Annotated in this window: 38 protein-coding genes (2 of these 38 only partly in view); 25 read left to right on the top strand and 13 right to left on the bottom strand. The window is 49.9% G+C overall.

The window, feature by feature from the left end:
* Positions 1 to 1,810, bottom strand: the 5' portion of a protein-coding gene (locus B160_RS0108955) for an SH3 domain-containing protein (RefSeq protein ID WP_071597013.1). It extends 107 nt beyond the left edge of the window; only the first 1,810 of its 1,917 coding nucleotides appear in the window; the start codon lies at positions 1,808 to 1,810; its stop codon lies beyond the left edge, outside the window.
* 149 nt (positions 1,811 to 1,959) lie between these two features.
* Here B160_RS0108955 and panD point away from each other — a divergent pair, with 149 nt between their 5' ends.
* Complete coding sequence (gene panD, locus B160_RS0108950) at positions 1,960 to 2,304, top strand: aspartate 1-decarboxylase (RefSeq protein ID WP_018627560.1); 345 nt, start codon at positions 1,960 to 1,962, stop codon at positions 2,302 to 2,304.
* Between the two features lie 101 nt (positions 2,305 to 2,405).
* Here the strand turns inward: panD and B160_RS0108945 are convergent, their stop codons facing one another.
* From B160_RS0108945 to B160_RS0108920, 6 genes are all read right to left on the bottom strand, one after another.
* The gene (locus B160_RS0108945; RefSeq protein WP_026309650.1) at positions 2,406 to 3,779 is read right to left on the bottom strand and encodes an FHA domain-containing serine/threonine-protein kinase; all 1,374 of its coding nucleotides are present in this window, start codon (positions 3,777 to 3,779) and stop codon (positions 2,406 to 2,408) included.
* A 65-nt stretch (positions 3,780 to 3,844) separates the two neighbouring features.
* The gene (locus B160_RS0108940) at positions 3,845 to 4,759 is read right to left on the bottom strand and encodes a hypothetical protein (RefSeq protein WP_018627559.1); all 915 of its coding nucleotides are present in this window, start codon (positions 4,757 to 4,759) and stop codon (positions 3,845 to 3,847) included.
* 76 nt (positions 4,760 to 4,835) lie between these two features.
* Positions 4,836 to 8,879 carry an FtsW/RodA/SpoVE family cell cycle protein gene (locus B160_RS0108935; protein WP_083927683.1) on the bottom strand — a complete coding sequence of 1,348 codons (4,044 nt, stop codon included), beginning with the start codon at positions 8,877 to 8,879 and terminating at the stop codon, positions 4,836 to 4,838.
* A 3-nt stretch (positions 8,880 to 8,882) separates the two neighbouring features.
* Positions 8,883 to 10,010: a PP2C family protein-serine/threonine phosphatase gene (locus tag B160_RS0108930; RefSeq protein WP_018627557.1), complete on the bottom strand. Its 1,128-nt coding sequence runs from the start codon at positions 10,008 to 10,010 to the stop codon at positions 8,883 to 8,885.
* A 174-nt stretch (positions 10,011 to 10,184) separates the two neighbouring features.
* Positions 10,185 to 11,123 (bottom strand): hypothetical protein, encoded by a 939-nt coding sequence (locus B160_RS0108925; RefSeq protein WP_018627556.1) that lies wholly within the window; start codon positions 11,121 to 11,123, stop codon positions 10,185 to 10,187.
* Between the two features lie 17 nt (positions 11,124 to 11,140).
* Positions 11,141 to 12,658 (bottom strand): serine/threonine protein kinase, encoded by a 1,518-nt coding sequence (locus tag B160_RS0108920; protein ID WP_157557965.1) that lies wholly within the window; start codon positions 12,656 to 12,658, stop codon positions 11,141 to 11,143.
* A gap of 416 nt (positions 12,659 to 13,074) precedes the next feature.
* On the opposite strand from B160_RS0108920, the gene B160_RS0108910 reads away from it, so the two are divergent.
* The 3 genes from B160_RS0108910 to pyk all read left to right on the top strand — a co-directional run bounded on the left by B160_RS0108910 (position 13,075) and on the right by pyk (position 17,045).
* Positions 13,075 to 13,926: a fructosamine kinase family protein gene (locus B160_RS0108910; protein ID WP_018627553.1), complete on the top strand. Its 852-nt coding sequence runs from the start codon at positions 13,075 to 13,077 to the stop codon at positions 13,924 to 13,926.
* Positions 13,927 to 14,201: 275 nt separating this feature from the next.
* Complete coding sequence (locus B160_RS0108905) at positions 14,202 to 15,422, top strand: 6-phosphofructokinase (protein WP_018627552.1); 1,221 nt, start codon at positions 14,202 to 14,204, stop codon at positions 15,420 to 15,422.
* Positions 15,423 to 15,548: 126 nt separating this feature from the next.
* Positions 15,549 to 17,045 carry a pyruvate kinase gene (gene pyk, locus B160_RS0108900; RefSeq protein WP_018627551.1) on the top strand — a complete coding sequence of 499 codons (1,497 nt, stop codon included), beginning with the start codon at positions 15,549 to 15,551 and terminating at the stop codon, positions 17,043 to 17,045.
* 709 nt (positions 17,046 to 17,754) lie between these two features.
* Here the strand turns inward: pyk and serA are convergent.
* Positions 17,755 to 18,993, bottom strand: a complete 1,239-nt coding sequence (serA, locus tag B160_RS0108895) for a phosphoglycerate dehydrogenase (protein ID WP_018627550.1) — start codon at positions 18,991 to 18,993, stop codon at positions 17,755 to 17,757.
* Positions 18,994 to 19,098: 105 nt separating this feature from the next.
* Here serA and B160_RS28780 point away from each other — a divergent pair, with 105 nt between their 5' ends.
* The 5 genes from B160_RS28780 (at position 19,099) to B160_RS0108870 (ending at position 25,048) form a co-directional block, all read left to right on the top strand.
* Entirely contained in the window at positions 19,099 to 20,490 is a 1,392-nt protein-coding gene (locus B160_RS28780; RefSeq protein ID WP_026309648.1) for a serine hydrolase domain-containing protein, read from the top strand.
* Between the two features lie 252 nt (positions 20,491 to 20,742).
* Positions 20,743 to 22,329, top strand: coding sequence for a peptide chain release factor 3 (locus B160_RS0108885; RefSeq protein ID WP_018627548.1), 1,587 nt, complete (start codon positions 20,743 to 20,745; stop codon positions 22,327 to 22,329).
* Positions 22,330 to 22,449: 120 nt separating this feature from the next.
* On the top strand, positions 22,450 to 23,721 hold the full coding sequence (locus B160_RS0108880; protein WP_026309647.1) for a M28 family peptidase: 1,272 nt from the start codon (positions 22,450 to 22,452) through the stop codon (positions 23,719 to 23,721).
* A 60-nt stretch (positions 23,722 to 23,781) separates the two neighbouring features.
* Positions 23,782 to 24,375, top strand: coding sequence for a hypothetical protein (locus B160_RS0108875; protein ID WP_018627546.1), 594 nt, complete (start codon positions 23,782 to 23,784; stop codon positions 24,373 to 24,375).
* Between the two features lie 73 nt (positions 24,376 to 24,448).
* Positions 24,449 to 25,048 carry a hypothetical protein gene (locus tag B160_RS0108870; RefSeq protein WP_018627545.1) on the top strand — a complete coding sequence of 200 codons (600 nt, stop codon included), beginning with the start codon at positions 24,449 to 24,451 and terminating at the stop codon, positions 25,046 to 25,048.
* Positions 25,049 to 25,242: 194 nt separating this feature from the next.
* On the opposite strand, the gene purB is transcribed toward B160_RS0108870, so the two are convergent.
* Positions 25,243 to 26,580 (bottom strand): adenylosuccinate lyase, encoded by a 1,338-nt coding sequence (gene purB / locus B160_RS0108865; protein WP_018627544.1) that lies wholly within the window; start codon positions 26,578 to 26,580, stop codon positions 25,243 to 25,245.
* 78 nt (positions 26,581 to 26,658) lie between these two features.
* Here purB and B160_RS0108860 point away from each other — a divergent pair, with 78 nt between their 5' ends.
* Entirely contained in the window at positions 26,659 to 27,432 is a 774-nt protein-coding gene (locus tag B160_RS0108860) for a menaquinone biosynthetic enzyme MqnA/MqnD family protein (protein ID WP_018627543.1), read from the top strand.
* A 129-nt stretch (positions 27,433 to 27,561) separates the two neighbouring features.
* Here B160_RS0108860 and B160_RS0108855 read toward each other — a convergent pair whose 3' ends face one another.
* A complete protein-coding gene (locus B160_RS0108855; protein ID WP_018627542.1) occupies positions 27,562 to 30,786 on the bottom strand; it encodes a glycosyl hydrolase in 3,225 nt (1,074 codons plus the stop codon).
* A gap of 221 nt (positions 30,787 to 31,007) precedes the next feature.
* Here B160_RS0108855 and B160_RS0108845 point away from each other — a divergent pair, with 221 nt between their 5' ends.
* Complete coding sequence (locus tag B160_RS0108845; RefSeq protein ID WP_018627540.1) at positions 31,008 to 34,025, top strand: glycosyl hydrolase; 3,018 nt, start codon at positions 31,008 to 31,010, stop codon at positions 34,023 to 34,025.
* Positions 34,026 to 34,044: 19 nt separating this feature from the next.
* On the opposite strand, the gene B160_RS0108840 is transcribed toward B160_RS0108845, so the two are convergent.
* A complete protein-coding gene (locus B160_RS0108840; RefSeq protein WP_018627539.1) occupies positions 34,045 to 34,926 on the bottom strand; it encodes an AraC family transcriptional regulator in 882 nt (293 codons plus the stop codon).
* 132 nt (positions 34,927 to 35,058) lie between these two features.
* Here B160_RS0108840 and B160_RS0108835 point away from each other — a divergent pair, with 132 nt between their 5' ends.
* From B160_RS0108835 to B160_RS0108760, 14 genes are all read left to right on the top strand, one after another.
* Positions 35,059 to 38,145: a SusC/RagA family TonB-linked outer membrane protein gene (locus B160_RS0108835; protein WP_018627538.1), complete on the top strand. Its 3,087-nt coding sequence runs from the start codon at positions 35,059 to 35,061 to the stop codon at positions 38,143 to 38,145.
* Between the two features lie 44 nt (positions 38,146 to 38,189).
* Positions 38,190 to 39,692, top strand: coding sequence for a RagB/SusD family nutrient uptake outer membrane protein (locus B160_RS0108830; protein WP_018627537.1), 1,503 nt, complete (start codon positions 38,190 to 38,192; stop codon positions 39,690 to 39,692).
* Between the two features lie 12 nt (positions 39,693 to 39,704).
* Positions 39,705 to 41,192, top strand: coding sequence for a hypothetical protein (locus tag B160_RS0108825; protein WP_018627536.1), 1,488 nt, complete (start codon positions 39,705 to 39,707; stop codon positions 41,190 to 41,192).
* A gap of 186 nt (positions 41,193 to 41,378) precedes the next feature.
* Complete coding sequence (locus B160_RS0108820; protein WP_018627535.1) at positions 41,379 to 44,558, top strand: glycosyl hydrolase; 3,180 nt, start codon at positions 41,379 to 41,381, stop codon at positions 44,556 to 44,558.
* Positions 44,559 to 44,598: 40 nt separating this feature from the next.
* Complete coding sequence (locus B160_RS0108815; RefSeq protein ID WP_040679669.1) at positions 44,599 to 46,032, top strand: arabinose isomerase; 1,434 nt, start codon at positions 44,599 to 44,601, stop codon at positions 46,030 to 46,032.
* Between the two features lie 197 nt (positions 46,033 to 46,229).
* Positions 46,230 to 47,039, top strand: a complete 810-nt coding sequence (gene rfbF, locus B160_RS0108805; RefSeq protein WP_281163365.1) for a glucose-1-phosphate cytidylyltransferase — start codon at positions 46,230 to 46,232, stop codon at positions 47,037 to 47,039.
* A complete protein-coding gene (rfbG, locus tag B160_RS0108800; protein WP_245562173.1) occupies positions 47,003 to 48,106 on the top strand; it encodes a CDP-glucose 4,6-dehydratase in 1,104 nt (367 codons plus the stop codon). The genes rfbF and rfbG overlap by 37 nt, the downstream gene beginning before the upstream one ends.
* Positions 48,103 to 48,627: a dTDP-4-dehydrorhamnose 3,5-epimerase gene (rfbC, locus tag B160_RS0108795; protein WP_018627531.1), complete on the top strand. Its 525-nt coding sequence runs from the start codon at positions 48,103 to 48,105 to the stop codon at positions 48,625 to 48,627. Before rfbG ends, rfbC begins: the two co-directional genes overlap by 4 nt.
* 10 nt (positions 48,628 to 48,637) lie before the next feature.
* Positions 48,638 to 49,864: a class I SAM-dependent methyltransferase gene (locus B160_RS0108790; protein ID WP_040679667.1), complete on the top strand. Its 1,227-nt coding sequence runs from the start codon at positions 48,638 to 48,640 to the stop codon at positions 49,862 to 49,864.
* Positions 49,861 to 50,706, top strand: a complete 846-nt coding sequence (locus tag B160_RS0108785) for an NAD-dependent epimerase/dehydratase family protein (protein WP_018627529.1) — start codon at positions 49,861 to 49,863, stop codon at positions 50,704 to 50,706. Before B160_RS0108790 ends, B160_RS0108785 begins: the two co-directional genes overlap by 4 nt.
* A gap of 5 nt (positions 50,707 to 50,711) precedes the next feature.
* Positions 50,712 to 51,452 carry a cephalosporin hydroxylase family protein gene (locus tag B160_RS0108780; RefSeq protein WP_018627528.1) on the top strand — a complete coding sequence of 247 codons (741 nt, stop codon included), beginning with the start codon at positions 50,712 to 50,714 and terminating at the stop codon, positions 51,450 to 51,452.
* Positions 51,453 to 51,457: 5 nt separating this feature from the next.
* Complete coding sequence (locus tag B160_RS0108775) at positions 51,458 to 52,405, top strand: glycosyltransferase family 2 protein (RefSeq protein ID WP_071597012.1); 948 nt, start codon at positions 51,458 to 51,460, stop codon at positions 52,403 to 52,405.
* A gap of 349 nt (positions 52,406 to 52,754) precedes the next feature.
* The gene (locus tag B160_RS30530) at positions 52,755 to 53,762 is read left to right on the top strand and encodes a glycosyltransferase family 2 protein (RefSeq protein ID WP_018627525.1); all 1,008 of its coding nucleotides are present in this window, start codon (positions 52,755 to 52,757) and stop codon (positions 53,760 to 53,762) included.
* A gap of 5 nt (positions 53,763 to 53,767) precedes the next feature.
* Positions 53,768 to 54,775, top strand: coding sequence for a glycosyltransferase family 2 protein (locus B160_RS0108760; RefSeq protein ID WP_018627524.1), 1,008 nt, complete (start codon positions 53,768 to 53,770; stop codon positions 54,773 to 54,775).
* Between the two features lie 7 nt (positions 54,776 to 54,782).
* Here B160_RS0108760 and B160_RS0108755 read toward each other — a convergent pair whose 3' ends face one another.
* Both B160_RS0108755 and B160_RS0108750 read right to left on the bottom strand, forming a co-directional pair.
* On the bottom strand, positions 54,783 to 55,916 hold the full coding sequence (locus tag B160_RS0108755; RefSeq protein WP_018627523.1) for a glycosyltransferase: 1,134 nt from the start codon (positions 55,914 to 55,916) through the stop codon (positions 54,783 to 54,785).
* On the bottom strand, positions 55,913 to 57,671 hold the 3' portion of the coding sequence (locus tag B160_RS0108750) for a YfhO family protein (protein WP_018627522.1). Its footprint extends 731 nt past the window's final position; the window shows 1,759 of its 2,490 coding nt (coding positions 732–2,490); its start codon lies off the right edge, out of view — the gene reads right to left on this strand; it ends in the stop codon at positions 55,913 to 55,915. Before B160_RS0108750 ends, B160_RS0108755 begins: the two co-directional genes overlap by 4 nt.

Raw genomic sequence — 57,671 nt, 5'->3', positions numbered from 1 at the left:
TGTCGCCCAGCACTTTTGCATACACCGTTGTATTCGCATTGGGGTTCGACAATTTTACAATCGTTCCGGAAGGAATGCCATCAACGAGCGCATAATATTTTCCGTCGCTCCATCCTTTGTCCGTTTTAAAGATACCGGCATGTATTGGTTTATCGGTTGTAGATGAAGAGCCGGTCTGTTGTTCATACGCTCTTTTAAAGAAACCACTTTCATCAAAATTTGCGGGCGGGGGCGCTGCCTCAGCAACGGGGGCCGAAGATACTGCAGACGCTGCCGGTTTTTCCTTTGGCTGGTTTTGGGCCACTACTTCCTGCGCAGGTGCCGGTCTTGTTTCATTTGCCTCCTGGTCCTGCTGCTTTCTTGCTTCCCCAACAGGTCCGAGAAAGCGCGAAGCAATATATCCGGAAATGCCTTCGCTGGTACGTATAGCCGCCCATTCATCATTTACTTCCCGGGTTACAGTTACGATCTCGCTGTTTTCAGCCCTGCCCACCACCGGTTCGCCGGTACCCGGGCCTTTCCGTATATTGATCCCCGTTCCAACGATCGCTTTTTGTGTTTCCGTTTTTGCCGCAGGTGCTTCTTTTTTGGCCACAGGGCGGGCCTCAGGCTCGGCACCCGGATCGACAAGATATAGGGAAGCGGCGTAGCCCTCAACACCATCGCTGGTACGCACCGCCGCCCACTCATCGTTCACCCGGCGGGTCAGGGTAATGATCTCATCCTTCTGTGCCTGTCCTACAATTGCCTGATCAGTGCCCGGACCTTTGCGGATATTCACATAGGTATCTGAAGCTACTTTTACTTTTTGCCCCGTGGTCTTTTTCGCTGTGATCTTTGTGGTTTCCTTTTCTTCACTTCTGCTTTTGCCGGCTGCCGGCTCCAGGTACTGGGAAGCCACATATCCTTTTACCCCCTCGTCCGTACGCACAGAGGCCCACCCATCATTTACACGACGGAGCACCGTGGCTACCTGGTCTTTTTCTATCCGCCCCACAACCGCATGATCGGTGCCCGGGCCTTTGCGAATATTTACGGCGGAAGCTACGGTAACTTTCTCACCCCGCTTCAGGTCAATATTGTTCTTTGCTGTTTCTTTTTCTTCAGCTGCTTCCGGTGATGCTGTTGCCGCTTCCAGGAATTCAGCGGCCATATATCCCTTTTTGCCCTCACCCGTGCGGACCTCTACCCAGTCGCTGTTCATCCGCCGTGTTACGGTAACCACTTCATCCTTCTGTAAAGTACCGATAACCGGATGGTTGGTGCTTGCACCCTTACGGATGTTGACGGCTGAACCCACGGTAGCCTTCTTGCCCACCTTTATATCAGCATTGCTTTTTGCTGTTTCCCGTTTATCATCATCTTTTTTTGCGGCATTGTCGGTCATATAACCCACCAGGATATCCTGCCCCCTGGAAACAACATCTTTCCGCAGCTTGTTCCAGGACCTCAGGGTCTTAATGCTGACCCTGTTAAATTTTCGGCTGATCGTCGTTAAATTATCCTTTGAACCTGCTTCATAATAAACAGGGATCCCTTTTCTGGATTTTGTATTCAGGTTAGACGTGGTAACCGGTACTTTGATCGTCTGCCCGATCTGCAGATCGTCATTGGTTTTCATACTATTAGCTCTGGCAAGCGCAGAGAGGGATACTCCGTATCTTGCGCTCAGATACCCTAAAGATTCACCAGACGTAACTTTGTGTGTAACAACCACCCCTCTTGAGGTAGCGACCGCAGTCAGTCTTTTTTGTGCAAAAGCAGTTCCCATCAATAAGATCAATCCGGCCGTAACAATAAACGATTTCATGTGCGCTAAAATATATCTTAATAAAAATCCTTACGAATACACGAATTTACAATAATATTTACAACTAAACAGCTTTAGAATTTGTTAACAAAGCAAATATCCAGGCCTTAAAGGGGATATATTTTATAAAATTGTACCTTTGCGCCCCTATGTTTATTGAAGTCTTTAAATCCAAGATCCACAGAGCCGTTGTTACGGAAGCTTTCCTCAATTATATGGGCAGCATTACGATTGACGAAGACCTGATGGATGCTGCTAACCTGATTGAAAACGAAAAGGTCCAGGTAGTAAACATCCATAACGGAGAGCGGCTGGAAACGTATGTGATCAAAGGGAAAAGAGGATCGGGAACCATTTGCCTTAATGGACCGGCCGCTCGTAAGGCGCAGATCGGCGACCCGGTGATCATTATTTCCTATGCTTCCATGGATTTTGAAGAGGCCAAAAAGCACCGGCCCACCATCGTTTTTCCAAAAGAAGGGAACCGGCTTTAGAGTTATCAGACTGAGATTTGAAGCCAGATCAACCTTTAAACAACATTCCCATTAACGGATCGTGATCTGTGAGAAGCGAAATACGGAGCTAACGTGAAACGTTAAACCTGTTGCTCCTGGTGGAACACGATCTTCGTATTCCCTACCCAGAAATAATCCCCTTCTTTTAAAAGTACTTCGGTTGTATCGGATAGGCGGATGGAATTCTTTTCCGTGTTAAAGTAAGTGCCGTTCTTGCTGGGCGACTTGTCCTGCAGGAAATAAGTATAACCTCCTTCCGGGCCGGGCCGGCGCAGGATCTGGCAATGATTTTTTGAAATGAACCGGTCGGAAGTTTTAATGCCAAAATCGGCCGCCGCACCCGGCAGATCGTTCCAGCGCCCTACCGTGACCAGGTCCTTATTAATAAAAAAGTGCTGGCCCTCCGTAAGAATATTTGGCTCCACCTCAATATAAGCGCTGCTGCTTTTCACACGTGTGGAGGGGTCTATATCAATGATCTGCGCCTCCTGCTCCGGAGCTTCAATTTTTCCATCCAGCCCGTTGTAAAAGAACTGATTGAGCTCCCGGCCCGTTCTAAAACGCTTCAGCGGGTTCTTCTCCAGGCACTGCCGCACCAGCATCTCCAGCCACGCCGGTATGTCGCAGGCTTCCGGCCGCTGTCCTGTTCTTTCATCAACGGCCTCCATTCGCTTCTGGCAAAGATCCGGCACCGGCGCGCTTTTGTGCTTTTCTTCCAGGGCGATCATTTCATTGGCCTGCTTATAATCCTTTACCGGGAAGGGTACCCTGCCGGTAAGCAGCTCATAAAGAACGATCCCAAGGCTGTAAATATCCGAGGGCGTATCCACCAATTGACCACGCCATTTTTCAGGGGCTTTGTACTCTGCCATGCCATCTTCCTTCTTGCTGTGGCGCACCGCATCCGGATCTGCAAACGACAGTCCAAAATCGATGAGCACATAACGGCAGGTACCATCCTCATTTTTTGTACGGATGATATTTTTCGGGTTGATGTCGTTATGAATGATGGCATCCCGGTTAATGATCACAGAATCTGAAAGCGAAGACGGCGGCGGAGCACCATAAGTATGGTAATGATGACAATAGCTCAGGGCCGAAGCCATCTGCGCAATGACCTCCAGGGTATCTTCAATGGAAAAATATCCCTTACGCTGGATGATGGTTTCCAGGGTTTCCCCGTCTACATATTCCATTTCGAGGGAAGGCTTGTTATCCAGGATATACTCGTCGTAGATCTTCACAATATTGGGATGATCCAGTCTTTTGAGGATATCCACTTCATTCTTGAAATCGCGGTATTCTTTGGCATCCTCATTCTCCAGGACAAAGTCCAGTTGTTTTAAAGCCACTACATACCCCGGGTCTTCTTTACTACGGGCCTTGAACACCGCCGAAAAACCGCCGTGCCCCACCACTTTAAGAATATCGTATTTCGCTGCTAATTCCTGCATTCCAATTTCTGATTTTCGATTTCCGATTTCTGATCGCTCATTTTTGATCTTTGATTTCTGATTGTCTACTGCGATGATTCCAGCAACCGGAATTCCAGAACGGCGGAATCATTCAAACAGATGGAATCCCCGTCTTTCAAAATATGCGGCACCGCTGCGTTGCTTAAGCTGACGCCTGAAAAATCATCCAGCAAGGCATTAAAAACCTTGATCTTATGCGAGGGATTGTTCAGAAATTTTGAACGAAAGAGTTTGTATGCCCCGATCTCCTTATCGAACACAATAACCGCATGCGACCGGCTGACGTAATTATTTATTTTATACTGTTCCTCGTTCTTTTCCTCAATGCCCACAAAAGCGATGTCGTTATGGATCTTGGGGCCATGCTCTATTTTAGGGGCCTTGCCCCTACCGATAAAATAATGCTTCCCGGTTGGCTCCAGGATGTATTCCGGTTCCCAGGTGATGCCTTCTGTGGCCACCACCTTTGCTTTCTGCTTCTTCAGCATATCCCCGGGCGTCAAAACCTCTACTCCGATCCCTTCGGTGATCGCAGTTACCTTGCCGGTATCGGGCGACTCATGGATAACGTCGAGGCTCAGGTTATCCCTGTAGCTGATGCCTCTTGACCGGAACTCCCTTTTTATGCGATTGATAAACTGCTGGTCTTTCATAAGACTCATCAATCCCACATTCTCGACAGCATTGTCTTTATACGCCGAATGAAAGACCAGCCCGGAAACCATCGTATTGCTGTACCCCAGCATCCGTATCGTGTTGCTGATGGCGCCAAGTGTGATTTCTTTCAGCTCCTCGATATTATCCACACGCGAAACGGGAGCATCGTGCAGGGTGACCCTGGGAGTTACCGGTGTTTTCCGGTCATCCTGGGTGATCTTTTCCGCTGCCGGTTTCTGAGTCGGATCATCCGCATTCAGTTTTTCCGAAAATTGTTCAAACTTTTTCTTAAACCAATTCATATTATCGGGTTAAATATTTTATTGTTACCGCTATTAGCAGCTGACCGCTGAAGGCTAAAAGCTGATTTCTGACCGCCTAAAAATACCCAGCACTTTTTAGCTGTTTCAAAATAGCTACCGCCAGCGTCTTTGCGTATTCGGAATTGCCGATCTCTTCTATGCGGATCGCAAAGGCAACAGGCGCCTTGAGCTTTGGTGAAACTACAAAAAAGGTGTACCAGGAGTCTGTAACACGCTTCCGGATCCTTTTCTCCCCTTTTTTAATCAGTTTATCCCGCTCCGGGCTACCCGTTTTCCCATGCACTTCCAGGCCGGATGCCGCGGCCACTTTTGCAGACTGCTCCCGCATAAAATCGCTGATCAGCGAGGCGATCTGCGGCTGGTTGGTTATGGGGGTCTCCTTTTGCAGCACTGCTTTATTGTTCCAGCTCCGAAATAAGAACCGGGAAGGCTGCAGCATGCCGCTATCGGCCAAAGCGCCCGACATTTTTGCAAGATGCAGCGGTGTTGCCGAAAGCTCACCCTGTCCCCAGGCAAGGTCGGAGTAAGGCGATTGCAACCGCCTGCGCGTATTCATCAGCCGCTGATTGTTAAAAATGCCTTTCCTCCTCGCTACAAAACGGTCCCATTCTTTAAAATATTTTTCACTGTCATAATCCTCCGGCCGTTGAAAATGAAAGCCGCCCCGGTTCAGGATATTCATTCCAAGCGCGTCATAGAGATCAAACAGGGATGCCTGCAGCTTCTTATCATTCGCCAGTTTGATAAAATACACGTTGCTGGAATGGACGATGGCTGCCCGCATGTCTACATTTACATTTACCGGCTCACCCTGGTGGATCACTTCTGCCGGGTAAATAAAATAACGGAAGTCCGCCGCCCCAACCCCATACTGGTTCATTGCAGCTGCAGCATCAATGATCTTTACTGTAGACCCCGGCCTCGAATTAAAGGTAAGGCCCAGATCCTGCGGTACTACCAGGCGGTCCTGGAAGATCTGCCTAAAGATGGTACGGTAGTCCGAAGGGTCGATATTGCTGATCAGTTTCAGATCCTTATAGGAGGGCGCCGGGTTAGAGGCCGATGCCAGCACATCCCCGGTTTCGGCATTGACGGCCACCACAGAAGTCCGGAACGGGCTGGAAGCAGCCGTATTTTGAATAACGGCATTAATCTTCTGATTGAATACCACATCCAACGATAGCCGGATGTCCTTTTCCTTATTGTTCTGCAGCTCTACCCATTGTCCGTCCTTTCCTTCTTTTAAGATGGGCGCCAGGGCGCTGTAATCATATTTCACCAGCTCCGATTCTTTTTGGGTAACGGGCAGGAAGCGGTCTTCTCTGTAACGGTCCGATGTTTTCTGTGCAGTAGTGTAGCTCACATCAAATCCTTTCAGCAGGGTATAATGCCGGTACTCCGCTGCATAACCCGCTTCTTCTTCGTTGGCGATCTCCTTATTGTAATCGCCCAGCCAGAACAGCAGGTCTGCACCAAATGGATAATACCGGTTCTGATCCCGTTTCAGCTGCTCTGCATAGAGCACCGGGTTGGCGCCCAGCGGCACCAGCCGGTTCTTAAACTTATCGAAGGTGGCTTTACTTGAGGTAGCCAGCAAGACACCGTTGCGGTCATAAATATTTCCCGACCGGATCTGCCGCAAAAAGATCCCAATGCGGGGATTGTAACTGTATTGCCAGGCTCCTTTACGGTTGAGTACCAGCGCCGGTTTCGTAATGTATTCATCCGATTTATACTGGTACCAGAATAAGGTGCCAATAAAAAAGAGCAGCACCGCAAAGAAGGTCAGGATGGCATATGCATTTACATTGTCAAAATTCTTTTTTACATATTCCATCTCAAGGGCATCTCCCTTTTCGTTCGAAAGGATCAGCACCAGCACAAACGCGAACAGGGTCACAATGATCCCTGCATTTCCTTTGCTCAGGAAGGGTACGGAGATCCCGGTCAGCGGGATCAGTCCCAGGGTGCCCGCCGTAATCAGGAAAAACTGGAGCATGGTGGCTATGGCTATGCCGGCCACCAGATAAAAGAGGAACGGTTTTCCCGTCCTCCGGGCCGCCAGCAAAGAGCGATATGTCAACAGTCCGAATGCCAGGAAAATGGCGATCAGTGCGACCAGCCCCAGTTCCTCCCCAATGCTCTCCAGGATCATATCCGTGTGATAGGCCGGCATAACACTGGAAAATCCTTTGCCCAGCCCCTGCCCAAAGAATCCCCCGGCGTTCAGGGACCAGATGCCATGTGCTACCTGGTCGCCCCCGGTAAGCTTATTCTCCCAGATGTTCTGGAACATCCCGTTGCGGTCGGCCAGCCGTTGCGTAAACTCAAAAGGCAGGGTTGCCAGCAGGATGAACGAGGAAATGACCAGCACAATAAAGAATACGGACTCATATCGCTTTTTGAAAAATGCATACCCCAGCGTGCCCGCACAGGCACCAGCCGCAAGTACGGGAAGATAATTGTGCTGCGCATCGTTGATGAACCGGGAAGTGATCATCAGCAATAGTACATAGATGACCGCCGCCAACACCATTGGAAAAAATTCTTCTTTGGCAAACGAATAAAAGAACAGGAATGTTAAACAAAGAACGATCGCCGGGCCCAGATCACCCAGGGCCGCATAAATAGCCAGCAGGAATACAAACAACCCCAGCATCTTTATATTGTTGCGCGTCAGCCAGCGGTTATCCGGAATATTGCGGAAGTATGCTGCATTGACCGCGAAATAAGCTGCAAAGAACACGATCATCAGCACTTTCGATAATTCGCTCACCTGGAACCCGAACAGGTTTACCTTTACGCCGCTGCCCTCCGGTCCGGTGCCGATGAATGCCAGCAGCAGCATGAGCGCTATAGAAAGTAGCATCCAGGAATAGCCGCGCGGGGCTTTTAAGCCGCCGGATAACGGCAACAGGTTATAAACAGGATCAAACCACTTTGAATGATAGAAACGCATCACGGCGTGCTCTTTCAGGAAAAACAGCACCACCGAAAAGAACAGCAGCACTCCCGCCACACATTTTGCCATACCGCTTCCATGGATCATATCCCGCAGGGGATCCTGCATGCTGTACAGTACCATAATACCGGTTCCTGAAAGGAAGAACAGCAGGGGCAGGATAAACTGATCGCTGCGGTAATTTTTTACCCAGAGCACGAAATGAAAGATCCAGAAGGCCAGTACCAGCAGAACCAGATGTGTAATGTACTCTTTTTTAAAATCCCCGGGAGTGCGCACTGTAAAGATCCGGTCGTTTTTGATCTGGCGAAACTCGGTACGGTCCAGGATACGGATCTTATGCGCTTTTCCCCTGAAGCTGAAGGCCTGGTCGCTTTGAATGGCAGCGATCCCTTTTGCCGCGCCAAAATCATAGCCCGGCTTTATTGCAATGACCCGGTAGTTGCTGTTCTCTTTCAGATTATAAAATTCATAGATGCCGTTCTCACCGGTGCGGGCAAAGAACTCCACCGGCTCGTCGTCCTGCCGTGCGGTCAATGTGTCGTAGTAGCGGGCAGGAAAAACCTCGGTCAGCTTCACCAGCACACCTGTACCCACCTGCGCTTCGCTGCTGTCCGTCGGGTCCAGCCGCACTTTACCATGAATGGATAATTTCGTTTTGGTATTCTGCACCGCCACTTCATCCGGGTATTTTGCCGGCTTGTTTAATTCGGCAGCATAAAGGGCGCTGTCCATATCCAGCCGTGTAATGGCATTCAGGAACCGGAGCTTCCCGGATTCGCTGGAGGTATTCAAAAATTCCGTGGCCGGGATCATCCGGTCGTTTTTGTTCAGCGCGCCCAGGTTCGGGAGCTGCCCCTCCTGCTCTACCAGGTTTTTTATTTTACCGGCAATAAAACGGATATAGGCTTCATCTGTAAAATAGCCGCCCTTTGCAAAGATCTGCTGCAGGGTAGCAGCTTGCACCGGCGCCACCAGGTTCACCGTTCTGCCGCTCCCGTACCCGTATTCCGAATTGATGAAATCCTCCTTCTTATGCTGGTAGTATTGGAACGCCATGACCCCCAACAGCAGGGTCACTGCTGCCAGCAGCACACGCTCTATTCTTCTCGGGTATAATGTTATTTTCTTCTTCATGTGTTAATAGCCTTGCAGTACATTTCGACGGACGCTGTCGCGGTAAATCGTATCCGTTGCATTAATTAAAGTATCCAGGTGCTGCAGCCCGGCGCTGTCAATCAGCGGCAGACTGTCCGGGCGGATGGCCGAAGTGTCCGGCGCTACGACCGGAACCGGATCCTTTTTTATAAAAAAGGATCCGGTTCCGGTCCAGTTTATTAAAAAGCCAACGATAAATGCGATGATCGCGGGCAGTATCCATGTCTTTTTTTTTGCGGGGAGTTGATGGATCGCCATAACTTCTTCATCAGATGTTGTATTTGTTGCGGCAATCGGAACCTCAATGGTACTCCTGGTTGCCTTTTTACGTCCCGGTTTCTTTGTTGGGGCATAGGTTGCCAGCACCACAGTGATATTGTCCTTGCCGCCCAGTTCATTGGCTTTATCGATCAGCCGCTGCGCTTTCTGCGGAAGCGTACCCGGTGATGACAATATGGCCGCCATCTGTGCCTGTGTTACGAGGTCTGTAAGACCATCAGAACAAAACAACGCGATATCCTCCGGCAGAAAGCTATGCTCCCCGATGTCAAAATAGTTATGCGAATCTTCAGGATCCAGGAACAATTCCCCTACCATCTTACTGATCTCATTCCTGCGCGGATGTTGCATGGCCTCGGCTTCCGTAAGATAACCGCTGTCTTCCTTCATTCCAACAGATGAGTGATCGCGGGTGATCTTCAGCATATTGCCGTTCCGGTACACATACCCCCGGCTATCGCCCACGTGGGCGATATACATCATTTCTTTATCGGCATCCAGCACAGCCACAGACAGCACGCAGCTCATACGGCTGAGTTGTTCCTGGTCTTTCCGCTGCTCAAAGATCTTATTGTTGGCAGCAATGGCCGCCTCCTTCAGTAATTGCAGGGGGGCACCAAAGCTGAAATTCTGCAGGTATCCTTCGATCGTCTGCTTGGCAAGCAATGCGGCCTCTGCGCCCCCTTCATACCCTCCCACACCGTCAATGGCGCCTGCCAGCGCGCGTGAAGGCGTTGCCCAAAGCTCCGGAACGGCGATGAAATTATCTTCATTCTCTTCCCGCCGGCGCCCCATATCCGTTTGCCCGTATAAAACGATCTTCCTGCTCATGACTTTACTTTAGATTGTAACAGAAATACGAGGATAATAAATATCAGCATCGCAATACCCAGCATACCTATTTTATTTTAATTAACGGGTTGAAGTGTCGACGGGTGAACCGGGGCGGTCTGATGCTATTAATAAAAACGGTATCACTCCTGCTAACTTTTATATCTATAACATTTAAATTGCGGCCTTAAAATCCAGCTGAAAGATCCCGCACACGATCGTGGATTCATTCTTCAGCGGGTGCCAGACCGGATTTTCTCCTACACGGCTCAATTCCAGTTTTTGTTCATTTACAAAAGCATCTGCGAACAACGCAATATAAAAGGCTCTTGCCGTCTCTTCATACCGGATCATGATGTGTTCCTTTTGCAGGCTGCCGCTGGGCTCACTGATGCACAATAAGGTAGCGGTGCTGGTCATGCCATCGATGGCCTTTGTGATCTTCAACTGTTTCTCGCGCATGGGAAAACTGTACCGTTGCTTGCTCAATACAAACTGAATGGTGGCCAGCTTATCTGCCGGAGCACTGTTCCGCGAACCGGTGACAGGCGCCTGCACCGACGTAAAATCGCCCAGGAACTCCTTCCGGAATTTTACCCGGAAATGTCCCTTCGAAAGGATATCAATGTTGGCAAACGTGGTAGGATTCAGATCGTATTTGGAATACTTGGAATGTTTGCTGCTTACCGATACTTTTATGTGCTCTGAAGAAAGCTCCGACCACGATTTTTCCGACGTGGGCGTACTGACCACCTGGATGGTGCCCGGTTCGATCTCCTTGTTGTCCACGCCGCGCTCCGCCGGGCAATACTGAAAATCCCAAAAGCTCCCGATGGGCTCATAACGGGGATACTGGTCTTTACGCTGGTGGATGTAATCATAAAACTCATCAAGGATCCCTTCGGTAATCCCTGCAAGACGCAGCTCTGCGTGTTTATAATCCTCCGGCCGCATCAGGATGAGGTAGCTGCAATCATACATCATCCGTTTGTTAAAAGACTCCCGCTCTACCGTTTCTTTAAACGATACCAATACCTGGTCCACCAGCGCCTGGTTGGTCAGCCGCGCTTCCTCCTCATCCGGCAACAGCCATCTTTTTAATTTATCAAACATAGTCTCAATTTGAAATTTTAAAGCTTTTCGATCCTCCGCTCCACGATCCGCGCGATCTTCATTTCTTTATCAAACATTACCGAAACATCGATATTGTACGGGATCCAGTCGTCCGCTTCATTTTGTTTTATTTTATAGAGCATACTGAAGTCCACATATGTATTCCCGCTCGGATGATACGTGAATACATACGACGAATTTGAAATATCAGCTTCGGTAAAACGCCATTTTCCATGATAGGCGGCACATTCCTTCTGAATGCGGGTCAGCAGCTCATTGGAACGGTTATAATATTGCTGTACCGTATCTCTGAAAAACCGCGACAGGCCATCGCAGTCCTGGCGCATCCGGTAATAATCGTTGATCCTGTTTTTTATAACGGCTTCCTTTTGCCCCAGATCTTCACTGGTGATCACCTGGGTAGTGGTCATGGTGTCGTTGGTTCCGTTCGTGGTGTCGCTCTTCAATGCGTTTGTGGACTCCGGAGATGCCTGTTTTTTTGCGCGGGGTTTTAAAGCCGGTTTGGTCACCTCTTTTTTCGGGGCCTCCTGGTTTACACCAAACAGGGTCAGGATGCTCTCTTTATTCAATGCAAAAACGATCAAACCGGCCACGATCAAAAATACCAGGAACACATATCCGAAACGGCTGGAACCCGTTTTCTGTGCAGGATGGGTCGACAAGGGCGGATAGATCTTTTCGATCGGCTGCGGAGGAACAGGTGTAAACACAATGGTTTCATCCTCCTTTGTGGTACCGGCGTCGATCTTCCGCAGCTCCCGGCGATCCTCCGGGTTTTTCCCCAGGTACAAGGGAAGCAGTCCCCGCCAGGGCTCCGGAAGTGCAGAAGCATCCGTATGCTTGCGCACAATGTTCTCCTGTATCTCAAAATCAGATATTTTCGACGCATCGTAAGGAGCCGTACCACTGACGAGGTGATAAAAAGTAACGGCAAGGGAATAAATATCCGTTTTATAGGAGAGCGTCTTTACATCATAAACCTGCTCGGGGCTCATATACATCAGCGTTCCCATCCTTGAGCCGGTTTGCGTTACGGTCACATTGTCGCGCAGCTTGGCAATACCGAAATCCAGGATCTTAATGTTCCCGTCTTCTGTCAAAAAAAGATTGGACGGCTTTATATCCCGGTGAATGATGTTCTTGCGGTGGGTATATTGGAGCGCATCCACCAGGTCGTTCCACCAGGTGATCAGCTGCAGATTGGAGAACCGCTCTCCCTCTTTCATCCGCCGGGCCAGGTCTGCGCCTTCGAGGTATTCCATGATCATACAGGGGCAGCCGTCCACCGTAGAATAATCGTAAATATTCCGGATATGCGCATGGTTCAGGTGCACCATCAGCCGGGCTTCATTCTCAAAACGGCTCACCACTTCCGGCATTCCGCAAAAGCGCTTTTGCAATACTTTTACTGCAGCAGGTTTTTGCAGGTAATTCTCTGCATACCAGACCTCGGCCATTCCCCCTTCGCCTAATTTATATTTCAGTTTATAACCGTTGATGGTTGTATTCTCCATTCCTTGTTTTACTTGCTTAACCTGCTTATAATGACTCCGTTCATCATGCCCGGCTCCGTGTACCAAACTTACTTCAAATATTTGGAACTGCCATAGCCCGACCGGCAGACCTGTCAGGTTTTTGAAACCTGACAGGTCTGCCGGGGTTATAACCTGTAAAATAACCACCCTTTTGCCAGGAAACACCTAAAATTGGGATAAAACCGGTGAACGGCGGGATCAAAGCGGTCAGCAGCGCGGTCTTGTATTCAGGGCAGACGCAATACATCTCCAAAGCAGCCTGGCAGCGGCGCAGTCTCTAAAAGTATAAGAAAAAGACCGGCCCCAAAAAATACTTTTGAAACGCGCTCTTCATATATTTTAAACCGTTAATCCTGGTCTTGCATTTTGACCGATCTGTTTTATCTTGCCGGTGAATGATCCCCGCCGCCATTTTTGAAAGCCTGGGGCTCCCTGTTACGGAGTATCATCCCGTTCAGGGAGGTGATATCAATCAGTGCTATTGTATAAACGCAGACGGTGCCCGTTATTTTTTAAAGATGCATCCCCATCTATCCAGTCCCCTGCTATTCGAAAAAGAAATCCATGGGTTGAAAGAACTCGCAAGGTCGGGCCGGTTGAAGGTACCCGGCCCGCTAAAACAAGGCATTACCGGCGGCAGCCAGTACCTGCTGTTGGAATGGTTGGATGCCGCGCCTCCACGTCAGCATTCCTGGGAACAGCTTGGAAAAGGGCTCGCACAGCTGCACCGGAAAACGCAATCCGGTTTCGGCTTTTTTGAGAACAATTACCTTGGCGTCTGGCCACAGGAAAATACAGCCGCCGGTACCTGGCCGGAATTTTACGCAGACCGCCGGATCCTGCCCCTGATCCGGACACTCTTTGATCTCGGAAAATTAACACGGGCAGACCTAGCAAACGCGGAGAAATTTTGCAAACAGCTGCCGGGGCTTTTCCCGGGGGAGCCGCCGGCTCTTCTTCATGGCGATCTGTGGAGCGGGAACGTCCTGTTCCTGGCGGACGGCACACCGGCGATCTTTGATCCGGCAGTATATTACGGACACCGGGAAATGGATATCGGCATGACCTTACTTTTTGGCGGGTTTGACAGCGGATTTTATCATGCCTATCGGCAAACCTATCCGTTGCAACCGGGTTGGCAGCAGCGCGTGCCCTGCACCCAGCTCTACCCGCTCTTATTGCATGCCCGGCTCTTTGGCGGGCACTATACCGGCAATGTAAAGCGGATACTCGCTTCGTTCTCATAGGCTCTTTGGGTCTTAGCATCCCTTCCGGGTTCGAACCGGTCTGCATCTATAATAAGGAATGCCTCTGCGGGGTCCGGAAGATTCTACCAAGCGGTAAACGGGCCTTATTTTCCATTTCATACTTTCGATATCCATAGCAGCAGGCGCCCATTGCATTTAAAGATTTTTACACAAACGACCGTTAAGCTTTAATAATCTTTAAATAACTATCTGCGGAACAGAATAAAAATCAATTTCGCTTATATTTGCGCACTTAAGATATAATTAAATCGTATATGGAGAAAAGTATTGTAATTCTTGCCGGCGGCGGCCCCGCCCCTGGTATCAACACAGTGATTGGTTCTGTTGCTAAAACGTTTTTGAAGGACGGCTACCGGGTAATTGGCCTGCACGACGGGTATAAGAACCTTTTCAACGGTAAAGGGCTGACCACTGATATTGATTTTAAGCTTGCGGACGATATTTTCAGCCGCGGAGGTTCTTTTCTCCGTATGAGCCGCTACAAACCCAAGGATGATGAGTTTACAAGCGAGTTCTTTGAAAAGAACAATATCAAGCTCCTCGTAACCATCGGTGGCGACGATACCGCATCCACGGCCAACCGGATCGCCACATTCCTCAGAAATAAAAATGTTCCCGTTCAGAATATTCACGTTCCAAAGACCATCGATAATGATCTGCCGCTCCCCTATGGCCAGCCTACCTTTGGCTACCAGAGCGCGCGGGAAGAAGGCGTGAAGCTGGGCAAAACGATCTATGAAGACGCGCGTACCTCCGGCAACTGGTTTGTGGTGTCCGCAATGGGACGCGAGGCCGGCCACCTTGCCTTTGGTATTGGTGTAGCCTGCCATTACCCGATGATCGTGATCCCCGAAATGTTCAACAAGACCAAGCTGACCCTGGACAAGATCACCAAACTGATCGTTTCCGCTATTGTAAAGAGAAATATCCTGGAGATCCCCTACGGCGTTGCTGTGGTCAGCGAAGGGGTTTTTCATTTTATGAGCGACGACGATATCAAAGCCTCCGGCATCCAGTTCACCTATGACGATCACGGTCATCCGGAGCTGGGCAATGTAAGCAAGGCCCATATTTACAATATCCTTTTACAGAATGAATTAAAGAAGCTGAATATTCCCGTAAAGAGCCGCCCGGTGGAACTGGGATACGAGCTTCGTTGCCTGGCACCCACTGCCTACGACCTGGAGTATTGTACCTTCCTGGGAATGGGAGTGAAAAAGCTTTTCGATCAGGGCGTTACCGGTGCTGTCGTTACCGCGGATGCAACAGGAAATATCAACCCGCTTTATCTGAAAGACGTAGCAGATGAAAAAGGCAAGGTAAAACCGCGTCTGATCGATATGCAAAGCGCAGATACCCAAACCGTATTCGCAGATGCCCTGCACTATTTGACGGAGGCCGATAAGGAAGCCGCCGGTAAATACCTGGAGAATCCGGAAGAATACCTGTTCAACAATATCCTGGAGTGGAATTAAAATAAAACCCTGAAACAATTAAAACCGCCTTTGCTGCGCGGTTTTTTGTTTTTAATTTGTAGCTTCCGGTTTAAATCAGCAATAAGATCCTGACCCCGCCGGGGCCTAAACATTAGAAATCGAAACATGACAGAAACTCAAAAAGTCCGAAAGAAAACATTGGTAACTACCGTTTCCAAGGATACCGATCATAGCATCAACCGTACAAAGATCGTGGCTACGGTTGGTCCGGCCTGCAATACTTATGACAAATTGCTCGATCTGGTACGGGCGGGCGTAAATGTATTCCGTTTAAATTTCTCGCATGGTGTGCATGAGGAGAAAAAGCAGATCATCGAATATATCCGCGAGATCAACCGCAAAGAAAAAACAACCGTAGCGATCCTGGGCGACCTCCAGGGGCCCAAACTCCGGGTGGGGGAAATGGAAGGTGGCGGCATCATTGTAGAGCCGGGTGATACCTTCATTTTTACCAATAAAAAAATGATCGGCACCAAAGAAAAGATCTACATTTCCTACCCCAATTTTCACAAGGACGTAAAAGTGGGGAACAAAATAATGATCGACGACGGCAAGCTGGAAGTGATCGTACGCAAGATCCTTCCCAACAACGACGTTAAAGTGGAGGTGGAGCTTGGCGGATTCCTGTCTTCCAAAAAAGGAGTAAACCTCCCCGATACCAAGATCTCTTTACCCGCGCTGACGCCCAAGGACCTCGCCGATCTCGACTTTATCATAAAAGAACAACTGGGATGGGTAGCCTTGTCATTCGTGCGCCAGGTGGAAGACATTAAAAAGCTCCGCAAGATCCTGGACAGGCATAAAAGCAAGGCCAAGATCATTGCCAAGATCGAAATGCCCGAAGCCATTCCCAATATCCGGGAGATCATCCACGCTTCGGATGGCATTATGGTTGCCCGGGGCGACCTGGGTGTAGAGCTCCCCGTAGAAAAAGTACCGCTGATCCAGAAAAGCATTATCCGCAAATGCATTCACCGGGCAAAGCCCGTGATCGTTGCCACACAGATGATGGAGAGCATGATCGACCGTTCCAAGCCCAACCGCAGTGAGATCACCGATGTGGCCAACGCTGTGCTCGAAGGTACCGACGCCGTAATGCTGAGCGCTGAAACCGCAAGCGGTAAACATCCCACATTGGTGGTGCAAACCATGCGGAAGATCATCCTGGAGATCGAAAAGACCGAATACCACTATGATCTGGCGAACGAGCTGCAGCCCCAGCCGCACTCCCCTTCCCTTTCCAGCGATGCCATCTGTTACAATGCCTGTAACCTGGCCAAGGATACACGGGCAGATGCCCTGATCGGCATGACGCAAAGCGGCTATACCGGGTTTATGCTCAGCAGCTACCGGCCCAAAGTACCCTTATACGTGTTTACAAAGAACCGCACCCTTATCGACCAGCTGAGCCTGGGATGGGGCATCCGTGCTTTCTTTTACGACGATGATCAGCACGACCTGGATACCATTTTTGCAGACCAGATCAACATCCTGAAAAAAAACGGGTTCCTTAAACGCGGTGATACTGCGGTGAGTACCGGAAGCACGCCGGTACATCTGAAACTGCATACCAATACCATAAAAGTCACAGAAGTTCAATAAATAAAAAGCCTCCGAACGGGGGCTTTTTTAATACCCGCACTTTACCCTTTTTTGGAGCAAGGGTGCGCTTGTGATTGCTGCGTTTTCTGTTGGAAGCTGTTTAAAAACGATCCAGGAGCATCCTTATCGTCGCAAAAAGGTACCGGCTTTTATCGCCTCTCTTGTGGCTTCGCTGTAGCCGCCATTTGTAAAAAGCAGGGTTCAACGATCGTTTTTACAAAAAGAGGCATGGCCTCGAAAGATCCGGCAAGAACGGGTTTCAACCCGTTTATAAGTCCAAAGGAGCAACAGAGAGCCATGGGCTCGGGGCATAATGATCCGTGCCCACGGCACTTATGAAATTACAGTGTCATTAAAGCCGTGCTAAAGCGCGGCTTTAATGACACTAACGCGCCCGGATGGCGCTTACAAGGAGCATCAAAATTTTGTTTTTAAACAGCTTCTTAGAAAATATACCAGCTGTAACACAACGCGTCTTGATCACTCTATACATCTTACCGGTAGTTTGGTATCATAATAGACCGGTATCAATTTTATTAAAAGGTGTACCATCTTAAATGGTTGTGAAGACACCATAGCCGTCAAACCTAAGCGAAAGCTGAAGCCGGTCGCAGCATTTTACACTTTTTGCCCTTGCCTTTTTAACGGCTGATCCCATAAAAAAGCCCCCGGGGATCCCGGAGGCTTTTTTATCGATGTTTCTATAAACTTAATACACCAGCCTTGTCTTGATCGTATGCTTTACATGACTCAGGATCGACGCGGCCTTCTTGGATACGCCTTTTTCCACATCCAGCACCACATACCCGATCTCATCATTTGTTTTCAGGTACTGACCTGTGATATTGATATTATTGTTCGACAACAGCGTATTGATCTCTGAAAGCACTCCCGGCCGGTTGTAATGAATATGCAGGATCCGGTGCACACCTTCCTGCGACGGCAATGCCAGAGCCGGTACGGTGTGTGACCCGTTGGAGATCCCTTTTTCAACAAAGTTGAACAGCTTGGAGCTTACATCCACCCCAATGTTCTCCTGGGCTTCTTCCGTGCTTCCTCCGATATGCGGGGTCAAAATCACATTGGGAACATTTTGCATAGGGCTGGTGAACTGATCGCCGTTCTTCTCCGGCTCCCAGGGAAACACATCCAGTGCAGCACCGCTGATATGTCCTTCTTTCATGAACTTGCTCAGGTCATCCAGGTTCACCACTTCGCCCCGCGCATAGTTGATGAGGATCGCATTCTTCTTAAAATATTTCAGGTTATTCTTTGTGATCAGATTCCTCGTTTGTGCCGTGTCCGGAACATGGAGCGTAACCACATCCGAGCTTTGCAATAATTCCTTCAGTGTTTTAGCATCCTTGGCATTTCCCAGCGGCAGTTTCGTTTCCACATCGTAAAACAACACTTTCATTCCCATGGCTTCCGCCAGCACGCTTACCTGCGACCCGATATTTCCATAGCCGATAATTCCAAGGGTCTTCCCTCTCAGCTCATAGCTGCCTTTTGATTCCTTCATCCATATACCTTCATGCGCCGCCCGGATCTTATCCGGCAGCCTCCGGATCAGCATTACTGAATTGGCAATTACCAACTCGGCAACCGAACGGGTATTGCTGTAGGGTGCGTTGAATACCACCACCCCTTTATCTGTAGCCGCCGACAGGTCTACCTGATTGACGCCAATACAAAAACAACCGATCGCCTGCAGCTTTTCTGCCGCATCCAGCACCTTCTTGGTAATCCGTGTCTTGGAACGGATCCCAAGGATATGTACATTCTTGATTTCTTTGATTAACTCCTCTTCCGACAACGCTTTTGTTAATTTTTCCACTTTGGTATAGCCTTCATCCTTAAAACGTTTTACGGCTAAATCACTGATATTTTCCAGGAACAGGATCCGGATCTTCTCTTTCGGGTAACTGGTCTCTTTTTTATTTGTCATACAGGCAAATATCCTAATAAGTTAACAAAAATTAAAATTTTAACACCATTAGTTTTGGTCAGGTGCAGATAAGACTAAATTTGTCCCTTTAAAAATCATTGTACCTTGAGAAGAGTTTTAGTTGTTATAGTATGGATATCGTTAACGATTGGTTGTAAGTCCAAAACGCAGGCCCAGAAAGACAATGCGGAAACGGCGCATGTCAGTCCCGCGGTTTTTAACGTAGAGCAAATGACGGAGGCAGACAAAGCCCGGTACCGGAAGACCCTCAGCGACTTCTTTGATTCGGCACTGATCCGCCGTGGATTCAACGGCGGCATTCTGGTAGCGAAAGGCGGCAACATTTTATATGAATCCTATCACGGCTACCAGGATCCCAACCGGAAAACCGATACGATCAACGCCGATACACAATTTCATCTTGCATCCACCAGCAAACCCTTTACCGCCGTTACCGTTCTGAAATTAATACAGGATGGCAAATTGAATTTACAGGATCCGGTAACGCATTTCTTTCCGGCCTTCCCCTACACTTCCGTTACTGTAGAGCAGTTGCTGTCGCACAGGAGCGGGCTGCCTAACTATCTTTCTGTAATGGAAGACCGGAAGAAATGGGATCCCAAAAAAATGGTTTCCAACGATGACGTGCTGCATTTCCTGGAGCAGTACAAACCGGTGCCCATGTTCAAAGCCGGCAGCCGGTTCGCTTATTGCAATACCAACTTTGTAATGCTGGCCCTTATCGTGGAGAAAGTAACCGGAAAAAAATTTCCGCAATATATTAAAGAGACCATCTTTGACCGGCTGCAAATGAAGCATACTTTTGTTTACACACCGGCAGACAGCGGCAACGTGATCATGTCCTATAAACCCTCCGGCGCACTTTGGGTCAACGACCAGTTTGACAATACCTACGGTGATAAAAATATATACAGTACACCCGAGGATATGTTTAAATGGGACCGGGCACTGTACAATCCTGACTTTATCCGGCAGTCTCTTCTGGATTCTGCCTATCAGCCGCACAGCAATGAAAAGCCGTCGATCCATAATTACGGTCTGGGCTGGCGGATGCTGAATTTGCCCAATGGCAAAAATGTGATCTACCACAATGGCAAATGGCACGGCTTCACCCCGGCCTTTGGGAGGCTGCTTGATGAAAAAGCGGTCATCATTATCCTGGGGAATAAGATGAATTCGAATATCTACAACATGGCCCGGAAAGCTTACGACTTTTTCGGTGACTATATGCAAAACAATGTAAACGGCGGTGAAGAAGAAAGCGAGTCCCGGACAGCTGCGGCCACGGCCATGCCGGTATCCCATTTAAAACCGGCACCCCGTACCGCCAGAAAAGCGGTAAAAACCGCCCCTGTAAGATCAACCCGCATGGCAGGCAGATCCACGGCAAAGAAACAAACCAGAAAAGCTCCCGAAAAAAAAGTTGCGCCTCTTAAAAAGAAAGTAACCACCACTAAAAAGAAAACAAAGAAATAAAACACCAGCGGCAAAAACGGCCACAAAAGCATTGAGCCATAAAAAATAAATGCTGCGTCCACTGCCCCACTACCTGAGGACCGTTCCGCGGGGCGCATAACACTTTTCTGATTCGCGGGGACACGAATCAGGACGGTCCGCCGCGTTTACACCGTGGGATCTTCACGTGCCACCTCAGGAATAAAAATGTTATGCCCCGCTCCATGTTTCGGTGGCAAAAAAAACCGGAAACCTTCCTATCTTCGCGCCCTTATGAAGTATCACGATGAGATCATGCACCGGCGCACCTTTGCGATCATCAGTCACCCGGATGCAGGTAAGACCACGCTTACGGAAAAGTTCCTCTTATTTGGGGGGGCCATTCAGGTAGCGGGCGCCGTAAAAAGTAATAAAATAAAAAAATCAGCTACCTCCGATTTTATGGAGATCGAGCGGCAGCGGGGTATCTCCGTAGCCACTTCCGTAATGAGCTTTGAATACCAGAACATACTGATCAATCTCCTGGATACACCGGGGCACAAAGACTTTGCAGAGGACACGTTCCGGACCCTGACGGCGGTAGACAGTGTGATCCTGGTGGTAGACAGCGTTAACGGGGTGGAAGAACAGACCCGCCGCCTTATGGAGGTCTGCCGTATGCGCGACACGCCGGTGATCGTCTTTATCAATAAGATGGACCGTGATGGAAAGAACCGGTTTGATTTGCTGGAAGAAATAGAAAAAGAGCTGAACATTTCGCTGCATCCCATGACCTGGCCCATTAACAGCGGAAAAGATTTTAAAGGTGTTTACAACCTGTATGATAAAAATATCCGGTTATTTACCGCCAACACAAAGGCCGATGAAGAAGACACCCTGGCACTCTCCGATATCAGCGATCCCGTTCTGGATGCGCGGGTAGGCACTACCGATGCAGCGCTTCTGAGAGAAGACGTAGAGCTGGTGGACGGCGTGAATGGCGAACTGAACGTTGCCGATTACCTGGCGGCGAAGGTTTCTCCGGTTTTCTTTGGCAGCGCCATTAATAATTTTGGTGTAAAGGAAATGCTCGATACTTTTATCCGCATTGCCCCGCCTCCCCAAAGCCGTGAAACAACCACCCGGAGAGTGGACGTAGAAGAAGACAGGCTGAGCGGGTTTATTTTTAAGATCCATGCCAACCTCGATCCCAAACACCGCGACCGTATCGCTTTTTTCAGGGTCTGCTCCGGGAGGTTTGAACGCAACAAATATTTTCATCATGTGCGCCTGGATAAAGACGTCCGCTTCAGCAACCCCTATTCTTTTATGGCGCGGGATAAAAGCATCATTCAAGATGCCTATGCCGGCGATGTAGTGGGGCTGTTCGATACGGGTAATTTTAAGATCGGCGACACCATTACCGAAGGTGAAAACTTTTTCTTCACGGGCATTCCGTCCTTCTCTCCTGAAATTTTCAAAGAAGTGATCAACAGGGACCCGATGAAAACCAAACAACTGGAAAAGGGACTCCTGCAGTTAACGGACGAAGGAGTGGCCCAGTTGTTTACCCAGTTTGGCGGCACCAAAAAGATTGTAGGCTGTGTGGGTGAGCTCCAGTTTGAAGTGATCCAGTATCGCCTGCTGCATGAATATGGCGCCTCCGTCGAATTCCGGGCACTACCTTTTTACAAGGCCTGCTGGCTTACCAGTAAGGACGCTGACAAACTGGAGGACTTCGGCAAATTCAAGCAAACCAATACGGGTGAAGATAAAGACGGGAACATGGTATACCTGGCACAAAGCGAATGGTTCCTGAATACCGAGATCACGAACAACCCGGATATCGAATTTCACTTTAGCAGTGAGATCCATAAATAATTAGCGGATCCACCGGGTGTCGTTTTTCCACTGATGGATCTGCATTACCTGCGGATTGTTGCATCGCTGTATTTCCCGCAACGGCTTTTTTACTATCTTCCTTCTTTAAAAGATATACGCATGCAAATTCTTAGACTCCTGTTCCTGGTATTGATCCCGGCCCCTTATATAGCAGCCCAGAACGCCGGCACTTCATTCGATACAGGTACGGTTGAAAAAACGATCCGTTTTCTTGCCGCGGATGAAATGAAAGGCCGGGCGGTCTTCTCTCCGGAAATTGACAAAGCAGCTGATTTTATCGCCGCATCCTTTAAAAAAAGCGGGTTACAGCCCTTACAGGGAAATTCTTTTTTGCAGCCTTTCACTGTTTACAGTGCTGCGTTCAGAGGCCTTATGGCAAGGGCAGATCAAAAGGAGCTTCCAAAAGATAATGTAATTGTGATCACCGGCCAGCCCGTACTCGAAGTAACCGAAAAATCCGGCTACAATATCCGCTCCATCAATGCCGGCAGTTCGCTGTTCCACGAAGCATCAGAAGCCGTCAACAACGGCGGGAACAATATCGTACTGGTCGATGAAAGTTTTGCTCCAGACTTTAAACGGTTGATACTCTTTAAAAGGAACTTTTTGAAACGGGCAGGCTCCACCATTTTTATTCTTGGGAAACCGGCATTACAAACCTATACAATAAAAGCATCGCATGTGATCAAAGAGCACCGGCTCGCCAATGTAGCCGGCCTGCTGCCGGGCAGATCCCGGAAAGATGAATACGTCATCTTTTCAGCGCACTACGACCATATCGGCATTGGCAAACCGGTGAACGGAGATTCCGTTTACAACGGCGCCAATGACGATGCTTCGGGCACCACGGCCGTTATGATGCTGGCGGGTCATTTTGCGGCTTTAAAAAACAATGAACGCTCGATCATTTTTGTGGCTTTTACAGCAGAAGAGTCCGGGGGCTTCGGATCCCAATATTTCAGCATGCAGCTGAACCCATCCCAAATAGCAGCGATGCTGAATATTGAGATGATCGGCACAGATAGCAAATGGGGAAAGAATTCTGCCTATATCACCGGTTTTGAAAAATCCTCACTGGGCGGCATCCTTCAAAAAAATCTTACAGGGACCGGTTTTGAATTCCACCCGGACCCCTATCCCGATCAGCATTTATTTTACCGTTCCGATAATGCCACTCTGGCCAAACTCGGCGTTCCGGCGCATACGATCTCTACTTCAAAAATGGACAACGAACCAAATTATCACCAACCTGGTGATGCAGTAGAAACATTGGATCTTGCCAATATGACGGAGATCATCCGGTCCATCGGCATCAGTGCAGGATCCATCATTGCGGGTAAAGAAACACCCTCCAGAGTAAAAGACGAATAAATTTTCCCGGTGTTTTATGTAAATAAAGGAGTATCTGCATCCTAAACATAAAAATTTGCCATGAGAATCGTTTACCTGATAGCCATCCTGCTTTTTGGTCCTGTAACCGGCAATGGCCAAAACAAAAAATTTGAAGATCTGCTGCAGAAGGGAAATCTGATCTTTAAAATACCGGACAATTTTGATACAGTATCCATAATCCCTAATCCGGATATGAATTACGAGCTCGCATTAAAGAGTAAAACAAAGGATCTTGAGATCCGGTATTCGATACGCCCGCTGAAAGAGCGGATCGAACAATTTGAAAAAAGGAAAAAGGACACGACCATAAAGATGTCGGCAGGTGCCCATCCCAACAAAATGTATACGGCAGCATTCCTGGCCGTGATCATGAACACATCCGGCAATCATCAAAAGATGACGGGATTCAAAAACTTTCCACCTGAAGCCGTAAAAAAGGAATTCAATGCCAACTGGGGCGCCACTACGGTTTACCCGCTAAAATCAATATTTGGAAAAGGATATGGCAACTGTATGACGGTTACCCTGCACGGAGATGACCAGGCCGATGTATATATTTTTTACCTGTTCAACAACAGGGAAGATGTTACAGCCGTAATGCCGGCATTTCATGCAATAAGGTTTAAAGATTAAACGCTAATAAAAAATTCCCCGGCAGACCTTATGAAATTCCAGTCAGAACTGCATCTTTTTGAAAACGACAGTTATGAAGATCAGCATTCCTACCCCCTGCCATGAAAACTGGGAAACCATGAAGCCCGGCGAAAATGGTCGCTATTGCGGCTCTTGCTGCAAAACAGTAGTGGACTTTACCGGCATGGCTCCGGAAGCCATTTCTGACTACCTGGTACAGCACCGGTCGGAGCATATATGCGGGCGGCTTACCGAAAAGCAATTGGCAATGGAATATGATACAGATATCCAGATCGTTATCACCCATATTGCCCGATCGGGATGGCCCCTGGTAAAGAAGATCGCAGCAGCCTTCATCCTGCTCCTGGCCTTATCCCAGAATGGGAACGCCCAGGTTACAAAAGATACATTGCAGCAAATTGTTGTGACCGGCGGCATTAAACAAAAAGTGGAAACAGCTCCAAAAGCAGATCCCTTTGCCGCTCCCATTTCATCCCCCAACACGGCCCAGTGTCTTGAAGGAAGGCTTGGAGGAGTGGTTATAACACCACAAAAAAAGACAACAAAAAGGAAATTGAAAAAGATCCAAAAACGGCGGCAGAAAAATGAGCAGGCAGCAACCCCGCTGACCGGGGAAGTGATCGTAGTTGCCGGGATGGTTCAGAAAAATTAGCTCTCTTTAGCGCTTATCAGGCAGGGGACCATAGCCGGCATAAAGGCCGCTATTTATTTGCCTTCGGCGTAAAAGGATTGTTTTTCTAATACCGGGTCTCAGTCATGATGATGTGCGCACCCAAAGTACTTTCCCAAATGACTTTTGAAAAAGGCAGCGCTGCCTTATTTTTAGTAAAAGCACCGGCGCCCTCATCAGTATTTTGCCACAATGCCGGTATAATTATGTGGGGAGATCTGACGGAGCTCCTTTTTCAGGCTTGCCGCAATTTTCAATCCCTTTATAAATTCATGGATCGCCTCTTTGGTGATACCCGCCTTACCTCTGGTGAGGGCTTTTAGCGCCTCGTATGGATTGGGATATTTTTCCCGGCGCAGGATGGTCTGGATGGCTTCGGCCACCACTGCCCAATTGTCTTCCAGGTCCTTTTTCAGCCGGGGTTCATTCAGTACCAGCTTACCCAATCCTTTTTCTATGCTCCGGATAGCGATCAGGGTATGCGCCACCGGTACGCCGATATTGCGCAATACCGTGCTGTCCGTAAGATCGCGCTGAAGGCGGCTCACCGGCAACTTCGCCGAGAGATGTTCCAGTAACGCATTTGCAATACCCAGGTTTCCCTCGGCATTTTCAAAATCGATCGGGTTTACCTTATGCGGCATGGCCGAAGAGCCCACTTCACCTGCTTTCGTTCTTTGCTTGAAATAGTCCATGCTGATATAGGTCCAGATATCGCGGCAGAGATCCAGCAGGATCGTGTTCAGGCGCTTAATGGCATCGAAGTGCGCCGCCAGGTTATCGTAGTGCTCAATTTGGGTGGTGTATTGCATGCGTTGCAGTCCCAGCACCTCATCTACAAACTCATTTCCGAATTTTACCCAGTCCGTTTTGGGGTATGCCACATGATGGGCATTGAAGTTGCCGGTGGCGCCACCAAATTTAGCAGAAAACGGAATATAGGAAAATTGTTGTACCTGGTTATTCAGGCGCTCTACAAAAACCATGAACTCCTTGCCCAGTTTGGTAGGTGAAGCCGGCTGCCCATGTGTTTTAGCCAGCATGGAAATATCTTTCCATTGCAGGGCCAGCGCTCTCAGGCGCGATTGAAGATTCAGATAAGCGGGTACCAGCTCCTGCTCCATGCTGCTTTTCCAAAGCAACGGGATGGCCGTATTGTTCACATCCTGCGACGTAAGTCCAAAATGGATCCATTCCTTGGCTTCCTTTGCATCGGTCTTATCCAGCTCACCCTTCAAAAAATATTCCACTGCCTTTACATCGTGGTTGGTCGTTTTTTCGATCTCTTTTATTGCTTTGGCCTGATCGGTGCTGAAATTTTCGACCACGGCTCTCAGATGCTTTTTGGCAGGAGCGGATAATTTCAGGAACTTTTTCTCCGCCAGGAAGAAAAGATATTCAATTTCCACGATCACGCGGTATTTGATCAGGGCATACTCACTGTAATATTCCTGCAGGTGCTGTACTTGTTTATGATAACGACCGTCTATGGGCGAAATTGCTGTTAAAGACATATTGAAGTTCCAAGTTTGAAGTTCCAGGTTTAAAGTTTAACGTTAAACATTGAACTTTGAACCTGAAACAAATTAAATTTGCACAAAAATAAAGGATTCGGCGTGGAAGAAAAGATAAGAGTTGGAATAATTAATTACCTGAATACAAGACCCCTTTTATACGGATTACAGTTCCCCCCCATTACGGAAAAGATTGAGCTGATCGAAGATGTTCCGGCAAAGCTGGCAGAGCTCCTTTTAGAGGGCCAGATCGACGTAGGACTGGTTCCGGTGGCCATTACCCAACAGTTACCGCAGTATTTTATCAACGGAAATTATTGCATTGGCGCTATCGGCGATGTCGCCTCCGTTTGTGTGTTCAGCCAGGTGCCGCTGGACCAGGTAGAGCGGATCTACCTCGACTACCAGAGCCGGTCGTCTGTTGCGCTGTGCAAATGGCTTATTAAAAACCACTGGAAGATCCGTCCGGAGATCCTCGATGCCCGCGATGAATCGTACCTCAATGAAATAAAAGGTACTACTGCGGGATTGGTCATCGGCGACCGCGCCCTGCAGCAGCGGCCGGGGTTTGCATACATTTATGATCTTGCCGGTGAGTGGAAAAATGCAACGGGGCTACCCTTTGTGTTTGCAGCCTGGGTAAGTACCAAAAAGCTGCCTGAGGATTTTATCAGCGAATTTGATAAGGCCAATGCTTACGGCCTGGATCATCTTGATGAAGTGATTGCCCGAATACCGGAAGGGATCTATGATCTCAAAAAATATTATTCGCAGGACCTGAGCTATACCCTTGACGCAGAAAAACGGAAAGGACTGGACCAGTTTCTAAAGATCCTTGCTGCTCCTTTATAGCACCCTCCGACATTTATACGCATCTCCGGAGCGAAAACGGTAACAACAACTCCATCCTGTTTTCAATGCCGTTTTGTGGTTCGTTTTAACGCAAAGAGCATTGCGGTTACGTTTCAACGCGGGATAAGCTCAATCCTGCCGGATCATTTCCAGTTGAACAGGCCCTATCAGCCCCGACGGCATATACGGCGATTCCGGTTTAAATATATTTACATTGCTCCAGGTACGCCGTTCAGCCTCCGGCAGTTTGCTGTCGCCGATCATGCGGTTCACCCAGGTATTCACCACTTCGACCTCAAGCGTATTTTCCCCTTCGATCAACGCCGCTGTGGCATCTACGGTATAGGGGGCCGTCCACACGGTACCCAGGTCTTTGCCATTCAGCCGTACCTTAGCCATTGCCACCACTTTATTCAGATTCAGAAAAACTTTTTCCCCTGGTTTTCGTCCCGGCAGGAAGGTTGTCTTATAAACCGCCGTTCCCGAGTAGTTTCTGATCTGGTCATCTGTGTGCGTGCTCCAATCCTGCAAATGTTCAAACACTACAGGCTTTTGCGGTCCGCGGCCGGCCGTATCAAACGAAACCGTCCAGGGGTTTTTTAAAACTATGGTCTTATACGGCGCGGGAAAATTCTCCCCGGCAGCGGGCGGCGGCGTTTCACGTTTATGAAATACCACAAAACCGCTCTGGTACCGGTCCAGCCGCAACGGCACTTTCATGCCCCCTGCCTGTAATGCATAATCGGTAAGCTTTTGTTGTTTACCGGTTACCGCGTCATAAAAATACGGCTGTCCCTTCCCATCACGAAACCAGGGTGTAAAATCAACCAGGGAATCCGTCTGGTTCGTAATAAAGTAGATCTCTTTATCAGTCAGCGCGCGGTGGGTATAGGCCACCTTTTTTGTTGTATTGCTCACAAAATCAGGCTGTGCCTCAATGGCAGCCAGCGCCTCCCGGATCGTAAGCCCGTTCAGGATCTTGCCGGCTCCGTATGCCGCAATTTTATGATCCGCTCCATCGGCATGGGTCCACAATCTCGCAGCCAGCGCCTGCACACGCCGGTCTGCCTCCGGAAAGTCCTGCAGACTGGGAGACCTCAGCGGAGGGGGCCCCAATACCACCGCACCTTCTTTTACCAGCTGCACGATCTTTTGCAATAATGCCGGACGCATGGTTTCGAGGCGTGGCAGCACCAGCATCCGGTAATGCATCCCGTCCGGCAGCACCAGTTTGCCGTTCTTTACGCTCAATCTTTTTTCAATGACTTCTGCATTGATATAATCGAACTGGAACCCCTCCGGTACCCGCGGATCGGTTGCCCCGGTCATTTTCGGCGCATCTTCTCCAATAAAGTAGGCTATATCATTTACGGGTTTGCCCTGCTGCAGCATATAGTTGCAGCGATGAATGTATTTGATGAACGCCTTCCCCTGTTCAAACCAGGTATTGTGCCGGTTAAACTCCGTGCCAAACCAGGCATTGATCCCCGGAAGCCGCTCATCCGGCTGTTGTATGTACACGTGAAGGATCGTATTGTTGATGCCTTCTGTAAACGACCAGTCGCCCCGCCGCTTCAGCAACGCCGGGTAGCGCGCATACGCCTGCCCCGCCGCGGTGAACGATTCGCCTGAAACGCTTGTTTTTCCATAGATATGCGCCGCCGAAGAAGCGGCCCGGCATTCAATTCCGCCCAGATCCCCCTCTGCCCAGAACTCACCGCCCACTTCATCGCTTTGTCCGCCATACATAAGAAATTCCGACGGAAATCCCCAATGACCATAATTTTCCAGCCACAAACCAAGCCCCTGCCGGTGGCAGGCTTCCCGCAGCCCTCCCACATAATCATAAGCCACTTTATTGGCTACCAGCCGCCGCAGATCCCACAAAAAACGGTCGCTTTCCCCCCTGCTGCCTATCACCCTGCCCGTAAGTACGGGCAACCATTTTAACGGATCGTAACCATATGTCTTTTTAAACGACCCTACAAAATCATCTGTCCAGTTTTGCGAGCCCGTCTCATAACTATCGGCCACTACATATTTAAATGCTTTTTGATCCTTTTCAGGTATGCGGCTCCGGATCTTTCCGATAAATGCGTCAAAATGCGCTGCAACCGCAGCACGGCTCATTTTATCAACATCATACCCCCGGCCTTCCGGTGTAGCAGGAGCATTGGTAACCCCTGTTGGCCGCATCCCAAAACGTACCACCACCCATTTGCCCGGGGGCGCTTTCCAGCTGAATGCTCCGGATGGCGATACCATTTTTGTAAGATCCCTTACCCCGGATGGCCGGATGATCCCCCTTCCGTCCGTGACCGGCGCCTGTTCCTTCCATTGATATTCGCTCCACGGTGGCAAGGGGGTTTGGTGCATTTTTGCCAGCTGCTTTTCTTCGATACGCTCCATACCCACGGCACCTGATAGCCGGATCTCCGCAAAACCGGCGGCGCCCCGTATATGATCCAATACAAGACGGAAAGCCGTAGCCCGCTGCTCGGGAAAAGTGATCACCACGGGCGCCCAGGGCCGGAAGCCTACATTCAGCGCAGGATTGGTGCGGTTGTAGGAAAAAGACCTTACCGTTCTGTAGCCGGCCGGAGTCTTTGCCTGCAGTGTAATATCCGCAGAAAATGATTTTCCAGGCGCATACAGTTTCAGCGATCTTGCCGTAAATACCGGATCCGTACGGATATCTATATAAACGGGCTGTTGTACTTTTTGCGGAAAGTCTGCAACCGTTGCGGTATCGCCATCGAAAGCCCGGCGAATGTCTACACTATCTACATTGATGTTTATGGATTTCAGCTCTCCGGACAGGTTCTGGTCCTCATAGTCCGGCCGGGGAAAAGCCATTACCGCTACCTGCTGAAAAAACGGTAACGACGGAAATTTTTTTGTAACCGTCCCCGATCCTTCCACTATCATTTCCTGCGCATCCAGGTAGCGCATACTCTGCTGTTCTTTGATCCAGGGTCCGCCACTCTGGCTCCAGCCCGGGCTGTTAAAGAAACCAATGTCCACACCGTTTTCAGCACCCGCCTTTACTGCTGCAAGCGTAGCCTTCCACCAGTTATCTGAAAACAGCCGCGCAGGACCCTGCTTCAACAACAGCTCTTCCTCCGGAAAACCCACGTTTCCGATAAATGCTCTTCCAATACCGGCATCCGCCATGGCCCGGATATCTTTTTCTATTCCTGCTTTAGTAACATTATCGCTGATCCAATAGTAATAACACCCCGGCCGGTAAGCCGGTGGGGGGTCTTTAAATGCAAGTGCTGTATTGGCTTGCTGCGCTGCGCACCACAAGGTTCCGGTGAGCAGGCATCCGCTCAAAAAAAGTTTTTGCAACATGACAAGGCGTTGATATGACCGGGAACGCTTTCTTTACCCGGGAGCCGGTGATCCGTATGCCAGGGCAGCGCTCCTTTTTCAGCGAATATAAACGATCGCCGGCGATCAGCCATCATGCACCGTCATGGAACAGCATGACGGTGCATGATGGTGGTTTCTTTCAGATATACTACCTTACCCTGCAGATACTTCCAATATTTATTTTTTAAAGCACGATTGTTATGCTCCGGAATGTTTTTCTGATGATCTTCTGGGCGGTTGCCGGCAACCTCTGTCTTACAGCAGGTGCACAGCAGCATACCCCTTCCCTCCGACAATTGAAGAGACAGTTCATCAATCCTCCCGACTCCGCCCGGCCAGGTGTGTATTGGTATTTCATGGACGGGAATCTGTCGGCAGACGGGATCAGGAAAGACCTGAAGGCAATGAAAAAAGCGGGCATCGGGCACGTCATATTCCTCGAAGTAAACGTAGGCGTTCCCAGGGGTAAGGTTGACTTCTTAAGCAAGGAATGGCTGTTGCTGTTTCAACAGATCGAACAGGAAGCCGAGCAGCTGGGCATTGCCATAACATTAGGCATCGGTCCCGGCTGGGCAGGAAGTGGTGGCCCCTGGGTTGCTCCGGAATACTCGATGCAACACCTGGTAAGCAGCAGTACCCGGTTAACCGCACAGGATGCAGTCCCGGTGCGCTTACCGGTTCCGCCACCCAAACCACCTTTCTTTGGCGACGGCGCGCTCACGCCGCAATTAACACAGCTGCGCAATAACTTTTACAAAGATGTAGCGGTGCTGGCCTTTCCCACCCCTGCTTCGGAAGACACCATCGCCGATGCAGATTACCGCGCGCTTTACTATCGCGCGCCGTTCAGCTCCGCCAAAGATGTGCCGGCATTTTATCCGCCGGTTTCCGGTGAGAAAATACCTGGGAAAAACGCCATTCAAAAAGCCACGGTCATCGACATAACGGACCGCCTCACAGCGGACGGCAAGCTCCACTGGAAGCCGCGCTCCGGCACCTGGACGGTTATGCGCTTTGGCGTGCGGAACAACGGTGCCGGAACAAGGCCCGCTCCGCTTCCCGGACTGGGCTTTGAATCGGATAAATTTGATACTACTGCACTGAACCGGCACCTGGATTTTTATGTAGGCAAGATCCTGAAAACGATTGGCCCCCTCCATCCCCACAGTAAGGGAGGGCTGAAGTTCCTGCATATCGACAGCTGGGAAATGGGTGCACAGAACTGGACCAAAAATTTCCGGCAGGAATTCATAAAACGGCGCGGTTACGATCCCCTGCCGTTCTATCCCGTATATGCAGGCAGGATCGTTGGCAGCGCCGGGATCAGCGACCGGTTCCTCTGGGACCTGCGCAAAACCGCCATGGACCTGGTGGTGGAAAACCATGCGCTGCATGTTAAGGAATACGCCTATCGCAATGGGCTCCGGCTGTCTATTGAGCCCTACGACATGAACCCCACAGCGGACCTGGAACTGGGGGCCGTCGCCGATGTGCCCATGTGTGAGTTCTGGAGCAAAGACTTTGGGTTCAGCACACAGTTCAGTTGCGCGGAAGCTGCGTCTTTAGGCCATTTGCAGGGCCGGCCGGTAATTGGGGCAGAAGCATTCACCGCACAAAGCAACGAAGCCTGGAAGCAATATCCCGGGTCTATGAAAAACCAGGGAGACTGGGCCTTTGCCGCGGGCATCAATAAATTCTTTTACCACACGTTTCAAAGTCAGCCTCTTCCCGATTCCTTAAAACCGGGTATGACCATGGGTCCTTACGGGGTACAATGGAACCGCAACCAGACCTGGTGGCCCATGGCCGCGGGGTACCATCAATACATAGCCCGTTGTTCTTATTTGCTGCAGCAGGGCAATACGGTTGCAGATATTTTATACCTCACTCCTGAAGAAGCTCCTTTTGTATTTACACCGCCGGCATCAGCCCTGAAAGGCGAAGCAGGCCTGAAAGACCGCAGAGGGTATAATTTTGATGCATGCCCGCCAGGGCTGATCGCAAAAGCCTTTGTAAAAGACGGCAAGATCTGTTTTCCCGGTGGGGCTTCCTATCATTTGCTGGTGTTGCCCCACTACCCGGCAATGTCGGTATCCCTGCTTCAAAAAATAGCCGCGCTGGTAGCACAGGGCGCCACCGTTGTTGGCCCGCCCCCGCAGAAGGCACCCGGCCTTTCCGGCTACCCGGCAAGCGATGCAGCTGTTCGTAAACTGGCAGCCGCACTGTGGGGGCCACTCCTTCAAAAAACAACCCTAACCACCCGCGCTTATGGAAAGGGGCGTATCATCTGGAAGAAGAACAGGAGCAGCCAAACGGATTCGCTCTACTGCAACTACGATGTGCTGGCGGGTATCCTTCGATCAAAAAAGATAAGCCAAAACTTCAGCAGCAATCAGGCCCTGCGTTATACCCAACGGCAGCTGCCCGGCACCGATCTGTTCTTTGTTTCCAATACAACCGGCAAAGCCGTCTCCGCCCAATGCCGGTTCCGGACCCTAAGAACGTATGCAGAGCTCTGGGACCCCCTGACCGGCACGTTCAAAGGAATAAAGGCATTGCAAAGAGACAGTCAGCAGGCAGTACTCCCCCTGTCCTTTGCTCCTGAACAAAGTTATTTTGTGGTGTTTACAGATCAGGCAGCACCACAGCCCGAAACAAATGCCGGCCACGGGATGATGCAGACCGATACGCTTTCCGGAAGCTGGAATGTTTCCTTTGATCCCCGGTGGGGAGGACCCGCCCATACCATCTTTAGCCAGCTGTCTGACTGGAAAGACAACCCCAACGACGGGATAAAATATTACTCCGGTACCGCCGCATACCAAAAAACATTTGACGCGCCGGAAACAGCCGGTCCGCATACGCGGATCTATCTCGACCTGGGAATCGTAAAACAGCTGGCAAGCGTTACCTTAAACGGACAGGACCTCGGCGTACTGTGGACGGCTCCCTGGCGGGTAGACGTTACCAAATGGCTGCAGAAAAAGAATAACCGGTTAACGATCACTGTTGCCAACCTTTGGATCAACCGCCTGATCGGCGATCAGCAATTTCCGGACGACGGTGTTCAAAACGGCAAATGGCCTGCCTGGTTACTTGAAGGAAAACCCAGGCCCGGCAAGCGTTATACGTTTACCACGTTCAATCCCTATAAAAAAAATGCCCCATTGATCCCTTCCGGTTTGCTGGGCCCGGTACAGCTTGTCAGCGAACGCTGAACTCCCGGATCGCGGCCTGCTATGAAAGGAATTTCTTTTTAAAATAATTCGGGGAGCTGCCCGTTTTTGCCTTGAATATCTTGGAAAAAGAATAGGCCGATTCAAAACCCAGCTCTTCCGCGATCTGCTTTACAGAGTTCCCGGAATTCAGCAGCAATGCTTTTGCCTTATTCAGCTTCAGCTGAAGGAAATACTGGTTGGGCGACATTCCGGTGTACAACTTAAAAGCCTTCCGGAATAAAGAATAGCTGATGCAGAACTCTCTTGCAAGCTGCTCAAATGAAAGATAAGAATTGATGTTCGCATGCATCACCGACATCGCCTTGTTGATCACATCTTCATGTTTGTTTTTTTTGCCAAAATTGAGTTGTTTTGACAGCGAGAATATTTTCCCGAACAAATGAAGCAGCATCCCGGACACCAATTGCTGGTATCCCGTTTTTTCCGATTGCGTCTGCTCGATCACATCTGTAAATAAATTGATGATGGACTCATTGGTGCCCAGGTAATACGTGGGCGTTTCCTTCGGAAAGAAGTGATGATTGTAAATATGCTGCAGGATGCTTCCCTTACAGCCGATCCAGTATTCCTCCCATCCCGTTTCATCATTGGGTTTGAAGCGATGCCATTCATATGGATACAGCATCAGCAGCGTGCCGGGCTTCACCGGCGTCAGCGGACAGCTTTTCGATTCAAAAACGCCTTCGCCGTTCAATATATAGATCAGTTGAAACTCATCAAAAATACGCCCCTCCTCCCATTTAAAATAATGATGTGAAGGATGATCACCGGGAGGGTAACGCTGTGCTTTTGCAATTTTTGTACATCCCACGTTCACAACGTACAGGCCCCAGCTTTTATCCACTTTACTGATCGGCAGGTATTTGTAATAGTTATTCATACGTTCTCAAATTTATCAAAAAATACACGTCAAAGATCATTTTTGATATTGACTTTGGATGCCTGGTGCAGGACTTTTGTAGGGCATGTAAACAGCTTCGCCGTTCATTCATCTTTTAAACCAACCTGGATTATGAACAACTCAATCAAATTTAAACCAATTCGCTTATGGCCACGTGCCATTGTTTTTGCCGCACTTTTTATTGCCGGTTGTTGTAATGGTTTGTTTGCCCAGAACATAACGATATCCGGAACCGTTACCAGCGCGGCTACCAACCAGCCGGTTGCAGGAGCCACGATCACTATAAAAGGTTCTTCAACCGGCGTGGTCTCCAATGATCACGGAGATTTCAGCATTCAGGCGGCACCCGGCACCGTACTGGAGATCACCTCTATCGGATATGAATCGCAGACCGTTACTACCGGAAGCAGCCGCTCCCTGTCCATAGCGCTCAAACCCGCAGCAGCAGAGGATCTGGGCGAGGTAGTGATCATTGGTTACGGCACGCAGCGAAGAAGGGACATCACGGGCTCTGTCGCAACAGTGGACCTGTCTGTAACAAAAGATGTTCCGGCGGCCAATCCCGGCAGACTGCTGGTGGGCCAGGTACCGGGTGTATCCGTAAAGCAGCGCACCGGCCGCCCGGGGCAGGAAATGGAAGTAGTGGTCAGAGGCTTAAGCTCGTTGGGCGCAGGCAGTCAGCCTCTGTATGTAGTGGACGGTTTTCCTGTTGGCAATTCATTGGACTATACCATTAACCCGAACGATATCGAAAATATTTCAATTCTGAAAGACGCCGTGTCCACCGCAATTTACGGGGCAAGAGGTTCCAATGGCGTTGTGCTCATTACCACGAAGAATGCCAAGGCAGGCCGCAAAACGCTCGACTTTTCCGCGACTTACGGAGTACAGAATATTCCGGAATCCGGAAGAACAAAAGTGTTGAACGGACCTGATTTTGCCCAGTTCAAAAAGGACAATTTCATGGACAAGATCAGGTATTTCGAAAACAGGGAGCCGGATATCGAGGAGGTCCCGATCGATTACCGCTATCCGGAGCAAACAAAAACATCTACCAATTGGTTCAATGAGATCCTGCACAATAACGCTCCCTTTCAGAACTACAACCTAAGTTACAGCCAGGGCACGGGAGACTACAAATCCCTGTTCTCTGTTGGCTACCTGAAACAGGATGGATCATTGAAATATACCGACTTTGAACAATTTTCCGTACATGGCAATATAGAAGGCAAATTCAACGACTTCATCCGGACGGGAATCAACATCAACGGGTTTTACGCCCAAAACAATGCAGGTCCCGGCACAGAAGGGCGCGCCAGCCTTGTAGGCAGCACCCTGCTGATGGACCCCCGCGCGCCCGTGTACAGGGAAGATGGCAGTTTTAATTCCTATATCGGCGGGCACGACGGTATTTTCGGCTTTCCCAACCCCGTGCAGCTGCTGAAAGAAATGCAGAACGTGGTACGGGTAACCCAGGCTATATCCAATGGTTTCGTCGAAATCAAATTTCTGAAGCACCTGACCTTTAAAAGCTCCGTCAATGTGTTGCTGCGCCACTCAACCCAGAAACAATTTCTTCCATCCACGCTTGCAGGTGTAAACGCCCCGCCACCACGCGATGCGTCCCTGAGCGAGAACGCCTATGCAACCATAAACCTCGCTGCAGACCAGCTCCTGACTTACGACAATAATTTTGGAGCGCACCGGCTGAACGTTCTGGCCGGATATACCGCCCAGAACGAGACCATAAGAGGCCTTGCCGGAACGGGGTCCCAGTACCCCAATGACCTGACGCCCTTCCTCGATGTCGCTGCCATACGGTCTGCATCTTCCACGGAGTATGGATGGAGCATGAACGCCGGATTTGGAAGGATCAACTATTCCTATGACAACCGATATCTCGTATCCGCAACCTTCCGGCGGGAAGGCAGTTCCCGCTTTGGTGTAGATAACCAGTATGCAAATTTTCCGGCCGTATCTGCAGGATGGCGGATCACTAATGAAAAATTCATGCCGCAAACCCAATGGCTCAATGACCTGAAGCTGAGAGGTAGCTGGGGCATCACCGGAAACAATAACATTGGCAACTATACGCAGCTGGCCTTTATGGACAATAATAACTATATCATCGGCAATAACATTGCGCGCGGCTATATTGTAGGAAATCTCCCGAACCAGGAGCTGAAATGGGAAACATCCCGGCAGCTGGACCTGGGACTGGACCTGGTGGCCTTTAAAAACAAACTATCTTTTACCGCAGAATATTACAAACGCATCACCAGCGACATGCTGCTGCCGGTACAGGTGCCGGCCATTTCGGGATTCACTTCCTATTGGGCCAATATCGGGAAAGTACAAAATACGGGGCTTGAATTTTCCGGATCCTATAAAACGAATATCGGCCATGTCGGATTCTGGACCAATGCAAACGCCACCATAAACCGGAACAAGGTACTGGAGATCCGCGGTGCCAATGATGAGATACTGAACGGCACGTTCTACGGCGCTTACAGCATCTCACGGATCGGGCGGCCCATCGGCATGTTCTACGGATACCGGGTACTGGGTCTTTTTAACAACCAGGCAGAGATCGATGCTGCGCCCAAACAGGACGGCGCCGTGCCCGGTGTTTTTAAATACTACGACGGCGATGGCGATGGCACTATCTCTTACGATACAAAGGACATGGTAGAAATCGGGAATCCATGGCCCAAACTCTCTTACGGGCTTACCCTGGGCGCCGACTATAAGAATTTTGACTTCAGCATTTTGTTCAACGGTGCAACGGGATTTGATGTATATCGCGAAATTGAAAAATCAACCATGAATATGGACGGGGTTTTTAATATACTCGAAGAAAGCAAGGACCGCTGGCGCTCCGAACAAGATCCCGGTAACGGACGGCTTGCCGGCACCCTCACCTGGAAGTGGGAGCGCGAGTCCAATTCCCGCTATATCTATAAGGGCGACTACCTCTGGCTGAAGAACATCAGCCTGGGCTATACGTTTACCCAGCAGCGGCTTCCTTTTAAAACAATGCGGCTATACGGCAGTGTGGACAATTTCCTGCTCTTTACAAAATACCCCGGTGCAAACCCGGAAGCAACCGTAACCAGTGGAGGAACCTACCCGGGTGTGGATGATGAAACCTATCCGCTGGCACGCACTTTTACCCTCGGCCTAAAATTAAACTTTTAAGCTCCGTTCACGGAAACGATTTCCCCAACTAAAAAAAGGAAACAATGAAAACATATATCACAATCCTGCTCCTGGCCGCAACCGCCCTGCTGCAGTTTTCCTGTAAAAAAGATTTTCTTGCCAAAAGTGATCCTACCCGGATTGATCAAAGCCTGTTTTACAAAGACCAGACCCAAATTGAACAAGCCATCAACGGGAACTACGGCCTGTTACAATCCATTGCCAACACCCAGTGGTTGTTCAATGAAATGGTATCGGACAATACCACTTTTGATTTCAACCCGGATGACCGCGGACAGGCAGATAAGATCGAATCTTATGAAACCTGGACCTACACGGCCGTTAATGGTAATATCACCGACTGGTACAACCTGCACTACCGTGCCGTCTACAATGTAAACAATACCCTGTTCCGGATGCAGCAGGCACCGCTCACGGACTCCCTGAAAAAAGTAGATGAGGGACAGCTGAAATTCATGCGGGCCTATCTTTACTTTGAGCTGGTGCAGTATTTCGGGGACGTAGTGCTGATCACTCAACCGCTGGAAAAGCCCTCCGATGCCTGGAATTATCCCCGCAAACCACAGGACAGTGTTTATGCGCAGATAGAGCGCGACCTGCAGGATGCCATCGGCGGGCTCCCGGTAAAATATGCTGCGGCGCACCTGGGACGGGCCACAAAAGGGGCTGCATTATCCCTGCTGGGAAAGATGTACCTGACCCGGAAAAAATACACAGAAGCCATCAGCACCCTGAACCAGGTACTGCCGCTGGGTTACACCCTGATGCCGGAATACGCGGATGTATTTGATCCTGCTAAAAAGAACGGGCCGGAATCGATCTTTGAGATCCAGTACCAGGGAGGCAATGACCTGGGCGAGTGGAGCGGCTTCATCTACACGTTTGCCCCGCGGCTCTCCAAAGATGCCGTCACCGGGTTTGCCCAAAGCAATCCCCCTGGCTGGAACGTTCCTACAAACGACCTGATCAATGCGTATGAAGAAAACGACAAACGTAAAGCAGCTTCCGTTGGCCTTGATTTCAAAAGTCCGGTGACCAACCAGGTAGTGCCGTATATAAAAAAGTATCAGCATCCGCATACCATATACGGGCGCACGGATGATAACTGGCCGGTGCTGCGGTACGCCGACGTGCTGCTGATGCTGGCAGAAGCCATCAACGAAAAAGACGGCCCCACTTCAAATGCCTACAATTACCTGAATGCTGTACGGAAAAGAGCCGGGCTGGTAAACGCCTCCGGGCTGGCGCAGGCAGCCTTCCGTGAAAAGGTATTGCACGAGCGCCGGATGGAACTGGCATTTGAGAACTGGCGCTGGTTTGATCTGAAACGGACCATGACCACACAGGAGCTTACAGCTTTTTTGAATGCGTATGGCGCAAAAGAGAAAGCCAACCCTACCATTCCCCGGCAAGGCATTCCCTCCTCGGCCAACGATTACAAATTTGAACCGTTCCGGGCCCTGTATCCCATTCCCAACAACGAACTCATCATTAACAAAGGCCTGGGGCAAAACCCTGGTTATTAAAAACAACAGACCATGAATCGGATCCTTTATTACATTGCCGGTATCCCCCTGATATTTACTACGGTTATAGCCGTTGCACAGGGGCAGCCGGACACGCTCGAAATAAACTGGGATAAACCCTTCATGACCTCCCGGACCACACCCACATTGCAGGTGGTGGAGAACCCGATGGTACGGCCATCCTCTCCCATTCACCGGCAAACCTTTAAAGCCTTAAAGGAGCTGGGCGCCGATTATGTGCGTTATGTTCCCTGGTTTCCCTATCCCAAAATGGCCGTTGCTGCTTTAAAACCACCGGATGACAAAGGGACCTACTGGGATTTCACCTATCTCGACAGCACCATGAAGGCCATTATGGAAGCCACAGAAGGACATCCGGTAGTGATCAACTTCAGCACCACCCCTGCGTGGATGTGGAAGACCCCGCAACCTGTAGCCTATCCGGATGATCCTTATACCGTTTCATGGAGCTACAATCAGGGTCGCGCATTAAGAGACAGCACGGGGCAGGAGCTGGCCGGCTATTATGCCCGGCTGCTGAGCTGGTACACAAAAGGCGGCTTTACAGACGAACGGGGAAAATTTCACAGATCCGGTCATTTCTATAAGATCCCCTACTGGGAGGTGCTGAATGAGCCGGACCTGGAGCATGCGATCGGCCCCGAACTTTATACCCGGATCTATGACCAGATCGTTTCCGAACTGAAAAAAATTGCGCCGCAAACAAAGTTCATCGGCCTTTCCCTGGCGCATGTCAGCAACCCGGCTTATTTCGAATATTTCCTGAACCCCGCCAATCACCAATATGGGGTGGTACCCGAGGGCATTTCCTATCATCATTACTCCACGCCTTCTTTCCCGGACCAGGATCTCGCCGCTTATCAATACACTTTTTTTGAAAAAGCAGATGCCTTTATGGATAAAGTGCGTTATATTGAAAACATACGGAAAAGGCTGGCTCCTCAGGTATTTACCACCATCAATGAGATCGGCAGCATCCTGCGTTCGCCGCAGGTTATCAGGCCCATCCCTTCTGCCTATTGGAATCTGTCCGGAGCAGTGTATGCCTACCTGTTCCTGCAGCTTACCAAGACCGGTATCGATGTAGCCGGTGAATCACAACTGGTAGGTTATCCCACCCAGTTTCCGGATGTAAGCATGATGAACTGGGAAACGGGCAACCCCAATGCCCGCTACTGGGTGCTGAAGCTGATCCACGATAACCTGGGCAAAGGCGATCAGCTGGTAGCCACCGCATTCCGGAACCACCGGCCGGAGGGGATCGTGGCACAGGCCTACCGCACCGCAAAGGGCCGCCGTATCTTACTGATCAACACAAGGGATCAGGAAACCTCCTTTTACCTTCCCCCAACCGGTAACAGCCAGACACTTTATACGGTAGATGGGCACAGCGGCGATCAACCGCCTGTTCAAAAAAAGCAAAGCAGCGCCACCCTTACCCTGGCGCCCTTTGCCGTATGCATTGTTCAGCTAACATAAAAATGATACAACAGGTATGCCGATCCCGTTTCCCGGCTAATTTTACAGGCATAAAGAACGCCCGGCGCCGGATTAAGTTGTATATTCAGCGATTATTGTTTAACGGAACTGCATTGAGTCAGACAGAATTGCTACCGCAGGAAAGCAATATTTTTTTCAACCCACCGCCATTAACATAAAACAAAAATGATCTTTAAAACCTTGTTCCCTTTTTTTAAGAAGCACAAGCAGCGCAGCAGCCCCTCTCCTGGCTGGGTATTGCTTTTCCCCAGCTTCTTTATCTCTGCCGCAGTGTTTGCCCAATCATTAAAGAAACCGCCCGCTCCCATTCCGTTCTCCACCATCAGCCGCAATTTTTACGATCCCGGTAAGGAATTTCAGACCGCCCCGCTTTGGGTATGGAATACCCGGGTAACTACGGGCATGATCGACTCCATGCTCCAGGAGTTTAAAGCAAATGCCTTTGGCGGCGTATTCATACACCCCCGCCCCGGTCTTATAACCGAATATCTTGGAGACGAATGGTTGTCTTTATACAAACACGCTGTTCAAAAAGCGGCAGCCCTGGACATGCATATATGGATCTATGATGAAAATTCTTACCCCACGGGGTTTGCCGGGGGCCTGGTACCGGATCAGATGCCCGGATCATACAACCAGGGCCAGATGTTGCAGCTGTTCCGGTCCGACACCGTTCCCGGGAACAGAGCTTCATATTTTATTTGTTTAAAAAAAGAAGGAGATCACTTTACAGAGGTCACCGCCGGAGCCCTGGGAAAAGGTGACTATTACCTGTTCCGCAAGCTCAGCTATACCAATCAGGCGGGCATGGTGGGTCCGCCCAACTATCCGCTGGTAGACCTTTTGGTAAAAGGCGTTACCGAAAAATTCATTGATATCACTTTTAGCGGGTATAAAAAAGCCTTTGGGGATGCGTTTGGCAAAACCGTTCCCGGTACTTTTTCTGATGAGCCCAGCATACCTACACATGGCAGTCTGACCACCCGGTGGACCCCCGATCTGTTTGCCGTATTCAAAGAAAAATGGGGCTATGACCTGGTGCCGCACCTGCCATCGCTTTTTGAGGAAACCGGCGACTGGAGGAAGATACGGCATAACTATCAGGAAACACTGCTCCAGCTATTCATCGACCGGTGGTCGAAGCCCATGCAGGCCTTCACGCAAAAAAACCATCTAAAATGGACCGGGCATTACTGGGAACACGGCTGGCCGGACCCGGGTGAAGGTCCGGACAATATGGCGATGTATGCCTGGCACGACCAGCCGGGCATCGATATGCTGTTTAACCAGTTCAACGAATCCAGCCCCAATGCACAGTTTGGAAATATCCGCTCGGTAAAAGAGCTCTCCAGCGTGGCCAACCAATTGGGAAAAGAACGAACCTTATGCGAAACCTATGGCGGTGCCGGGTGGGATCTGACCTTTAAGGATATGAAGCGGCTGGGCGACTGGCAGGCCGCGCTGGGCGTCAATTTCATGAACCAGCATCTCGCCTGGATGAGTATGGCCGGTGCACGGAAATACGATTATCCCACCACCTTCTCATATCAGAATTCCTGGTGGCCCTATTACCGGTCACTGAACGAATATTTTGCGCGGCTTTCTTATGCACTCTCCCGCGGGATACAAAAGAACGATATCCTGATCCTGGAGCCCACTTCCACTGCCTGGATGTATCATAGCCGCGTAAAAAGCAATCCGCGTTTTTTTGAGACCGGCACGCTATTCCAATCCTTCATAACCCGGCTTGAAAAAGCACAGGCCGAATATGACCTGGGTTCGGAAAACATCATCAAAGACCACGGCTCGGTGTACAGGGATCAATTCAGGATCGGCAATGCCTCTTATAAAACCGTGGTCATTCCCCCCGGAATGGAAAACGTAAACAAAGAAACCTACCTGTTATTAAGGCAGTTCGTTGCCAACGGCGGAAAGCTGGTCCTGTTTAACCCTTTAAGCCGGATCGATGGGGCAGCAATGACACCCGGGGAGCGCTTTTCCGATGACCGCCGGGGCGTGGCCGTTTTCACAGAACTCGATGATACGGTCATAGACAGGATCTTCCGGTCGCCCGGCTTCAGTATACACATGAGCACGCCTCCGCCAGAAGGCGGGAGCCTGCTGCATCACCGGCGCATCATTGGCGACGGGCAGCTATTGTTCTTATCCAATGCAAATCTTACACAGCCTGCCGCAGGGTATGTAGACGTTAACGGCAACAAATTCATCCTGATGATGGACCTGAGCACCGGAACCATTTTAAACTACCCCCAAACGGCCCGGCAACAGGGAACCCGCTTCTCCTTTGACATTCCGCCTGCCGGCAGTGCCCTGTTTTTTATTGCAGACCACCGGCAAAAGGCCGGCGGCACTTACCGGCAGCTACATACGGAAGAAGAACTGAAAGGAAGCGCAATAACCGTGCAGCGCCCTGCAGCAAACACACTGATGATCGACTTCTGCGATCTTCAGATAGCGGGCAGCGAAAAAAAGGACCTGCATGTAAGAGACGCCACACAGCTGGTATTTAAGGAGAATGGCTTCTCCAGGGATCCCTGGGACCATCAGATGCAGTTCAGGACCGATTTTGTACAGCGGGATACCTTTTCCCGCGGATCGGGCTTTACCGTATCGTATCATTTCAGCATCGGCGATCGGGTGGACGCCAAAAACTTCAGGGCCGTCATCGAGCAGGGACATCTCTGGAATGACATCCGGGTAAACGGTCATCCCCTCACCCCCGGCAACAGCTGGTGGCTGGACCGGTCCTTCACCGTTTTAAACGCAGGCCCCTACCTCAAAGAAGGGAACAATACCCTTTCGCTCACGATCGATCCTATGAGTATCTATGCAGAAATAGGTCCGGTATTCCTGCTGGGCGACTACAACCTTGAATCAGCCGCCAAAGGCTGGAAGATCGTTCCACCCAAACCATTGACCACCGGAAGCTGGCGGAAACAGGGATTGCCCATGTACGGCCATGCCATTCTGTATAAAAAAGACTACACCCTCGATGCACCCGGCAACAGCTACGTGCTCCGGTTAGATTCTTTAAAAGGATCCCTGGCCGCGGTTAGGGTAAACGGAAAGAACGCAGGGATCGTATATGCAGATCCGTACCTGCTCGATGTTTCAAAATTGCTGAAAAAAGGAAAAAACAGGATCGAGGTAACGGTAGTGGGCAGCCTGCGCAATCTTATGGGGCCGCATTATAAATCGTACCGCCCCGGATACACCGGCCCAGACAGCTGGAGCGGCATTACCGGTTACCCGGCGGGCCATGCATACATCCTCTTTGATTACGGGCTGAACGACATTCGTTTGTTCCGTAATGAAAAAGATTAAAAAGGGATCACTAATTTTAACCGATCATAATCAAAAGCACATGCAACCAACTGTTTTAAAAATTGGATTATTGGGTATTGGCCTGGACGCATACTGGGAGCAGTTTGAAGGGCTGCAGCAACGGCTGGAAGACTATTTGAGCTTAGTTGAAAAACGGATCGCCGCCATTCATACAGAGGTGGTCAGCGCCGGACTGGTAGATACTGTTGACAAGGCCTTCGCCGCAGGCAGCCTGTTCCGCAGGGAAGAGGTAGACCTGATATTTCTTTACGTTACCACGTATGCGCTCTCTTCTACCGTGCTGCCGGCCGTGCAGCGGGCAAAGGTGCCGGTGATCATCTTAAACCTGTCTCCCGGTCCTCATATTGACTATGCTTCTTTTAATGCGCTGAACGACCGCACAAAAATGACAGGGGAATGGCTGGCCTGGTGCTCCGCCTGCCCGGTGCCTGAAATAGCTAATGTATTCAACCGGACGGGCATCCCGTTTCACCAGATAACGGGCATGCTTCAGGACGATGAAGCCTGCTGGCGTGAGATACAGGAATGGGTGGAAGCCGCACGCGTGGCACATACCATGGCTTATAACCGGATGGGCTGCCTGGGACACTATTACAGCGGCATGCTGGATATCTATACCGACCTTACCCGGCAATACGCCAGCTTTGGCGGGCATATAGAACTGCTGGAAGTAGATGAGCTTTCGGCACTGCGAAAGGCCGTTCCCGGAAAAAAGATTGCCGAACGCATTGCCCTTTTTAAAGAAGTATTTGATGTGCAGCCCGACTGCCAGGAAGCAGAGCTAGGGCGCGCTGCCCGTACATCTGTTGCGCTGGACGAGCTGGTGGCACAATACAAGCTCGGCTCCATTGCCTACTATTATAAAGGAACCGGAAATACGGAAAACGAAGATACCATGAGCTCCATCATCCTGGGCAACTCCCTCCTTACAGCCCGGGGCGTTCCGGTAGCCGGCGAATACGAAATAAAGAATGCCCAGGCAATGAAGATCATGGACAGTTTTGGAGCCGGCGGGTCGTTTACAGAATACTACGCCCTGGATTTTAAAGACGACGTGGTGCTGATGGGACACGACGGTCCGGGCCACCTGGCCATTGCTGAAGGGAAAACAAAAGTGCGCCCGCTGGTAGTGTATCATGGAAAAGTAGGAAAAGGGCTGTCTGTTGAAATGAGTGTAAAGCACGGCCCCGTAACCCTCTTATCGGTAGTGGAAACAAAAGGAGGCGAGCTGATGCTGCTGGTTGCGGAAGCCGAGTCGGTAGCCGGTCCCATTTTACAGATCGGCAATACCAATAGCCGCTATAAGTTTCCTTCAGGAGCAAGAAATTTTGTAAACAGCTGGAACGCATATGGCCCGGCACACCATTGCGCCATCGGGGTCGGGCATATCGCTTCAAAAATTGAGAAGCTGGGAAAACTGCTCAATATCGATGTGATAAATCTGTACCCTTAACACCCGACCGGGTCATTGGCATAAGAACCAGGAGCTACCGGCGGTGGCAACCGGAAACATTGAAGTTAAAGCCGTCAGCAACGAGCCTCCTGGTTCAATTCGGATGCGCATCCGGCATCATGATCCGGACAAAAACTGCCTGCAAAATTTGGATTTTAGGGCTTTGATAACCGGAATCCTCGGGATAACGCCTATTTTTGCTGATCTCACAAGAAAAGGGAGGATTTGGTATGAAAGTGGTCATTTTTGCAGGTGGATTGGGCACGCGCTTATCGGAAGAGACCGATGTGCGCCCCAAACCCATGGTTGAGATCGGCGGAAAACCGATCCTTTGGCACATTATGAAGATTTACAGTCGCTATGGATTCAATGAATTTGTAGTTTGTCTCGGGTATAAGGGGCACGTCATCAAAGAATATTTTACCCAATATTTTTTGCGCAATGCCGACCTTACCGTAGATCTTGCCAATAACTCCATTGCCTATCATGCCAGCGCCAGCGAAAACTTTAAAGTAACCCTGGTGGAAACCGGCACTCATACAAAAACAGCCGGCCGTCTGCAGCAGGTACAAAAATACCTGGATGATAAGGATTTTATGCTCACCTATGGCGACGGTGTTTGTGATGTGAACATCCGGCAACTGCTCGATTATCATCATCAGCACAACAAGATCGCAACCGTTACCGCCATCCAGATGGACTCCCGCTTTGGCGGACTGGAACTGGACGGTGACGACAATGTAGCTGCTTTCCGCGAAAAAGCCAAGGATGAAGGTAAATGGATCAATGGCGGCTTTTTTGTATTGAAGCCGGAAGTATTCCGCTATCTGCAAGGCGATATGAGCAATATGATGTGGGAAGACGAGCCGCTGGAGCAGCTGGCCGATGACGGGCAGCTCGCGGCATTCAGGCATACCGGCTTTTGGAAGCCGATGGACGCGCTGAGGGACAAGATCGAACTCGAAGAGCTATGGAAAAACAACAACGCAAAATGGAAAGTGTGGTAAACAAAGCTGCATTGACCGCAGCTTATTCCGGGAAGAACGTTTTTATAACCGGCCACACCGGCTTTAAGGGCACCTGGCTATCCTTATGGCTAAAGGAACTAGGCGCGCATATAAAAGGCTATGCCCTTGCCCCGGAAGATGAACAGTGCATTTTTAATGCAACGCGGCCCTATGCGGCAGCAACGAGCGTTATTGCAGACATCCGGAACAGGGACAGGCTGGCCGGCGAGATCGCCGACTTTCAGCCCGACTTTATTTTTCACCTGGCCGCACAGCCCCTGGTACGCCGGAGCTATGAGATCCCCGCCGAAACATTTGAAGTCAATGTGGCCGGCACCGCCAATCTCCTTGAAGCTGTGCAAAAAGTAAAAGGGGCATGCACTGTGCTAATCATCACCACCGATAAAGTGTACGAGAACAAAGAACAGGACATCCTTTATACAGAAGCTGATGTTTTAGGCGGCTACGACCCGTACAGCGCCAGCAAGGCCTGTACCGAGCTGGTAGTAAACGCCTTTAGGAATTCCTTTTTCAACACGGCCACCCACTCCCGCCACCAGAAGGCCCTGGCCTCCGTAAGGGCAGGCAACGTCATCGGCGGAGGTGATTTCAGCAAAGACCGGATCATACCCGATATCGTAACCGCCTTAAAAAAGCAGGAGGCGATCCTGATACGCAACCCCGCATCCGTGCGTCCCTGGCAGCATGTGCTGGAACCATTGGGCGGTTACCTGCTGCTGGCCTCAAAATTACACAACGATCTTGCCTATAGCGGCGCCTATAATTTTGGGCCCGAACCGGCAGACCACCTTACCGTAAAAGAGCTGGCAGAGCAAGCCATTACCACATGGGGTGCCGGCAGCTGGGAAGATGGCAGCGATCCGCAGGCGGTACATGAAGCACACCTGTTGCAGCTGAACATCAGCAAGGCAAAACAACAGCTGGACTGGCAGCCCAAATTAAATGCCGCGGAAGCCATTGAATGGACCATCGACTGGTACCGGCAACCGGCCGGAGCCGCAGCTTCTTTCACATTAAACCAGATCAACCGGTACATGGCACTATGATATTCTCCCCTACTCCTTTACCCGGCAGCTTTTTGATCACCCCCAAGGTATTGGGCGATAACCGGGGATGGTTTATGCGCACGTTTTGTAAAAACAGCTTTGCAGAAATCGGCCACCACAAAGAATGGGTGCAGATGAACCATTCCTACACCGCTTTAAAAGGAACGGTAAGGGGCATGCATTTTCAACGGGCGCCACATAAGGAGATCAAGCTCATACGCTGCATTGCAGGCGCCGCCTACGACGTGATCCTGGACCTGCGGCAAAACTCGGCAACGTATTTGCAGTGGTTTGGTGCCGAGATCTCGGCCGCCAACAAACAGATGATGTACCTTCCGGAAGGATTTGCGCATGGCTTTCAGGCGCTCACCAATGATGTGGAGCTCGTGTACTGCCATTCCGAATTCTATACGCCGGCCTTGGAATCGGGCGTCCGGTATAACGACCCGAAAATAAACATACAATGGCCGCTGCACCCGGTTGAATTATCCGCGCGTGATCAGCAGCATCCGTTATTATAAAAATGATACAATGAATTGCAGATTTTGTACGACTGAACTGAACGATGTATTTATTGATCTGGGAAATGCTCCCGCATCCAATTCCTTTTTAGCAAAAGAAGCGTTGAATGAGCCTGAAACATTTTATCCCCTGAAAGTACATACCTGCCCGAATTGTTTTCTGGTACAGGTGGACGAATATAAAAAATCCGATGCCATTTTTGACAGCAACTACGTGTACTTCTCTTCCTACTCCACCAGCTGGCTGGCGCATGCAAGGGCCTACGTGGAAAAAATGCAGGAACGGTTCCGCTACACAACAGATTCCCTGGTTGTTGAAATTGCCAGCAACGATGGCTACCTGCTGCAATATTTTAAAGAAAGAAACATACCGGTGCTGGGTGTGGAGCCTACCGCCAATACTGCCGCGGCCGCCGCAGAAAAAGGCGTCCCCTCGGTAGTGGATTTTTTTGGCGTACGACTCGCCCGCCAGCTGGCAGCCGAGGGCAAAAAGGCCGACCTGCTGCTCGGCAACAATGTACTGGCCCATGTGCCGGACATTGTGGATTTTGTAGGCGGAATGAAGATCCTTTTAAAAGAGCAGGGTGTGATCACCATGGAGTTTCCGCACCTCATGCAGCTGGTTGACAATAACCAGTTCGATACCATTTACCATGAACACTTTTCTTACCTGTCGTTTCATACCGTAAAACAGATATTTGAGGCTGCCGGTTTGGAGCTCTTTGATGTGGAAGAGCTTACTACACATGGCGGATCACTGCGGATCTACGCCAAACATAAAGAAGATCCAACCAGGCCGGTTGGCCCACAGGTAGCCGCATTGCTGCAAAAAGAAAAGGAAAAGGGCATGCTTGAAATGCCCTATTATTCCAACTTCCAGGGAAAAGCATTTGCGATCAAAAAGCAGTTGCTACAGTTCCTGCTGGATCAGCAAAAAGCCGGCAAAACCGTTGCCGCCTATGGCGCTGCGGCCAAAGGAAATACCTTGCTGAACTATTGTGGTGTCAAAAATGACCTGATCGGTTTTGTAGTGGACGCCAACCCCTACAAACAGGATAAATACCTTCCGGCCAGTCATATTCCCGTGGTCAATGAAGACCAGTTAAAAACGGCAAAACCCGACTTTGTCCTGATCCTCCCCTGGAACCTGAAAGAAGAGATCATGAAACAGCTGGCCTATATTAAAGACTGGAACGGGCAATTTGTAACCGCCATACCCTCATTGCAAACAACATGAGAAAAGTGCTGGTTACAGGAGCCACAGGGTTCATCGGAAAACATGTTGTTCAGGCGCTGTTACAGCAGAATGTGCACATCATTGCCGCTTCCCGGCATATCCGGGCCACGGGTCTCTTTGATACGCCCCGTATTTCGGTAAGGCCGTTCGACCTGCACCAGCCGGACCTGGGGCCTGATCTTTTTGAGTATTTTGACCGGCCGGACCTGGCCATTCATCTGGCGTGGGAAGGGCTGCCCAACTATAAAGAAGCCTTCCATACAGCCAGGAACCTTCCCGCACACCGGCAATTCCTTATGAACCTGGTCGGGCAGGGACTGAACGATCTGACAGTCACCGGCACCTGTTTCGAATATGGAATGCAGGAAGGGCGCCTGGACGAAACGATGCCCGCCCGGCCCGGCAACGCCTATGCACAGGCTAAGGATGCATTAAGAACGACCCTGGAGGCATTTCAAAAGGAAAAACCTTTTTCCCTGAAATGGGTACGCCTGTTTTACATGTATGGCGAAGGCCAGAACTCCAAATCCCTGATCCCTCAGCTGGATGCTGCGCTGGAAAAGGGCGAGCCCGTATTCAATATGAGCGGCGGGGAGCAAACCCGGGATTTCATGCCGGTAACAGCCCTGGCCGAAGCCATTGTAAAAGTGGCCCTGCAACAGCAGGTTACGGGCCTGATCAATATCTCCAGCAACCAGCCGGTAACCGTAAAACAATTCGTTTTGGACCATCTGCGATCAAAAAACCAGAAGATTCAGCTAAATTTGGGCTTTTACCCCTACCCCGATTTCGAGCCCATGCATTTTTGGGGAGACAACAGTAAATTAAAATCAATCAAATAAAATCGATGAGTAACCCGGTACAGGAATTTATACAGGAATGTAACAACAGAGTGAACAGTTACGGGCAGAATGAAGGATTAAAAGCTGCCGCAGCTGCGTTCAATACAGAATCCAACAAAGCTCAGTATTCCTACAATTTTAAATGGATGGGGCGGCCCATTATCCAGTACCCCCAGGACATGATCGCCATGCAGGAACTGATCTGGGAAGTGCAGCCGGACCTGATCATTGAAACCGGCATTGCGCACGGCGGATCACTGATCTTTTATGCTTCGTTACTGGAGCTGATCGGCAACGGAGAAGTGCTGGGCATCGATATCGATATTCGGGAGCATAACCGGAAGGAAATTGAAAAACACCCGATGTACCGGCGGATCAAAATGATCCAGGGCTCGTCGGTAGATCAGGCAACAGCCGACCTGGTATATGCAGCAGCGGCCGGCAAAGAAAAGATACTGGTAGTACTGGATTCTAACCATACGCACGAGCACGTGCTGGATGAGTTACGCTATTATGCTCCGCTGGTATCCCTCAATTCCTATATCGTGGTATTCGACACCATCGTCGAAAACCTGCCCAATAATTACATTCCCGGCATGACCCGCCCCTGGGGCATCGGCAATAATCCTATGACCGCCGTAGATGCCTTCTTAGCCGAGAACGACCGGTTTGAGATCAATAAAGACATCGACAATAAGATCCAGATCAGCGTGGCACCCCGCGGATATCTAAAAAGGGTTAAATAACAGCTATGACCAACCCATGGGTTAGTTTTTGTATCTCTACCTATAAACGTCCGGGATTCCTCAAGGACCAATTGTGTTCTTTGTTAACACAAACAGATCCGGCGTTTGAGATCGTCATATCGGACAATGATCCGGAAGGAAGCGCACGGGCGGTTGTTGAGAGGTTAAACGACCCACGTTTGAAATATTACAAAAACGTGGAAAACCTAGGTATGGTCCGGAGCTTTAATAAGAGCATCGAAAGAGCCACAACAGCTTTTATTGTTATGGTTACAGACGACGACCCGGTTCAACCGGAAATGCTGGCCTTCTTTAAAAACAGGATCGATAAGATGCCCGGGTATGGCATTTACTGCGGTTGTATAAGGAATCATAAACAGGAGGGCCAGGTGGAATCCTTTTCGGCAGACGATTTCCTCTTCGAGCTCCTCCATCCCCAACGCACACCTAATTTCCTGTGGTCAAGCTGCGTGCTCGATCGCCAGGTTGCGCTTGACATTGGAGGCATGCAGGACTACGGGAGCCCGCATTTGGCAGATCATGCGATGCTGGCCCTCTGCAGCAAAAAAACAGGCGGCATCATGATCAACAAAATGTTCAGCCGCCTGAATAAGCACGATGACAATTTCAGCAAAACGAACCTCGGGTTGTACTACACCGCCTGTGCATCTTTTGTTAAACTGATCCAGGAGTCATTTCCCCGATCCAGCTACATCAAGAACCGCGAAAATGTGATCACCGCTCATTTAAGGGAATGGTTCATCGTAAATATGTTCGTATTAAAAAAATACTTTGTCACCCATCCCGATCCGGAAAAACTAAGAGCAGTAGACCGCTTGGCCCGGGACATACTGGCCATTCCCGTAATGAAAAAATTCAAACGGCCTTATTTCCTCAAGCAAACAATTTTTACACTTAAAAAGCCGCTTTTAAAATCGGGGATCTTAAAATAACCGGGGTGTAGACTACCTCGCGGCCGGGGCCAATAGCAGGCAGATTGCTGTTAACCGCATTGATCCCAAACCACAGCATCATTTCCCCCGCTATAAATGATCTTATACATCTATTGCACCGGCCACTATTGGTGTTATCAGCGGCCGGCAGGAATGCAGGATTCATTTCCGCATAGCGGAAACGCCCGCCGCGGATGATACCCATAAGCTCACACAAAAATAAGATGCCGGCGCGTGGTGGCGGATCCGGTAAAAACGGCGTATTTTGCAAAAAAGCAGGCAGCCGTGCGGAAGGTTTCCATTGAAGCAGAACAGCACCTTATGGTTACACAATAAAACAGAAAAACAATTGTCAAAATATTCCATCATATTGCCCGTAAGAAATGGCAGCAATCACATCCGGGAGTGCATCCGCAGCATCCTCGATCAGACCGTTACCGGCTTTGACCTGATCATCCTGGAAAACTGCAGCACCGATAATACCCTGGAGATCATCCGTGCATTTAATGATCCGCGGATCAAAATCATACCGTCAGAAAAGCCCCTGACCATTGAAGAGAACTGGAGCCGCATCCGGACAATCCCGAAAAACGAGTTCATCACCCTCATCGGGCACGACGACGTTCTGGATAAGGAGTACCTGGAAACCATGAACCGGCTCATAGATCAATATCCGGATGCTTCGCTTTATCAAACACATTTTCGATACATCGATGCAAAGGGAACCGTACTGAAGAAATGCAAGCCGATGCCCGGAACCATTGCCCCGGAAACAGCAGTAGCCCTGTTTATGGCAGACAAGATCAGTCTTATGGGAACCGGTTTTATGATGCGGGCAGCCCACTATGACCGGATCGGGGGCATTCCCCCCTACCCGAAATTACTCTTTGCAGATATGGAGCTTTTTATCCAGCTGACCCTGCCGGGCTACCTGGTCGTGGCAGCGGAGGAGCGCTTTTCCTACCGCTTGCATCTTGCCGCCACCACTTCTGTTTCTTCCGATAAAGCATTTGCCGAAGGCTTTGACGCGCTGGTCACCTATCTCGAGTCCATTAAATCATTCAGCCCGCAGGTGAACAAGGCGGTGATCGAAAACGCAGACCGGATCCTGAGCAAATATTGCCAGGGCATTTCGCATAAAATCCTGAAGACCCCTAAATCGGAACGCCAGACACTTTCCGTCGGTGCACTTATTGACCGGTTCCGCATCTATGGCAAACGTCTGCGGGAAGACGATCTTTTTGAGCCACTCGCCTACAAAAAGATCCGGCTGGGAAAACTCATCGACACCAATCCGGTGTACCACCGCCTGTTCCTGCTGTTCAAGAAGTTTTATAAAAAACCGGTACTTTCGTAGCCATTTTGAAGACGTCTTATTCCGTTATTATTGTCAATTATAAAACACCGCAACTGGTGTTGCAGTGCCTGCAAAGCATTTACGCAGGCACGGTAGCTGGCATTGAAGTCATCGTAGTGGATAATGCATCAGGCGATGACAGCCGGCAGCAGATCGAAGCCGCCTATCCCCGGGTGATATGGCTGCAAATGACCTACAACAGTGGATTTGCAAGAGCCAATAATGCCGGTATCCGTCAGGCCGCAGGTGATATCGTCCTCTTATTGAATTCCGATACGCTCAATGTCAAAAACGCCATTTTCAGTTGCTTTGAACGATTGGAAAAAGACCGTTTTGTTGCCGCCGGCGTGCAATTGCTGAATGAAGACAACACACCCCAGATCTCCGGCAACTTCTTTATGCGGGGCGGGCTGAACTACCTGATGACGCTTCCCTGTACCGGAGAATTGCTCCGGCGGGCAGCACTTTCCGTGGGAATGAAAAAGACCAACCTGCCGGAAGCTGTCCAAACCACGGAAGTCGATTGGATCAATGGCGCCTTCCTGATGGTCAAAAAACAAGCCATTACAAAAGCCGGCTTTATGGATGAAGATTTTTTTCTCTACTCCGAAGAATCCGAATGGTGCAGCCGCCTTGGGAAGCATGGCCCGCTTTGCATTTATGGAGACCTGCACGTGTATCATCTTGAAGGCGGTTCTTCAGCAACCACCTTTAATTCCGCCACACGCGGCTACCGGGTCTATTCAGACAGGAAGGGATTGCAGATCATGGTCTCTAATTTTTTGGGATTCCGGAAACAGTATGGCATTGCCTGGTACCTTTTTCACCAGTCAGCACATCTGCTCAACCTGCCCGTATATTTTGCAGTACTTGTTATGAAAACACTGCTGTTCCGATCCGGCATAAAAGCCGCCTGGGTTGCATTTGGAGGGTATACGGCCAATGTTTTCCGGGCGCTGTCCCTGGCCCCCAGGATCATTTCCAACAAACCTTATTTTTACAAACTGTTGTAAACGGGTGCTATAACTTTTCTATGGCATCTGCCACGCGCCCGGTGATCATTCCCCAGTCAAAATGATCAAAGAACGCTTTGGGCAGTTCCTCCGGAGGCCGATGCACGCACCCGATGATCTCTGCCGCAAAGGCGGGCGCATCTCCATCTTTTACAATACACAGGTTCCCGCCGGTAAGCGCTTCATCCACGCCTATCGCTCCGGACCGGTAAGACACCGCCCGGGCGCCGGCGGCCAATGCCTCTACCAGCTTTGTTTTGATACCGCCACCGTCCGTTACCGGGTTGATAAAAATATCCGCTGCATCAAAATACAGCCCAATATCTTCCACAAAGCCCGTATAGATCACATTCATTTCCCTGTAAGCCTTCAGCCCCTCCCATGCCGCCGGCAACCCGCTTCCACAGATAAGGATAATATAATGAAGGTCCGCTTCTTTTTGCAGCAATGGATTGATGTGCTGTACGATCTCGCTAACCGCGTCTCTATTGGGAGGATAGCTTAATGTACCGTTAAACAGAAGGATCCGGGTATCCGGATGCAAGTGGTATTTCAGGGTCAGTTGCTCCTTCGCCCGCAGTTTCTCTTCGCCGGCAACAGGCCGCAGCCCCGGAATGCCATAGGTACAAACCATGGTTTTTTCAGGGACAAGTCCAAAACGCTCCTGCCCAAAAAGCCGGTCGTTTGTGGTAATAAAAAGATTGAGATCGGCGCTCTTATGCGTACACCGCTCATAGGCATACAACACCGGCCACCACCACTTCTTCAGCGACCGGAAGCGCAGGCTTTCGATATTGTGCGAATGCACGATCAGTTTCAGTCCCGCCATGTATTTCAATAAGATCCCCAGCCACCCATAGTAGGGATGTTCGATCACCAGGTGCCGGATCCCGTTTGCACGGCAGGCCCGCCGGATGCGAAAAAATAACAGGGGATTGATGTAGCGGATCTTTGACCGCATAGCGCCCAGTAATGGAAGTACCATCACATCCGGAACCTTCATATCCGTATTTTCGGTCACCGTAAAACAATCAATGGGAATCCGGGTACTCAGCCCTTCCAGAAAGTAATAAACAGCCTTCTCCCCGCCCGTTACCGGCGGAACGATCCTGTAAGGAACCAGAGATGCAATTTTTATCAAGCCGCTGCCTTATTTTTCGTTTTACGATCGGACCACCATTGCAGTCCAAAGCCCCCCAACACCAGCACCACTACCAGGATGGAGCTCATATAAGAAATGGTCAGTCCCTTTTTAAATGTTTGCGGTTCAAAAACAAACTTCACGGTATGTTTTCCCGCCGGCACCACCAATCCCCGCATAAAATAATTGGTCTTAACAATGGGTGCCTCTTTTCCATCGATCGTAGCCTTCCACCCTGCCGGGTAATAGACTTCGCTAAATACGGCAAACTGGGGCGTATTGCTGATACTGGCGTACTCGGCAGCATCGTTGGAATAGTTCACCAGGGAGATCTTTGCCGTTGTATCGGCGTGTATGGTTCCTATGGAGGGCAGTACCGCCTGTGACACGATCGCCGTATCTCTTAATTGCGTGTTCCCGATCGCCTGCAGCTCTTTTGCCGCGTCCGCTTCCGGCTTTAGTCCGCGCACAAACCAGGCGGCGCCATAGGCGTTGGGGTTAGGGATCAGCGCCGGTTGTCCCTGCTGGTCTTGAGTAATGATGTACCGGGTATCCAGCGCATTCAGCAACTCCTGCGGAGGCTGACCGGTGCTCATATACCGCTCGATGATGTCCTGGTAGATCCGCAGCTTTGCCGGGTGGTAGCCCAGGATGGAGCGGTGAAAATAAACTGCATGGTTGCTGTTAAAACCATTGGCAACGTCAAACACACGGAAATGCGGGTCTTTATCCTGGAGGATCTGTTCGTCAACCGCCGTTTTTACAAAATTTTGCACTTCCGTTGTTTCCTTCGGAACGTAATAGTCATCCGTAAGATATTTCTTATCAACTGCCCACAGGTCTATAAAAATGATCAGCAGCAAAATGCCGGTTGCGATCGCAGGCTTCAGCATCCCTTTTACAAACAGGTACAGGACCCCGATCAGCACTCCCGCAAATAACACGGTTCTGAACAGCTGCCCCAGAAACATCGATTTTCGCGCCGATTTCAATCCGCCGATCAGGATCGTTTTGATCTGATCCGGCAGCTGCCCTGCCATCAGCGCATCATATCCTGAGGAATAGGATTGTCCGAGATAGATCAGCCCGATCACCACAACAGCACCCCCAAAAACATAAAGGATCTTTTTAAATTCCTGCTGCAACAGCTTTTTGCCATCGGCCGAAAAGAAAAGTTGCTGTATGGTAAGCACGGCCATCACAGCCAATGTCAGCTGGGGGATGACCAGCGCCATCGACGGTGCCCGGAACTTATTGTAAAGCGGCAGATTGTGCAGCAGTACGAGGTTAAACCCGCTGAAATAGCTGCCCCAGCTCATTATAATACCCACTGCAGTAGCCACCAAAAGCCCCCATTTTAATGGTCCTTTTACTATGGCAAAACCGATCAGGGCCAGCAGGCAGACAAGCGCGCCTACATACGGTGGGCCTGAAGTGCTTTCACCTGGTTTAGCCATACCACCCCAGTAACCTGGAAGCTGTCCCACCATTTGAGGGGCTGCGGAATTGAGCTGGGGAATGTTTAACGCGGTAAGTTTTTCTATGATGCTTTCCTGCGCCTTTTCTTTTAATGGGTCTCCACTGCTTCCGCCAAATGCATATGGCATCAGCATTACCAGCGGTTCCTGCATTTTCATGCTGTAGGAGAACGCATAATCTTCGTCCAGTCCTTTTGTTTGCACCGCTTTCACCTGATCACCCTGAATATCCACAGATTTTCCTCCACGCATGGTAAACTCCGTATATTCCCTGGTG

The organism is Niabella aurantiaca DSM 17617, assembly GCF_000374125.1.
GTDB classification, from domain to species: domain Bacteria; phylum Bacteroidota; class Bacteroidia; order Chitinophagales; family Chitinophagaceae; genus Niabella; species Niabella aurantiaca.
Note: the sequence above shows the minus strand (reverse complement) of the source record. Positions and strands in the feature narration are given on the sequence as shown.

Bases quoted from the DNA above. Each gene is read 5' to 3' on its own strand.
- panD (WP_018627560.1), top strand. From the start codon at position 1,960: ATGTTTATTGAAGTCTTTAAATCCAAGATCCACAGAGCCGTTGTTACG.
- B160_RS0108945 (WP_026309650.1), bottom strand. From the start codon at position 3,779: ATGCAGGAATTAGCAGCGAAATACGATATTCTTAAAGTGGTGGGGCAC.
- B160_RS0108940 (WP_018627559.1), bottom strand. From the start codon at position 4,759: ATGAATTGGTTTAAGAAAAAGTTTGAACAATTTTCGGAAAAACTGAAT.
- B160_RS0108935 (WP_083927683.1), bottom strand. From the start codon at position 8,879: ATGAAGAAGAAAATAACATTATACCCGAGAAGAATAGAGCGTGTGCTG.
- B160_RS0108930 (WP_018627557.1), bottom strand. From the start codon at position 10,010: ATGAGCAGGAAGATCGTTTTATACGGGCAAACGGATATGGGGCGCCGG.
- B160_RS0108925 (WP_018627556.1), bottom strand. From the start codon at position 11,123: ATGTTTGATAAATTAAAAAGATGGCTGTTGCCGGATGAGGAGGAAGCG.
- B160_RS0108920 (WP_157557965.1), bottom strand. From the start codon at position 12,658: ATGGAGAATACAACCATCAACGGTTATAAACTGAAATATAAATTAGGC.
- B160_RS0108910 (WP_018627553.1), top strand. From the start codon at position 13,075: ATGATCCCCGCCGCCATTTTTGAAAGCCTGGGGCTCCCTGTTACGGAG.
- B160_RS0108905 (WP_018627552.1), top strand. From the start codon at position 14,202: ATGGAGAAAAGTATTGTAATTCTTGCCGGCGGCGGCCCCGCCCCTGGT.
- pyk (WP_018627551.1), top strand. From the start codon at position 15,549: ATGACAGAAACTCAAAAAGTCCGAAAGAAAACATTGGTAACTACCGTT.
- serA (WP_018627550.1), bottom strand. From the start codon at position 18,993: ATGACAAATAAAAAAGAGACCAGTTACCCGAAAGAGAAGATCCGGATC.
- B160_RS0108885 (WP_018627548.1), top strand. From the start codon at position 20,743: ATGAAGTATCACGATGAGATCATGCACCGGCGCACCTTTGCGATCATC.
- B160_RS0108880 (WP_026309647.1), top strand. From the start codon at position 22,450: ATGCAAATTCTTAGACTCCTGTTCCTGGTATTGATCCCGGCCCCTTAT.
- B160_RS0108875 (WP_018627546.1), top strand. From the start codon at position 23,782: ATGAGAATCGTTTACCTGATAGCCATCCTGCTTTTTGGTCCTGTAACC.
- B160_RS0108870 (WP_018627545.1), top strand. From the start codon at position 24,449: ATGAAGATCAGCATTCCTACCCCCTGCCATGAAAACTGGGAAACCATG.
- purB (WP_018627544.1), bottom strand. From the start codon at position 26,580: ATGTCTTTAACAGCAATTTCGCCCATAGACGGTCGTTATCATAAACAA.
- B160_RS0108855 (WP_018627542.1), bottom strand. From the start codon at position 30,786: ATGTTGCAAAAACTTTTTTTGAGCGGATGCCTGCTCACCGGAACCTTG.
- B160_RS0108845 (WP_018627540.1), top strand. From the start codon at position 31,008: ATGCTCCGGAATGTTTTTCTGATGATCTTCTGGGCGGTTGCCGGCAAC.
- B160_RS0108840 (WP_018627539.1), bottom strand. From the start codon at position 34,926: ATGAATAACTATTACAAATACCTGCCGATCAGTAAAGTGGATAAAAGC.
- B160_RS0108835 (WP_018627538.1), top strand. From the start codon at position 35,059: ATGAACAACTCAATCAAATTTAAACCAATTCGCTTATGGCCACGTGCC.
- B160_RS0108830 (WP_018627537.1), top strand. From the start codon at position 38,190: ATGAAAACATATATCACAATCCTGCTCCTGGCCGCAACCGCCCTGCTG.
- B160_RS0108825 (WP_018627536.1), top strand. From the start codon at position 39,705: ATGAATCGGATCCTTTATTACATTGCCGGTATCCCCCTGATATTTACT.
- B160_RS0108820 (WP_018627535.1), top strand. From the start codon at position 41,379: ATGATCTTTAAAACCTTGTTCCCTTTTTTTAAGAAGCACAAGCAGCGC.
- B160_RS0108815 (WP_040679669.1), top strand. From the start codon at position 44,599: ATGCAACCAACTGTTTTAAAAATTGGATTATTGGGTATTGGCCTGGAC.
- rfbG (WP_245562173.1), top strand. From the start codon at position 47,003: ATGGAAAAACAACAACGCAAAATGGAAAGTGTGGTAAACAAAGCTGCA.
- rfbC (WP_018627531.1), top strand. From the start codon at position 48,103: ATGATATTCTCCCCTACTCCTTTACCCGGCAGCTTTTTGATCACCCCC.
- B160_RS0108790 (WP_040679667.1), top strand. From the start codon at position 48,638: ATGAATTGCAGATTTTGTACGACTGAACTGAACGATGTATTTATTGAT.
- B160_RS0108785 (WP_018627529.1), top strand. From the start codon at position 49,861: ATGAGAAAAGTGCTGGTTACAGGAGCCACAGGGTTCATCGGAAAACAT.
- B160_RS0108780 (WP_018627528.1), top strand. From the start codon at position 50,712: ATGAGTAACCCGGTACAGGAATTTATACAGGAATGTAACAACAGAGTG.
- B160_RS0108775 (WP_071597012.1), top strand. From the start codon at position 51,458: ATGACCAACCCATGGGTTAGTTTTTGTATCTCTACCTATAAACGTCCG.